Here is a 57,671-nt window from a genome sequence, read left to right as displayed (position 1 = left end):
CTCATTTAAAAATTCATTTGTCGCATCGAGTGCCAGATGGTTTTCGCGGGCATGCAGCGACAAGGACTGCAGTCTCAACCGTTTGCTTTCGAGCCGCTTCAGGGTCTTATCAGCGTCCTCGATAAAAATGAACTGGTTGTAAATATGATTACACGATAAAAGCTGGCCTAAACTGCTGGCGAAACCGGTGCTGAATTTTGTGCGGTCGCTGGAGTATTTCTCATAGTGAATACCCGGGCTGCAGCTGCCAGGTAAATCCGCAGCGTCCGCCAAGGCGTATAGCTGACAGTACTGGTCGCCGATTTTTATGCCTTTTTCAAAGTATATATCACGAAGCAGTTTAGAGGTGCTGCTATCAGATAAATACATGTACTGCTCAACAAGTCCCTGCTTGCCTGCCGTGCTTAAAAGCTCTTCATTCTTCAGCAGACGCATTTTGACAAATCCGGAATCTTCCATGATTCTTTTAAACTGGCCTGCACTACCCCGGAATTCCTGTAAAATCTGCTCACTGAGCGTTTCTTTGGGAAATAGACTGGGCCTTAAAAGATTGGAAAAAATAGAGCTTGACGGTTTTCTATCTGACGGTTTTTTGGTAATAAAAACGTAGCAGCGGTGATCCAGAAACGGCCGCTCGTTAAAAAAGCGTTCAGAACTATGGGAAAGAAAACTGGTATCTTCTTTTGAAAAGTCAGCCTTGTAAGCGCTTTTTATAAAGTAATCCTGCTTGTGAAAAACACTGCCGACCGGAAGCATTTTCAGCGCTTTGACCCAGCTTTGATGAAAGGCATCGTACTGCTGGTCGGAGAGTGTAAAAATCTCGGGCAGCTGAACTTCAAAACCCATGGTGACATCGCCTTGTTTGGAGAGCAGACACCCATCCGAAACTTCCATAATTGGTATTAACTCATCAAGTAACCTTTCCATTCGGATCTAAAATTTTAATGTTTGAAAGCTAATTTCTTTGCAGTCTCCGGCGGGCTATTTGAATATCCTTCTTGAAAATGAGCGGATGATCTTCGGTGTTTTTCTTTTGGCCATTGCCTTGATCAGCCCGTGTTCACCATACTGGGCGTTCAGATGATAAACTGCGACTGCGATGACAGCGCCCAGAGCCAGCGTAAGCAGCAGCGTGACATAGGTATTGACTTTAAGCATGTACAGGACCGCATAAAATAGCAGATCAATCAGTAATCCTAGCCCCATATAGCCGATGTACTGCGCTTTTAATCCTTTGAAAACGATACTTTTATTGATTCCCTTATTAATAGGATAATGTTTACCGGCCATGATTTCTATGTCTTCAAAGGATTGTAAAATAGCAAGAGATGGTGTACTTCCGGGTTGAGAACGAATTTCTCTGGCGGCAACTGAGTTTTCGAGCAGTTTGCTTTCGAAGTAGGTCACCGGTCTAACTGTTTTGGTTTTGACAGCGGGTGCTTGTTTGATAGCTGGCTTTGGTTTGACAGCCGGAAAGAGAACGCTGACTGTTTCGGGTTTAGTAACCAGAACAGATCCGCTACTTTTCCCAGCAGCATGTATTCTTATCGGTGGCGCTGAATTTTTCTTTTTTCTTTTCAAATAGTGCCTGATAAAATTTGACACCGTGATATAGATGCTGTGCTGTTCGGCAGTATGTGAATTGAATTTGAGTAGTCTGAAAACAGGCTCACAGGCGCTGACTACATCTAAAACCTGATCTGTAAGCTCATTGATTCTGACCCATTTCAAAAATGTTTTAGGAAATTCGCTGGCAATCATTGCACACACATAGCCAAAGCGTGATGGCCGGAGCTCTGCTGTAATCAGCTCGACGCTCTGATCGATAACATCCACTTGAGCGCCTCCCAGGGCAATCATTTCCCTGATCTTGCTGCAGGTTTTGTTTACCTTTTTTTTCAGGCTGCGCGGCTTGGAAAACACCTGGGAATCTTTGATTAGAATTTCCGGATTATCCAGGTAAAGAAAGGGGTAATGCCCTGTCATCATTAGATCTTCCATAGTTGTTAAAGTTTAGAAGGCATTTAAGAAATCTGAAGAAGGATTAAACGAGTGGTTGAATTCTGTTTTCGGTCTGCGGTCACCTGCCGCTCATTATTTCAAAACCCTTTGGCGTTTGCATGGCTGAAAACTGATTGCCAGTTTTGATTTTTTTACAACCGGCAGAGGCCTGGACCCCTTACCGGTTGTTCCATTAAAGTATTTCTCCTGTTTTCCAGAGATGCATTTTCTCGCGGCTGCGACGAAGCTGTGTATTACAAGCTCTAAATTCAGCGATCCGGACAGTAAGAATACTCTTTGGATTTTTTTAATGTGAGCAAACAACCTGCTGTCTAAACTCCGAAGAAAGACTGCAGAACCGTTGCCACCACGACCAGAAAGATGCAGCTACCAAACCATGCTGCAGCAACTTTATTGGTATCCTGATCGCCAGCATTCCATTTTTGAAATACCTTCACTGCACCTACCAGGCCTAAAACCGCCCCTATTGCATACATCAGATTGGTGCCCGGCTCGAAGTAAGATCGTACCTGTGTATCCGCTTCGGAAATCCCAGCCGCTCCGTCCTGCGCTTTTGCAATAATTGCTCCGAGCATCATGTTTGCTGTAAGAAGCCAGCTTCTACTGTTAAACATACCCCTCATTCTCATCGCCTCTATCTGTTTAAGTTGAACATGCACTGCTACTGTGGATGATCCGGTAGGAGTCTTCCCGCAAGCTGCGGGAAGCTTACCTACAGAAACTGCTCCATCAATCGACCTGATTCCACATCCTCAACCTGTCTTCACTGTTCAGGTGGATGGAGCCGTATTTTGCCAGTTCCGCTTCAATCAGATGATTGACTGAAAGCTGGAACGGTGTGCCATATATGGCAGGATATTCTTTGAATGTCATTTGGGTAAGAAGAATGACCTCTTCTTTGCTGTATTGCTTATTATGGGCTTCTTCGATGGCTTGTTTTAGGTGAAGCGATAATGCTTCAAGCTGCTGCATCATCCCTTCATTCTCCCAGGGCTCTTGTGATTCGATTCCTTCTTGCGCGTTAACCGTGGGAGTAATTGGCTCAGAATCAAATCTGACTGGATCTTCTAAATATTCGTTCTCAGCCTGTTTAGGTTTGAAAGAGAAACCGGTGGCCTGGACCGGAGGACTTTTCCAACGGGAAATCCTGGCTTTCAGATCATGCCGGTAGTAAGTAAAACCGACCAGAAGGTAATAGACTGAGAGTAGCGGGGTAACAATTGATACATAGGCCACCCATGGATTAGCTGTTAACATAGTACATTTGGTTTACTTGACAACTTGAACTTCCGAAGCCTTCCATACTTCTCTTAATGTTGAGAAAGTCTTCCGGTTCGCTTTATTGATGTCACAAAGTAAATGCACAGGTAGGGTAGCAATAAAGTCCAACTTTTTGTTGGACCTTTTTAGGACGTTTGAGGTTTATAGGGTTGAAGCGCAGGCAATATGGCGTATGACCGTACTAAACCGAAGCCAACTCTGACTTAGGAAAGCGAAAGGTTGCAAAAAGGTACAACTCTGTGGATGTTTCCTTTAAAAAAGTCCCTGATATCCATTAATTTAAAACCATTTAAAAGAAAATTCTTTGAGTAGGCATCGCAAAGTCTTCAAATTAGCTGGTGGTAATTGTTAAACCTTTTACCCTCCTCTTCCAATTCCCTTTGCCCTAGATATTGCTTAACTGGTACAACAAGTGTTACCCATGCTAGAACGATTCCGGTAAGGCTAATTGAAGAACCAATGATTCTTCTCGCCTCATTGTGTTATCTGGATTACTCATATTGATAGAAGGGCTTGGTTAGAAAATTTCTGAGGGAAAGATCTAATCAATTTACAAATTGAATTAAAAGACATTATTTAGGCTAAACCATATGGGATGGAGTCATAATCGGTCTGACATTTTATCGTTTATTTTAAATCCTGCTTTTTTTAATTCCCGGACTAGCTTTTGCTTCCAAAGCCCTGCTTTGTCAAAAGTTTGGTAAACAACACCAATAAAATCACTTGGTTGTTCTATCGATTCTTCGGGATGAAGAACAAATAAATTTTCCCTGCCATATTTCGCCAAGAAATATCCTAGTTCAAGAATAACATTTTGTCGGGCACGGGGCCGAAGTGGTGTTTCGGCTCCTTTTTTACCTTTAATTCTTAGCTTTCCTTCATCATCTGCTGAGCAAAGGACAATTGCGTATTCACAGCGATTAGCCTCTTTTATAAATTTCTCAATAATCGTTTGGCCGTGATCATCTTCATTGCTTAAAATTACATTGGGGATGCCAAGGCCTCGTAATGCACTTTGAACGCTATCTTTCATGACTGCATCACGACCGTGAACAATGAAAATTGATTTGTTTTCTTTGTCAATTTTCTTAATTAAAGTTATTAGTTGGCTTTGAATTGATTTGGCATCCTTATCAGAAAAGTATGAACTTGCAAATTGATTAGCCTTGCTTGCAGGTAAAGTGGCTTTTATTTCGGTTAATTTTTTAACATAACCAGCTCCGTTGTTCAAAGCGGTAGTTTTGGTTAACCATCCAGATAATCCTGAGACAATAGCTTCAATAGCTTTTTCTGGTTTTATTTTAGCCTTTTGATTAAAGACTATTTGATTATCAAACCTTAATTCCTCGGCTTTCTTTAATAAAGCTTTCAGTTTTTCTTTATCTAAATACATATTTCAAAGTAATTAATCTTGCATCTGTCCAACAACCCAATCCGCCGTAACCGCCGCCTGCTTTAACACCGTATCAATTGCCCGCTGCTGTTTATCCGGCGGATAGCCATATTTATTCAAAATCCTCCTCACCACTACCATTATTTTCGCCCGTGCACTTTCACGAATTGTCCAGTCTATTGTTGCATTAGCTTTAATTTTCTGGGCTACTTCTACGGCAATGCTTCTGAGCATGTCGTCGCCAAGTACGTCTTTGGCGCTACTACTTTCAGCCAGTGCATCGTAAAATGCCCATTCATCGTCCGTCAGGCCGCCACCACGATTGCTGAGTTCTCTGGTTTTCTTAGCAACTTCGTCGATCAGAAACTGGATTATTTCGGACGTTGATAACAGGTTATTTTGGTATCTTCTGATGGAGCCTTCCAACATTTCGAGTAACGCTTTTCCCTGAACCAGATTTGTTCTTGAACGGATTTTAATCTCATCCATTAGTATTTTTTTCAAAAGCTCGAGTGCCAGATTCTGGTGTTTCATGTCTTTTATTTCCATCAGAAATTCTTCTGACAGGATCGACAGATCCGGTTTATCAATACCCGCTGCTTCGAAGATATCTACTACCTGATCGGAAACCAGCGCCTGATCTACAATCTGACGGATGGTTGATTCTATTTCTTCGTTCGACTTTCCGTTCTCATTTGAATCTCCTGAAAACTTATTTAACCTGGCTTTTACCGCCTGGAAAAACGCCACTTCTTCTTTAATAGCATTTGCCGAATCGTGTGGAATGGAAAGTGCAAATGCCTGGCTTAACAAACCAACTTGTTTGATAAACCGGTTTTTCCCGTCTTTCAGACCTAGTATGTGTTCTTCGGCCTGGAGAATAATGGAGAGCTTTTCCTGATGTGATGCTTTATAAAAACGCTTTACATTAAAACCCGAACCTGCCGCATTCTGGTAATACGCCTCAGGTTCTTCCGCAATGAGTATTCCATAAGATTCGCTTTTCTCCTGAAACTGGTGTCTCACAGTTTCCAGTTTTTCAAGCATTGCCTCCACGGCCTTTTCCTGCGTATCCGCCGGATTTCCTTTTCCACCCGCATCTGAATAAAAGGAAAGCGCTTTTTTTAGATCTGTCGCAATGCCCAGATAATCAACGACTAGTCCGCCTGGTTTGTCTCCGAAAACACGGTTCACGCGTGCAATGGCCTGCATCAGGTTATGACCACGCATGAGCTTGTCTACATATAGCGTATGCAAGCTTGGCGCGTCGAAACCCGTCAGCCACATATCACGGACGATCACCAGTTTGAGCGGATCCGTTGGCTCTTTCATCCGGTCGGCCAGGTATTTTCTTTCCGTTTTGGTCGTGTGCATTTTCGCCAGAACTTCACCGTCGGAACTCGCAGCTGTCATGACAACTTTTATCGAACCTTTACTCAAATCTTCATCATGCCAATCAGGGCGAAGTTTGATGATCTCGTTATATAAATCCACCGCAATTCTCCGGCTCATGGCCACGATCATCGCCTTTCCGGTGAAAACTTCCTGCCGTTTTTCAAAATGATCTACCAAATCTCTGGCCACGTTTTTGATCCTTTTCGGATCGCCCACAATCGCTTCCAGTTGCGACCACCTTGCTTTGGCTTTCTGCGTTTCTGATATTTCTTCGTTTTCGTCGAGTTCCTTGTCAAACGCCGCGATCAGCTGTTTTCCTTCTTCGCTGATATTTATTTTTGCAAGACGACTTTCGTAATAAATTCTGACCGTTGCGCCGTCTTCAATGGCTTGTGATATATCGTAAATATCCACATACTGGCCAAAAATTGCAGGCGTATTGATGTCTGTACTTTCAACTGGTGTTCCCGTGAAACCAATGTAAGTAGCCTTCGGAAGGGCGTCACGCAGGTATTTGGCAAAACCGTACGCGATTCTGGTCCCGATCTGTTCTTTGGTTTCTTTGTCTTTTACCGCAATGGTTTTTGCTTCAAACCCATATTGTGTCCGGTGCGCTTCATCGGCAATTACGACTATATTTTTCCGGTCCGACAGTTCATCATAAATGATCTTTCCTCCGTCCGGGACAAATTTCTGGATCGTGGCAAACACAATTCCACCGCTGGCTACGCGTAAAAGTTCTTTCAGTTTTTCGCGGTTTTCTGCCTGAACCGGATCCTGGCGTAACAGCTGCTGGCAACTGGCAAAAGTATCAAAAAGCTGATCGTCCAGATCGTTACGGTCTGTGATGATCACTACCGTCGGATTGTTGAGCCTTTGTACCAGTTTTCCTGTGTAAAAGGCCATGGACAATGATTTTCCACTTCCCTGCGTATGCCATACCACGCCGCCTTTCCGGTTTCCATTTTTTCCGGCTGCAATTATCGTACTTTCTACGGCTTTGTTTACAGCATAATACTGGTGATAAGCAGCCAGTTTTTTCACTGTTTGCACCTGTATCACTCCTGTTTTCGGATCTTCTTTTTTTGATTTTTCAAATACAATGAAATTCTGCACCAGATCCAGCAGCGTCACCGGATTGAGCATTCCTTTTATCAGCGTTTCCAGTTGCGGTTTAAAACGCGATGCTTCTTTTTCGCCATCAACGGATTTCCAGGCCATGTAACGGCTTAGGCTGGCCGACAAACTTCCCGCTTTGCATTCCAGTCCGTCCGAAATCACACAAAAGGCATTGTAGGTGAACAGCGCCGGAAGGAGAGATTTATAAGTCTGGATTTGTTTGTATGCTTTTTCCACCGTGGCCTGCTCGTCCGTGGCATTTTTGAGCTCAATCACAACCAGCGGAATTCCGTTTACAAAAAGTACCACATCCGGCCGTTTTCCGTGGTACCGCGTATTGCGGTCTGTGATCGTGAACTGATTTACAGCCAGAAAATCATTTTCCAGCGGATGCTCAAAATCAATCAGCGCTACTTCATAACTGCGGTCGTAGCCGTCTTCCTGGTAGGGGACTTTTACTTTTTCCACCAGCAGCGTATGAAAAAGCTCATTGTTGGCCAACGTATCGGGCGAAGCTATACGTTGCACTTCCCGCAGCGCCTGCTCACATGCAAAAGCCGGCAAGGTAGGGTTGAGCTTTTGAATGGCAGATCGTAACCGCTCCGACAATATCACCTCACTAAAATCCGAACGCTCGGGCTGCTCACCACCAGGACTGAGTTTAGTTCCGTTGACATACTGATAACCCAGATTTTGCAATTCCTGAATGGTGAAGTCTTCGATGTTGGATTCGAGCATTTTTGAGACTCAGATTGTCGCCGCTTTGTTACAATTTTCCGGAAACGAGTATATCATTAATTTTAGCATTGGTAAATCCCGCTTCTTTCAAAACACAGCATACTAATAAGATTCTTAATTTGATTGTTAAGTGATATAAGTCAACTCCGTGTTTAGTCTTGTTGTTTTTTAATTTGAAAAAATGGGAATAATAATGCCGAGAGTCTTTTGCGCTATTTAATGTTTCTTCCAAATCATTAAATTCATTTTTTACGAGCTGAACATCAGAAAACTCGGTAACGATATCTTCAAGTCGTTCTTTCAACTCCATTTTTTTGTTTCGAAATCTAGTATGGAATCCTTCTAGGGCTTGTATGATATTTAGAAAATGGTTTGTCTTGAAAGTACCAATGGGCTGTACACTTTCAATCAGATATTGTCGTATTGGCCTGATTTCACTATCTAAGGTGTACCACTTTTTTATGATTTCTTCGAAAACGTCGGATATTGTCTCATAATTGAACAGAAAATCATGATCCTTCTTTAAACCTTTTGCAGATTTTTGCTCTGATTTATAAAACACATGCGAGGTATTTGTGTAGGCTTTTCCATCCTCGTCTATCTCCTCGTTAAAAACTGTCATGGTTTCTATCATTATTGGCGACAGAGTACCGAGAGAAAGAAAATCTAGGAATAAAAATATCTGCTCTCCTAACTTTCTATATGAAACTAAACTTCCAATTTTTATTTCTACGAAACTGGATTGTTTAATATTGAGTTCATCTCTCGACACATTATATTTTTCATAGCCAGAGTTGAAAGACAAATCGTAATCACCACTTATTGAAAAGGAGACACTTTCGGGAAGTTTGAAGCCAAAGTTGGAAGAGGAATCTTCGAAATTATAGGATTGCTGAAAGCCAATTGTACCCAGCCATTCATGCAGTTGGGTAAGCTTAACCCGAATTTTGTTGAATACTGGTTCCTGATAATCAGTTATAAGTATTCCCTGAATAGCTGCATTTACTATGTAGCTAGTTAGCGGAAACTCAGCGTTAAAGTTCAGGCTCGATTGGCCATCTATACAATTAAGTAGAGAGAATTCTTTCCCATCTGATGTATGCCCATGAATTACAGGTATAATTTCATTCTTGTCCCAGTTTTCAGCTATTAGACGAAGGTACTCCTCGGGTGACTTTTGAGATATAGCACCAAAAAGTTCTAGCCGCATGTTTTCACCCGGTTCGAAACTGAGAATACCTGCTATCTTTTGTTCTTCCTGATTTGGCAGGAACCAATAACCTTTTAATGTAAAGGGTTTATTCATAGTTTATTATTCGAAAATAACGGGCTCAAAATACTCTCTTCCAAGTGAATACGGAATTAACTTTTTGTGTTGAAGTCTTCCAATTATAATCGCCGGATGGGTTACAAATTTATCTGCAAAGTCACGGATGTCTTTTTGTCTAAGAGGAGCGGCTGCTAATATCTCTTGTTCTTGAGCTTCGGTCAACGTCCATTTTACTGCAAATTCATCTGCTTCCTTTTCCTTTTCTTTATCTTTTTCTGAATACTCAACTTTTTCAAGGAATATGTCTTTCTTTCCATGCAGTATGATGTGTCCTGCTTCATGGAAAAACGTAAACCAAAAGCTGTCATTTCTCTTATAGCGGCCTGACAATTGGATTAGTGGCGTGTCATTTATCCATCGGGTTGAACCAACAATAGGTGCTTTTGGTAAGCAGGGAGTGTGAACAACCTTTACACCCGCTCTCAGACAAATATTCTGTAAATTAGAAAAGAAGTTGTCGGGATGACTTGACATAATTTTCTTTATCTCCGGCAATGCTTCTTTGAAACTCTTATCTACATATTCTTCCGCTTGTAATTCTGACGCCTGAAGTTCTCCCTTTCTTAACCATGCAGAAATGGCGTAAGGCTCATTGGTGTTTGCGAGAGAAATCCGGAAAGCAACTTTCAGTTGTTGTTTAAAATAGTAATCCTCCCAGGCAGCGTGACTGGCAAAACCGAAAAAAGCGAGCATAGCTGAGGTTTTTTCTTCAATAGAAGCCATCTGTGGTAGCCATCTTTGCTGGCACATGGCTGCTATTGGAAATGACCTGGCCCAGTCTATCGCTTCCGCGATCACCGTTTGCTGTTTTGCCCTTGCTACGTATTCATCAAATCCTCGTTGGTGGTTTAACCAGAAATGAGCCGGTATTCGGGTAACATTTTCAAATTGAACCGCCATGTCTGGGGTTATTGAACTCTCGCCTTTAAGAACCGCTGTGATTGTTTTTTCGGGTTTGCCTGTTCGAAGGGCAAATTCTTTTGGCCCCATTTCCATCTCCTCTAATTTTTCTTTTAGGGTTTCTCCTGGATGGGGGGCCGATTGGGGGAAATATCTATTTTCCATTGTTATTTTTCTTTATGGTAGTTTATAACCTCAATTATTTCTACACCTGTTATTCTAAGCCAAATATATTGACCGTCTTCGTTGGTTGGAATGGGATTTTCTTGTGAAGTGAACACTAACCGATAAGGCTGGTCCAGGTCACATGCCCATTGTCCTTTTCTATTTGCTCTTAACTCATGATAATTTCCGGGTAGGTATCGTACGTCTTCCAGCGTGTCTGCCGAGCGAAGCTGGGCAAGCCTGGCTCTAATTTTATCAGCTCTAAGTTTCCCAAATTCTCTGTCAAGTTTTCGATCATCATTGGCTAATTTTTCAAATTTTTTGTCCTCAAAGTCAATTTTCACTGCAAAGGTAGTAACTATTTTAGTTAACAGAAGGTGTAAGGTAAATATATTTTTGGTAAAGTAACTGTCAAATGATTAACAGTTTACTTAGTTGTGTGTCACTAATGTAAAGCACATCAGCTTAACTGTATTTCTCCACTCATCAATTTAGGCAACAGAGCCTCTCGTAGAAGTTTCAATTTTTCTGTTTGGTCTGTATTCGATTTTATTTTTTGAAAAAATGGATCTGTTGTGTTATGAAACTTATCGATTTTACTTTTTGAATAAGGTATTTCAAACTCTTTGATTAGTTCTTGACTAATATTTTGTTGTGCTGACCCGCCTGCCAATGCGATGAGATTTTCCTTATTAAGCTTAATCAAAGTAAATAAAAAGGTATATGGCATGTTTTCGTTTGGAATTAAACCGCAAATTGCTTGATTACAAGTTGATGGTTCTGCCAGCAGAGCGTATTCACCAACCGTTGCACCGTACATTGCAATAAGTACTGTGTTCGAAGGGAATAGTTTTGCCGAAGAGTTTTTAACTGCCTCATCTGTAATTTTTTCTTCGGTGTCAAAAATGAAATTGCCCTTAAGTTCCTTGGATTTCACCCATTTTACAGTTCCATTTGCATAATAGTCTAAATTGGAACGAGATGGAGTTCCACCAGATGATGTCTTAACGTAATCGCCTAATTTTACTTTTTCCTCCGCCTCCTCAACAAACCACTGCCTAAAAAGCGTCTCCGCCATAGATTCCAAAGTTTTATTCTGGCGATGAAGAAGATCTATTTTGTCGTCAAGGCTGCTGAGGGTATTTGATATTTGTACTTGAACTTTTTTTTCAGGAACTCTCAAAGGAAGTTTTGTCAAGATTCCTGAATTAAGGTTCGGCATTGTGGTACCTACCGCGCTATTCAAAACCCAAGATTTAATATCAGGTGTTGATAAGTAATAAGCAACAAATTTAGGCAAGACTTCGGGTGACGAAAATCTTATTCGTAGGCAACCTGTCCCACATAACCACCCTTCTTGTTGTTCGGTAATAAAAGCGCATTTTTCGACATCACCTCGTCTGCTGTATACGATATCATTTTCAAGAACCTTATATTTTTTTAGCCTTTCAATATCTTTTGGATCAACGTAGACAATTTGATCGGTTCTGATGTCAAGTCTCTGTCCAATATTGGTAGGCATGATACTTGGAATACCAGTAACTACATAATCAGATGCATGCAGTTGACTACCAAATGGTCCTGTCTGTATTTTGGACACTTCCCCCAACTTATATTCCTTCCACTCACTCATTTTCTGCTATTTTCAATTTCTAATTTTATTTCACTCCGGTCAATCATCGCTTCCCATTCAGCTTGTTTCGGAGCATTCTGGCCATTTTCTGTTTCTCTTCGGTATGCATAAAGGCACTGACTTGAGAACCGGACGTAGTTGGAAAAAATTTTGTTGACCTTATTTTCCCACCTTAAATTGATCAATGCATCACTGACGTCTTTTTCCAGCTTCTTTGCTACAAGTTCGGTAAGTGCAAAAGCATATTGCTGATGCCGCAATGTGGAGGAGTCCTGTGAGCCTTCTTTTACCCAGGAAAAATTGCGGTATGCAAAAGCGTGTGCTTCGTATGTGCCATAACCCATCCACACGTTCACTTTTACATTCCGCATTAAGATGGTGACCGACAAGAATGCTTTCAGAGAATCATTGGCAAGATCGGGTGCAATGGCAAAGTCATCCCAGGTTAAAGGGCGCTGCTTATTGTAAGACAAAGTGTCTCTTTTCTGGGCAAGTGTTACACCAGAGAGAAATAAGAGGATAGCTAATATAAATAATCGCATAGATTGGCGCTGTTAGGATACCGGTATTTCATTCAATTCAGGAATGACAATTTTCGCCAAATTCTCTTCAATCCGCCTGTTCAGTTCCGCTTCCTCTCTCATCTGCGCTGCCAGTTCCAGTTTCAGAGCTGTGAATCTTTCTGCAAAATTAAAATCGTCTTCTTCGTCGGCCAATCCTACATAACGGCCGGGCGTAAGTACATAATTTAACGTTGCCACATCTTCAATAGACGATGATTTGCAGAAACCCTGTATGTCGTCATATTCGCCTTCGCCTGTTCGCCATGCGTGGTAAATGGTGGAAATACGGCGCACGTCCGTCTCATTGAGTTCCCGGTTTTTACGGCTAAACAAATGGCCCTCATTCCGGGCATCGATAAACAGGATCTCACCTTTGCGGTGCGTTTTATTCCGGCGCACAAACCACAAACAAGCCGGAATCTGTGTATTCAGGAAAAGTTTGGTCGGCAGGTTTACCACGCAATCAATCAGGTCTTCGTCAATAAGCCGTTTTCGGATATCACCTTCGCCGGAAGTATTGGTTGTGAGCGAGCCTTTGGAAAGCACGAAACCCGCCATGCCGGTAGGAGCCAGGTGATAAAGGAGGTGCTGTATCCAGGCATAGTTGGCATTGCCCGGAGGCGGCACCAGTTTTTGTCCCAAAATACTCCATCGCGCATCATCACGCAGCAGCTCGCCGCTCCAATCCGAATCATTAAAAGGCGGATTGGCAATGATATAATCTGCTTTCAGATCCTTGTGGGCATCGTTCAGGAAAGAACCTTCATTATTCCATTTAACATTACTGCTGTCGATTCCGCGAATGGCCAGGTTCATTTTGGCCAGTCGCCAGGTTGTCTGGTTACTTTCCTGTCCATAAATCGAAATGCGGTCCAACGGGTTAATCAGCGGCTGGCGCGAGGCATTTCCCTTACGATAATGATCCTGATGCGCGTTTATGAATTTGGTAGACTGCACAAACATCCCGCCGCTTCCGCAGCAAGGGTCAAATACACGTCCTTCATATGGTTCCAGCATTTCAACCAAAAGTTGTACAACGCTTCCAGGCGTATAAAACTGTCCGCCTTTTTTGCCTTCCGCTAATGCGAATTCACCCAGGAAATATTCAAAAACTTTACCCAGCAAATCTTTGCTTTGCGCTTCCTTGGTCCCCAAAGTAGCCGTTCCAACCAAATCAACCAGACCACCAAGACTTTGTTTGTCCAGTTTTTCCTGAGCAAACGCTTTTGGCAAAACGCCGCGTAAAGAAGCATTGTCTTTTTCAATAGCGTCCATCGCTTCGTCCAGATCTGTTCCAATTGTTGGAAGTTTGGCGCGTCCTTGCAACCAGGTCCAGCGTGCAGATGGCGGAACGTAAAACACTTTTTCGGCCAGATATTCATTCCGGTCTTCCGGATCAGCACCTTCGAATTCTCCCTCGCCTGCGCTGAGTTTGTTAAACAATTCTTCGAAGGCATCGGAAATATATTTGAGGAAGATCAATCCTAAAACAACATGCTTCTATTCCGCTGCATCCATGTTTTTACGGAGCTTGTCAGCGGCTTTCCATAATTTTTTCTCTAAAAGTTCTTCCTGCTCTTCCTTTTTGACTTTGGCCATTGTGGGTATTGTACGCGTACTGATTGGGTTGAAACTGAAAGTAACAAAAAATTTGTAATTAAATGGGCATTTTGCAATTGTCTCATAGTTTGTAAGTATCAGGTTTAGGCCCAAACTTGAATAACTCCTCTTCGATGAACCTCTTTTGTTTTTCGAGATCACTTACGTACTTAGCTTTTTCCGTTTCGGACAAAGATTCGCTATAGGACTTTTTGTAATTAAATTTCAATAGCGTTTTTAACTCGTCTTTATACGCCATAAACGGTTCAAATAGGTGATGATATGCTCTTCCGACTGCACCCACAAATAGCTGGGTTTGTGGTTGTCGTTTAGGTTCGCCTGATCTCAGAATTTGTTTATCAGAAATTCCTGGGTAGGGATCGATGAAGAAAATGCGAGAAATGCCGAGTTGATAAGCCTTTTTTGAACATAGCTCGCACGGTGAAGCAGTTGTGAAGAGGAAGCCATTTTTTAACCCCTCTCCGCCATATTTGGCAATTTGAAGCATCGCATTTTCTTCTGCATGCAGGGAGCGAGTATGAACTTGATTCTTGTTGTTATCAATACAATTCTGGCCATCCTTGAAGCAAAATGAAATATTTCGGCCTTTCAAAGCATCTTTTTCAGTATCGGTATAGGAATGTGTTTTTTGGATTAGCCGTTTGTAGTCTTCGCCTTTTTCGTATTCACTATACGCCTCTGGATCGGAATTTGACACTAAATGATCTACACTTCTTAGAAGACAAGGTGTCTGTCCTTCCGCTGTATTATTCCATCCTATTGATTTCAGCGAGAACGATGAATCTGTCACCACAGCGCCAACTTGCCTGGATATACAGCCAGAATTATATTTTGCAGTGTAAGCAATCTGCATGCACCGCTCACTTGGTGTCGGAGTAATAATACCTGGTTGAAGAATTAATGCCAAATATCTAAGAATGTCTTTTTTTATTGTTTTACGCTTATCTCCCTCCGACTTGGGCTCATCAGGGTTATGTAGATATATATCCGAAACCTGAATACATGTCTGAATATCTTGTTTGTAAAAACGTTCTTCAGTTGCAAGGTCCTTCGTATACTCCTGATCAAGAGCCTTTAATTCACTCGTATTGTAATGCTTGTTTAATCTTGCTAGTCTACATGTTTCTTCAGTGTTTACTGCAAATTGATAAAATGCTGAATAGCGTTCCTTAAAAAAACGGCTTTCCATAGAGTTTCTGATAGAATCAACCACAATCCTTGCCTCCTTGTTAGATTGATTTCGATTTATTTTAATAAGTTGGCGAATGATTTGAGCTATTATGTAACAGTTTGCCGCTTCAAAACTCTGATCTTGAAGTGGGTTACCAGTTTTGCGAAGATTATCCCCAAACCACTGATAGGGAGATGATTCGTTCGTTATTGTTAGTGTTTGAAATTCTTCTTTCAATCGTTGTGAGAATTGCTCTATTTTCCCGCTTCGGAAAAATAGCTGGTCAGCTATCTCATCGTCAAGGGTTACTAATTCACCTGCAGCAGGTATCTTTTTAAACATTGATTTTACATCCTCAGATAAGCTACAAAATTCATGCTTAATTTTTTCTATAAGATCAATAATTTGTTTGGAATTAGTTGGGTATTTGATTTCTAAGAAAGCTTGAAAGTCACGAATATCCTCTCTAAGTAGAAAAGCAGTAATTACATCCGAGGCTCGTATGAGTGTGTATGGCTTCCAATTTTGTCTTAAAAAGTCAAAGGCAATTCGATATTTACGATCTTCATTTGTTGGGCTTGTGCCAAGTACTGGCTCAGGAAAATTGCAGTCTTCAAATCTTTTCATTGTCAATAGCTTTGCCACAGTTGTGCAGCCCGAACCCAAACGGCCGGTTAATCCGATAACAATAAAGCGACTACGTAAGCTGTAGAGGGAGTCTAAACCTGTCATAAGTGAGTAGAATAGTATTGGTTTGTTTATAAATTATCGCAAAGTAATTCTAATCTAACGAAATTTATAAAGGAATAATTAACCCATCTTAATTCTGACCAATTGGACGCAGATAACTACCACCAGAGACAGACAAATTCTGAATTAATGCCGATAGACAATTTTCAACTTAACTGTTTTATAATGCAATGAGAATTTGAAGCATTTTCAAAAGGAAGACATTAATCTGCGATAATATTGAAGCTAACCAGGAGTATCAGCGTCCATGTCTGGAATATAATATGCCGAGGAATTGGAACTAGAATGGTTTTTCAGGCAAAAAATCCTTCGGTGAGCACTTAAGAACCTTACTGAGTGCGTTGATGTGATTCACGTTGTACTTGGCTCGTTTGGAGGAAGACTCCACATGCGAAACGAAACTGTCATTCATATCGAGCTTTTGCGACAAAGCCAATTGGGAGAGACCGAGTTCTATGCGCTTTTCTTTGACCTTTTCAATGATATATAGCTCAATTTGTGAAATCACAGTTAGTTTTTTCACAAAGAGCCATATAAATCAAAATTTTTACAATGGTACATGTACCATTAAATATATTGTTTTGTATATTTGTTGTGACAATATCAACTGTTTGTACAGTTTGACATTGTTACAGCGATACTTCACAAAGAAATTAGAAGCATTCGTTTAGAGTCCCAATTAGAAAACTGGTAATTTTTTGGAACGGGACCAAGTTGAATAGCTCACGACCTAGGCGTGCGCTCAGCTTGTCGTTCCAGGGTCCTACCAGTACCTCTAATTAAACAAGTTGAGTCGCGCCTTATTGGTTTCGCCGCATTTTTGACTCGACGGATATAATGCCTTTTGTTTAACGCTGTTTTCAGCACAAACCAAATTGCGCGTATGAATAACCGTCTTCTTTATAAGCTGATTATCAGAAAGCCTCAGTGAGCTAATCGTTTTAGCATGTTGGGTCAAATTTTATTACCGTTTCCTAACTCAGGAATAACAGAGTCCCTTTGTGCTATTAAGTTTCACTTTTCTTAGGGCTGATCGCCTGCGATTTTCTTTCACTCCCAAATTTTGCTGCAATGAACACTCGTTTTTGCTTCCCGGGCAGAATGCTGCCTTATCTTTTATATTTTTCACTCTTTTACTTGCTGCTCTGGTGCTGGAAACCGGTTCGGGCGCAGGCTTTGAGTTCCTTTAAGCCGCCATCAATAGGGGAGAGGGTGCCTGATGTGACCATTGAAAACTTGCTGAACTATTCGGAGCCAGGTGCTAAACTGTCTGATTTCAGGGGTAAGCTGCTGATTCTTGATTTTTGGGCAACCTGGTGTCAGCCTTGCGTTGGGATGATCCCAAGGATGGATTCGCTCGAAAAACAGTTTGCCGGCAAAGTCGTCTTGCTGCCTGTAACGTACCAGACCAAAGCAGAAGTCGTGACATTCCGTGACAAATATTTCAAACGGACCGGTCTTCGTATACAGCAACCGGAAGTTGTCCTGGATACTGAGTTGAAAAAGTTATTTCCGCATAGCGCGGTTCCTCATTATGTGTGGATCGGTGCGGATGGAACGCTAAGGGCCATAACTGGCAGAGAAGAAGTCACAAGTGAGAAAATCCGGTCATTGCTTTCCGACCAAAGCACTTTACTGGCCCTGAAAAAGGATGCGGTCAGCCTTGGTTACAAGTCGTACCGGAAGCCTCTATTTGATTTTATCGATGAAAATCAGGCCATTGATTTTAAATCAAAATACCACATGCTCTTCCGGGGGTATATACCCGGTGTTCCGGGTCAGATCTCTCTGGTTGAGCCGGGTGACACGCTCGACCACTGGCGGATCACCTTTACCAATGTGACGCCAAGAGACTTTTATATGTTTGCCTACGGGCAGGGAAGGCGCTTTCTTTCCGAGTCTACTGTGCAGATACAGACCCGCGACAGTTTGAAATTTAATCCGGGGCTGACTGGGGCCGCGGTCCGCGCGTGGGTGAAGGAAAATACTTTTTGCTACGAGCTGGTCGTGCCATCTAAGCAGGCTCAGCATGCTTTTGATTTCTTTCAGCAGGATCTGGACAGGATCTATCCGCAGTATGAAGCGGTGATTGAAAAAAGGCTGATGCCTGTTTATGCGCTGGTGAGAACATCCTCAGATGAAAAATTCAAATCCAATACTACCGGTCAGATTTTCCAATCAGCCTACGATGGTTTCAGCTTTCATCTGCGGTATAGTTCCATGGCAAGTTTCGTGCAGGGTCTCAACACCCTTCGTATGAACCATGCGAAACATCCCTTTGTGGATCAGACGGGTTATGCCGGTATGATTGACCTGGACATGGAGCTTGATTTCAGCGATGTGTCCTCTGTCAGAAAGGCGCTGGCTGGCTACGATCTGGATCTGGTGGAAGAACAATCGCCCGTGGAAGTACTCATCATCAAAGACCGTGCGCAGAAGACAGCCGCATCTATCCGCTAAATTTAGTACACTCCTTTTACTATGAAAACAATTTTAAAAACAGGATGGTTACTAATCATCCATTTGGGGCTGATATTTTCGGCCCGTGCACAGACAATACTGGCCGGCAGGGTAGTCTCGCTGCCCGATAGTGCCGCACTGGCTGGTGCAGTTATCAAAATCAAAGGATTCGACCAGGGTGTTACCACCGATGAAAACGGACGCTTCCGACTTGCTGTAAGCCAAAATCAGTTCAGCATCCAAGTCTCCTATATCGGATATAAATCCATCGAAAAACCGCTTGCGGCTCCTTTTGACCGCGAGCTGGTCCTTGCTCTGGCCGCTGATGAAAACCAGCTGGGAGAGGTGGTCGTATCGACAGGTTATCAGCAGATTCCTAAAGAAAGAGCAACAGGTTCTTTCTCAACGGTCGGTAATGGGCTTTTAAACCGGCGGGTCAGCACCGATATAATCAGCAGGCTCGATGATGTTGTGCCCGGACTGATTAATAACAGGGGCAAAGGTGGAGCGCAGGGACTGTTGATCCGGGGGCAAAGTACGATCAATTCGGCAGCCAGGCCACTGATTGTGATCGACAATTTTCCTTATGAGGGAGATCTGGCCAGTATCAATCCCAATGACATCGAAAATGTAACGGTGCTGAAAGATGCAGCAGCGGGCTCCATCTGGGGATCCAGGGCAGGCAACGGCGTCATTGTTATAACCACTAAAAAGGGAAGTGGCGACCGCGGTCCGCAGATAACGGTTAACTCCAATGTGACCATCGGACAAAGGCCCGATCTTTTTTATCAGTCAAGGATGAGCTCTGCTGATTTTATCGAAAACGAGCGGCTGCTTTTTGAAAGCGGGCGCTACAGCTCTGCTGAAAAAAATGTAAACCGCTATCCTTTCACGCCTGTAGTCGAGCTGCTGATGGCAGTACGCGACAAGGCAATTACCAAAGATCAGGCGGAATTTGAGCTCAGTGCACTTAAATCAAAGGATCTGCGACATGACTACGAAAAGTATCTGTATCAACCGAGCGTCAGCCAGCAGTATGCAATCGGCCTGCGTGGAGGCGCAGCCAGTAACCGTTATTATATTTCAGCAGGCTATGATCAGAACAGGCCATCCGAGACAGCCAACCGGTATGCACGTTTCACGGTAAATGCCAACAATACTTACCAGGTGGGCAAAAACCTTGAAATCAATGCGGGCATTAATTACTCGGAGTCAAAAATCACAACCGCCAATTTAGGCCCGGTCACCTATACGAATCCGCTGACAGGATTTACCGGCGCGGCGCTCTATCCGTATGCCAGCCTTGCTGACCCGGACGGAAACCCTTTGGCTGTGATCAACGAGTACCGCCTTTCGTTTCTGGAACAATCCGAGAAAAAAGGACTGCTGGACTGGCAGTACAGGCCCCTGCAGGAAATGAAACTGGCGCATAACATCATAAAACTGACCGATTACCGCTTCAATGTTGCGCTCGATTATAAGCTTCGGCCTGCGCTTCATCTTAAAGCACTCTATCAATACAGCCGGGGCATAAGTCAGGGTCGAAATCTGTCTTCTCAGGATAGTTACATGACAAGAAACCTGGTAAACCGCCTTACTTCGATTGACAGCACAGGCGCGCTGAAAAGAAATCTTCCGCTGGGAGCGATCCTGGATCAGACAGCCAGCGAATACAACTCGCATAACCTGCGCACGCAGCTGGACTTTGATCATTCGTTTAAAGCAGGCGGGGAGCTTACAGCGATTGCAGGTTTTGAGATCCGGGACCTTGGGACATCGACGAGCAGGAACCGTTTTTATGGTTATGATGATGAATTTGCCACCAGTAAGGCAGTGGATTATCTGACTCCTAACCGGTCCTTTGTCAATCCGGCCTCCAATATTCGTGTGCCATTTGTGGACGCCCAGACCGGCGCAACAGACCGCTATCTGTCCTACTACGCCAACGGCTCGTATATTCTCAGAAAAAAATACATTGTTTCTGCCAGCGCACGGCTCGATCAGAGCAACCTGTTTGGAGTCAGCACCAATGACAAAGGAGTTCCGCTGTATTCTGCCGGCGTTGCCTGGAATTTAAGCGAGGAAAGTTTTTACAGGGCCAGCTGGCTTCCTTACCTGAAACTGCGCAGCACGTTTGGGTATAGTGGCAACAGTAATAAAAATGTATCTGCCTTTACGACCGCGTCCTTTCAGGGAACGGATCTGTATTCAGGTGCCACCTATGCCACCATCCAGAATCCTCCCAATCCTGAGCTTCGCTGGGAGAAGGTTCAAACGGTCAATTTCGCGGTGGATTTTGAGTCAAGAAACAGGGTTTTTTCCGGGAGTCTGGAATATTACCTGAAAAAGGGAATTGATCTGATCGGAAGCATGCCATACCCGGGAAGCTCGGGAGTTAAATCCTTTACAGGAAATTATGCATCTACGGCCGGACAGGGTATGGATCTAACCTTAAATGCCAGGGTTTTGGATAAAGTATTCAAATGGCATCTGGATCTTCTTTTTAGCAGGGCCACTGACAAAGTGACCAATTATGCCCTGACTTCGCTGACCAATTCGTATCTGGGAAGCGGTGATGGTACGTCAATCTATCCGCTGGAAGGCAGACCGCTTTACGCTGTTTACAGTCTGGACTGGGCTGGACTTGATCCTGTCACAGGCGATCCGCAGGGCTATTTGAATGGCGAAATCAGCAAGGATTATGCTGCTATTTTTAGAATTGCCCCTCAGCAGATGCACTATCATGGCCCGGCAAGACCTAAAATGTTCGGCTCTGTTCGAAATAGTTTTTCGTGGAGATCACTGACTCTTTCTGTTAATGTCAATTACAGGCTGGGTCATTATTACAGGGCGAAGTCAATGTCCTACACAGAGCTTAATAATGGTCTCGTCGTGCACGGAGATTACGCGCTTCGCTGGCAGAAGCCTGGTGATGAGCTTATCACGAGCGTCCCGTCAAAACCGCAGTCAGTCAACGGAAACCGTGAAAATTTTTATGCTTTCTCTCAGGTGCTTGTAAAAAAAGCGGATAACATCCGTCTGCAGGACGTTAATCTGAGCTACAACCTGAAAAGATCTCAGCGCGGCAAATCCGGTTTTCAGTCTGCGCAGCTTTATTTATACGCCAATAATGTGGCAATCCTATGGAAGGCCTCCAAGGGGAATCTCGATCCGGATTATCCACTGGCTATGTTCACGCCGGTCAGAACACTGAGCGCAGGTATTAAACTCGATCTATAACAATATAACAATGAAAAAGACAAATTCTTTAATTTATCCTTTTTTAGTTGGATTCCTGCTGTTAACAGGCTGCAAGGGTGATTTTTTAGAAGAAAAACCGCAAAAATCATTACTGGTTCCGACCACGCTAACAGATTTTCAGGCGCTGCTCGATAACGGGCAGGCATTGATGAATACTGCACCCTACCAGAGTATTCTTTCGGATGGTGATTTTCAGATGAGTGAAAGCTTTTTTGCAGGGCAAAGCCAGCTGAATCAAAACAGCTATATCTGGGCCGATCAGCCCGAAATGACCCTGCCCGGATGGGACACGCCTTACCGGCAGGTCTTTACCTGCAACGTGGTACTGGACGGGCTGGCAAAACTGGATAAAGATCTGTGGCACACGCCTCAGTACGAAAGCGTCAAAGGAAGTGCTTTGTTTTTTCGGGCGTTTGCTTTTTATCAGCTGGCCCAGCTATTCTCGCCGGCTTACCAGCCGGGCTCTGAAGGGATCGGTCTGGGTATCCCGCTGCCGCTCCAGGCTGATGTAAACCTGAAACACCCAAGAAGCTCGGTCAGGCAAACCTACGAGAGAATTCTGGATGATTTGATGCAGGCTGAGCCACTTCTGCCGCTCAAGCCAGTCTACATTTCCAGCCCGGGCAAACCGGCGGCTCTCGCCCTTCTGGCAAGAACCACATTAAGTATGCAGGACTACCCGGGAGCGCTTTCGTACGCTGAAAAATGCCTGGCCCTTAAAAGTGAGCTTCTTGACTATGCAACGCTGGCGGCCGCATCAGCTGTGCCATTTCCGCATCCCTTTGCGCTTGGAAATCCCGAAATGCTTTTTTATAGCCGCATGGCGGTTTCCTACTTTGAAAACCCTGCCTTTACCGTAGACACCACTTTGTACGCATCATATGCGAGCGGAGACCTGAGAAAGCCGCTTTACTTTGGTACAGGTCTAAATTATAAAGGCAGCTACACTTCAAATCAGTATCCGTTTGCCGGTCTGAGCACTGATGAAACATACCTGATCAAAGCCGAATGCCTGGCAAGAACAGGACAAAGTCAGGCCGCCATGAAGACTTTAAATGCAATGCTGGAAAAAAGATGGGCAAAAAACAGTTTTAAAGAACTAACAGCCGGTTCCCCGGAGCAGGCTCTGAAACTCATTCTTGCCGAAAGAAGAAAGGAGCTGGTAGGGCGGGGGATGCGGTGGGCAGATCTTAAAAGATTAAATCAGGATCCGCAATTTGCTCAGGTACTCACCAGAACCATCCAGAAAAAAATATATACGCTTCCACCGGGTGGAGAACGGTATCAGTTTAAAATCCCTGATGATCAGACCTACGAAGGAACAGTAGTGCAAAATCCATAAAATAGGCGGTCGGGATGTTTTGGTCTGAAGAGAAAACAGCAGAGAAGCCGCTTTGCGGCGGCTACCCTACTGTGGTTACTATCGAGCTATCGTCAAACCGATACAGGACTTATGGCTTGTCAATCAGTCTTGCATCACCTCTTTCGATGTCAGTAACGCCCGTACCGGTTTGGGTTCCGGAGCACTCATGAGTGGGAGCCGCATCACATTCTACGGCTTTGTCTGATGGTACTGGTGTCCAGTCGGTACCTCCGGAGTTATCCGCGTTATAAACATTGGGGGCAACCGCAGTAAGCGAGTTGGCTACTGCAAGTCCGCCTGAGAGCATCACTGCAGCGGCAAATAAGAATTCAAACTTTAACTTTTTCATAACTTTAAACATTTAAAATGTTAAAAATGAGATTGAAATTTGTTGCTTACTCTGTTTTCAGGTTTTCAGCAGGGCCTGGCAGATTCAGGGCAGCCCTTCCGGCTGAGCCTGCTCTGTCTTATATTTTTCCATCCGTCACTTGCCGTCTGTTTTCTGATTTCAGCAAGTGGATTCCGGTTATAGAGAGCAAAAGAAAAAGCAGATTGAAAATGAAATGGACCTCGAATCCCATGGATTTCAGTACACCTCCGCAACTGCATGGCTCACGGTCAAATATATCCAGAAGCACAAGGCCCATGTATAGAGTGAACACAAGCATTAATGCTGCCGATCCGTAAAACCCGGCTAGTCGGGTGGGAGCTCTGACCAGCAGCGCTACAGCCAGTAATTCCGAAACAGGCAGCAGCCAGAGCAACATCGGGACTGACCATTTTGGAATGGTTTGATTCAGCAGCTCCGCTTCAAAGCGTTCGAGGTTTGAAAGTTTCGCCACAGCCGTATAAAAAAATAAGAAAACCAGCAGGGCAGCCAGGATACCGGGAGCATTCTTTTTCATATCAATCTGTTTTATTTCATCAAGCAATTCACTTTCCTTCCTTTGTCAGTGAATTCCTTGATGATAAAACTAGAATGAAAAATTCTTTTGTAACTTCCTGTATTGTAAGTGGATATAAGTTTGTTTTTTGTATGGGTGGCTGTCTTTTCCGTTTTTTTTTGTTTGGTTCAGTTAAAATTTCTTCGGATTGCGCTCATTCTGCCTGGTGAAATCTCCAGGTAGCTGGCAATATCTCTTAGCAGTAAGCGGCCCGATGGGAAATTCTGCTGAAACTGCATATAACCCTGCGCAGTGGGCAGCGAACACAGAAAGGATTTGAGCTCGCCGTGGTTTCGGTCATCCAGAATGATCTTGCTGGAAAGCTTGGGTGCCTCGCTGAAGCTGTGATACAGATAAAGGATGCTGCTGTCAGAAAGTGTTGTCAGATGGCTGTCTTCCAGAAGCATGATCCGGTCCGCGGCTGTTTTGTTTTTTTTGCCGCCAGTCAGAAGCATTACCTGATTTTCTTTCCAGAAACGGGTGACATGTTCTTTTCCTTCTTGATCCTGATAGTAGCCTTTGGCAAGGCCATTTTGAATGTACCAGATCATGGGCGTTTGGCCATTTTGTTTAAGAATATCACCCCTTTTTAATTGTTTATGTATCAGAGCTCCGCTGAGCGCCTTCATAAACGGCTCGCCAAGCGGATAAAGCGCCGCGAAATGATCGGTGAGTTTTAAGTTATTCATAAGGTAAATGTGCTTTTGGTGTCAGTATTCTTTGATCCAGGTGATGACTGATTCGAGCAGCTTGATCACGGTCTGTTTATCTTTCTCCTCAAAACTGTAGGATTTTGAGCGCATGCTGTCCCAGGAAATTTCCGCTTTTCTGGGTGTGGAAAGGAAAGGCACAATAGCCTCGAAAACGGCATTCATCGAGCGGGCCTTAACGATTCTGAGCGAGTCGATTGCCCTTAAAAACAGTCCGATTTGATCTACCGAAAGCAGCACCAGCACCTTAAAAGTCTCCGGCTTCGGTTTGGATTTGGTGAATGCCGGCTGTTCGGTCAGGCTGACATTGGATTGCGATTGTTCTTTGAGGAATACGATTTCCTGTGTAAACCAGTTGGAGACGAATTTTTTGATATCATAATCTGCCTGACTTAGTCTGACACCTGGTTTTCGGTGCATCTGATTAAATTGCTTGTAGTGAAGAAGCAGTTGGTGAATCTTTTCTTTTGCAGGTTCAACACGGTCAATGCGACTGGCCAGATGCTGGGTGTAATAATTCATAAAAGGCCGGCAGTTGAAATTCAGGTACACCAAAAGCTCAACCAGCGCATCGTCTATTTTGCTTTGCGGCCCGTTCCAAAGCATCTGCTCAAGGCCATAAAGTAGCTCGCGCTGGTAAAAAATCGTACGAAAACTTGGGGGCTGCAACTCACCGCTACCGGCCGCCGTACTCAACGTACCAAGCAGTATAGCTACCAGGTTGGGATCTGCACTTTTTGATGTGAGCTGTTTTTTTACCGTAGTGATCCTGTGCTGGTGATGCCGGTCAAACTCAGCAAGGTAAGCATCCGGTGCCCGCTCGTCCAGATCCAGATATTCCCCGAAACTGCTTTGGATGAAGCTGAGTAGTTCATAAACGCAGGAAAGTATCTGGTGCAGCGCATCTTCTGTCAATGTGTTCAGGGGATTAATTCTGGTGCGAGCATGCGCCGCGTGATCAAGTAGAATCAAAAGGCTGCCGTGGTGTGCTTTGACAAGGTGCCCGATCTTTCGTCTGCCTAAAAGGTTCAGCCGCTGGTGGTTTAAAAAGGAAATGTAGTTTTGTTTTCTTTCATAAATTTTTTCGGTTATGTGTTCGTACTGCGCCGCATTAAGCGTATTTACTTCTGATTCGTCAGCGTCAATGGCAATGGTTATGATAAAATCCAGCCATTCAAGGGTGTTTTGCTTTTCTATCATGAGAACGTCGAGTTTAAAAAACTGAAAATTTTCAATTCTAGAAGAGAAGGGCGCTTTCGTGGTTGTTGGGTGCGGGTGTGCCGGCAAGACACTGCCGATCTGGTCTTGAACAGCTAAAGTCCGAAGAGCCAACTATTTCAAAAGATGCTTCTTCGGACTTGAACTGGAATTGATTTTACCTGCGGTTAACCAGCGTGCAGATCATCCCGCTGGTTGTGACCGGGTCTGGCCCGGATTTTTCTGATTTTTTCTGCCAGATTCGTGTTTTAAAATAGTTCACAGGTAACTCTTTCAAAGTGAGTTTTTGGTGCTTTTTCATGATTGCTGGTTTGTTTAAGTTAGAAATTGGACAACCCGCAAAAGAAGCATCAGTCAGTTTTGTGTTAAAATTTATGTGATCAAAGGGGGCCGGATTGGTTTGTAGGGATTTGTTGCCGGGTTAAATCGCATTTTGCCAATGTAATCTGGGATCAATGGCAACAGTTGCCATTGCGGCCTATAAAGCTGTATGTAATTCCCGGGTCCGGCGGAACGTACCGCCGCCGTACTTTTACGCTCGGCGCTTGCATTGATCTGATCGGTATTGCTAAACCGCGTCCAAATGAATCAAAACGAGAAGGTACCCCAAGCTAAATCTGTCACCGTATCTCTTCCCTACTGTCACAAAAACAAAACGATCGCCAAAAAATATATAAGGATCTCATTTACATTGGATTAGAATTGTTACAGGTGGGTGGGAACTGCAGTACACAGATAGTATCGGGTGAATTTATGAAACGGATCAACCCCCGATTGCTGAATATTTTTCCTTATGGTGCAGCCCGTATTTCAGGCGCTAGTACTTTCTACCAACGGATAGAACTTCAAGATAAAGGCCTTTGCCATCGAATGTTTGTACTTTTTTTGTCTTCGCCTGTGCTGCACGAGACTGGGTGACCTTCGACACCATGGTGTGTCAGCCTTCCCTAATCAAGCATGTGAATGTTTTAGAGCCGTAAAATTATGGTATTAAATATTGGTCCCTCAAAGCGTGTTATGTCTGAGAGGTCCTGGTAGTCGTTGGGAAATCAAGGAATATGCTGAAAAGCTTGAAAAATCTGAGTTTTTCGAAGAAAATTAAGAACAAACAATGTCAGTAAAAGGGAAGGTTGGCTTCTCGAGCAGGACAAAAAATCTGTCTTTTACGTTTTTGACGACCTTAAATTTCTATTGCTTCGTTTTTTTTCTCTGGTCCCCCAACTTGTCCCCCCAGGGCCAATTAATCCCGAGTAAACATGACATCATTTTATCAAATTCATGCGAATCGATCAAGTGAAATTTAGTTTCTCTCCGTAAGGAAAACGATCAACAGTTTTTAATATCCTTTCCTTAAATTATCCGCAAAACTGTCCGGCAAAAGGCTAACTTCAACTGCCTGGGCAGCTTTCTCGACATCATATTCCACTCTGATAAATTCAACCTGAATACCATCCTTCTCCGAAATGTTTGATAGAGGGTTGATCGTTATTATCACATAACCGGCGCGCGGGTCGCCATCTTTTGGCTTACCAACCGAGCCGGTATTAATCAGATGGAGGCGTTTGTTTGCCTCCTTCCCCGAATTTAATATTCGATGATAAGATTTATGAGAATGTCCAAAACACAGCATGTTCGCGTTGAACTCCTGCAGCATGTCGATCATGTATTGCTCCGGCAAGTCTTCAAGGAGATATTCATTAATGCTTCGCGGACTGCCATGCACCAACAACATGTTTTGACTGGTATTTTCTAACTGAAATTCGATCCTCAGGTGGCGCGGTAAGGTCAACAAATAATTGCGTTCCTTATTACCAACAAGCTGATAAGCGTAATCGCTACTTTCTTTCGTGCTACAATTGTCCTGTTTTGTAAGAAGCTTCGCTAGTTTCAAATCATGATTACCTGCAATGGAAGCAATCCGATTTTTCCGGATAAGTTCAATGACCTGATTAGGCCATACGTTGTAGCCAATAAAATCTCCCAGGCAATAAATTGTGTCAGGCTTTTGTTTTTCAATGTCTGCCAGGACAGCTTCCAACGCAGGGAGATTTGCATGTATGTCAGATAAAAGGGCAATTTTCATCAGGCTAAGCGATTTCGGTGTTGTAGTACTTTCTACGGAGCCAGAATGCAACGTTTACAAGGGCGATAAGGGCTGGAACTTCAACGAGCGGCCCAATCACCCCGACAAAAGCCTGTCCTGAATTGATACCGAATACACCAATGGCGACAGCGATGGCCAGTTCAAAGTTATTTCCTGCCGCCGTGAAGGCGATAGATGCGTTCTGCGAATAATCTGCGCCCAAAGCTTTCGCCATAAAGAAGCTAATCATAAACATGATGATAAAATAAATCATGAGTGGAATAGCAATCAACAGCACGTCACCCGGAATTTGTAGTAAAAGCTTGCCTTTTAAGCTGAACATCAAAATGATGGTTGCCAGTAACGCCACCAACGTGATCGGAGAAATCATCGGTATAAATTTCTTCTCATACCACTGTTCGCCCTTCAATGCGGTCAGCGTGAAACGGCTTATCATCCCTGCTGCAAATGGGATACCTAGATAAATACCAACACTTTTTGCAATCTCACCGATTGTAATATCAACCTCAAATCCCTTTAATCCCACGAGTGGTGGCAACACAGTAATAAAGAAATACGCATAGAAGCTGTAAAGCAACACTTGAAATACGCTGTTGAGTGCTACAAGCCCGGCGGCATACTCCCGGTTGCCTTCTGCCAGCTCATTCCACACCAAAACCATTGCGATACAGCGTGCTAAGCCAATCAGGATTAAGCCAATCATATAGTCCGGATGATTGGGCAAAAACACAATGGCTAGAATAAACATTAAAATGGGGCCAATAATCCAGTTTAACACCAGTGATGCAGACATGACTTTCGTGTTCTTAAACACTTCACCCATTTTATTGTATTTCACTTTGGCAAGGGGTGGATACATCATCAGGATCAAACCGATTGCCAGAGGAATGTTTGTCGTTCCACTGGAAAAAGAATTAATATAGCCTGGTAAGGACGGGACAAAATTTCCAAGCGCAACGCCCAACGCCATTGCTAAGAAAATCCACAACGTTAGGTAGCGATCCAGGAAGCTGAGTTGCTTGCGATTGGACGCGGGTGCGCAATTGTTGGCTGCCATAATTTTTTCTTTATAGGTTGTCTTTAATGAAGTTCTCAGAGTAGGTTTTGATCATACTTCTGACTGTGCGGAATTCTTCTCTGACTTCATCATCTGAACCAACCGCTTTTGCCGGATCGGGGAAATTATGATGGAACTTTACGGCATTCGTTGGGAAGTATGGGCAACGCTCTTTTGCGTTATCACACACGGTGATGACGTAGTCAAAATCAATGTCTCTATACTCATCAATATTGTTTGATGTGTGGCTGGAGATATCAATTCCATCTTCTTTCATCGTGGCAATGGCTTTCGGGTTAACTCCATGTGTTTCCACGCCTGCACTGTAAATAACGGCCTTATCGCCTGAGAAATGCCTTAAATAACCTTCTGCAATCTGGCTGCGGCAACTGTTGCCTGTACACAGAACTAATATCTTTTTCATGTAAACCTCTAATTTATTCCAGTTACTTTACTTCGTCTTTCAAGAAGGCTGACACTCCGCCAGACACCTTTCATTTTTCCAATGTTTTCACGGTAACCAATAACGCGAAACCCGTTTTTCTGATGCAATTTGATACTTGGGATATTTTCAGGAAAAATTCCGGCTTGAAGTGTCCAATAACCGCTCTGTTCGCTCTCTTCAATCAAATATTTAAGCAACAGATCGCCAATTTTTTGACCTCTAAAATCAGATGCGATATAAACACTGACTTCGCCTACACCGGCATACACGCACCGCCCGGAGACCGGAGTTAATGCAATCCAACCGGCAATGTCCCCTTCCCCCGTTTCAGCCACATAGCGAAGGTCGGCCACATGCGCTTGATCCCAAACATCCCATTCCGGTGCGCTGGTTTCAAGGGTCGCCTCACCGGTTGCAATTCCTTGTGTATAAATTTCCCGAACCGCAGGCCAATCGGCCGGTTCCAATGGTCGAATCGAAATCATCGTTCTTTTCGGTTTGTGTTAACAACATCCGCCACCGGGTGTGCATTTAGAATCGGTTGAACCAACTACTTCAAGTTCTGTTGCGACAGGCGTCTTGGCAGCAGGTGTACAGCAGGATGCATCCGTTGACGGCCCGCAGCTTCCGTTTCTGGTCAAAGCCTTGCACTGGGTAAAATCAGGGACCAAACTGACTGTAAACGCTTCACCGTCCGTCAGAAATTCGCCTGGATACATTTGGCGTGTATCGAATTTCGAGTTGCCGAATTCTATTTTAACAATACCGAGAGGGTTAAGCGGAAGCGATTTTTCCACCAAACTAATAATAGAAAGAGCTTTGCTGACCTTCATCGACCGGTCGGTCTCTTTAACAGAGGGTTCCCAGAGTTGGACAATGATTTCAGTCCATGTGTTCATGACACCGCCACAATCGACTGACACGATGGGTGCCTGTTTGATTTCGGTGATATGGTACGACGCATCAACAAACTGACCGTCTGCATATTCGAACTGCAAGATCTTACCCGGGTTTTTAAGCAAAGTGTCTTTGAACGATTGCCAGGTCATGGGGTTTAAAGTGTCCACAGCATATTCCTCTTCGGTGGTTTGCAAGTTGTTCATTGCTATATTACGATTAATTGAAACAAAAAAAGACTAGTTACAGCAGTTCCCTGAAATGTCGTTTTGAAAGATCGCTCCGAAAGCGGATTTGGCTTCTTCCCAAACCGGTTCGTTGATGCAATAGCACACGCGCGGTGGATTGATTTCGCCTTTAATCAAGCCGATTTGTTTCAGTTCTTTGAGATGTTGCGATACGGTTGCTTGCGCCAATGGCAGAACTTCAACCAGATCTCCACAAACACAGGACTTTTCTTTTAACAGATGCTGGATAATGGCAATACGCGCAGGATGTGCTAACGCCTTTGCCAGTTCAGCAATGCGATATTGTTCTTCGGTAAAAACCAGTGCTTTAGTGACTCCCATGTGCCAAAGGTATTATAAATAATTATTCATTGCAATAATACGATGAATAATTATTTGTGACATAATCTTGATATTGATCAATGCCTCTTTGGCTATTCAAGCTACATAGAACCTTATTACTGATGGGCATTTATCGAAGCAGAACCGAAAGTCAAAGATAGATTACTCACGACTTACAAGTCTTTTACCTATCAAATCGATAGTGGCCTGACTAATGTTGTATTCTGTTGCCAATGACTTCCACTTCCCTAAGGCTAATCTGGTTTGCGCTATACTTTCTTCGATAAGTCCTTTCGACAGACCTGCTTCAAGACCCAATTTTCTAAGCTGTCTGTCGCCCGGGCTTTTTCCCTCACCCATGACCATGTGCTTTGTTCTACTGTCGGCCCGTTGGAAAAAGTCAGATCATAAGCTGGTGATAATTTCCATCCCCCTTCTCATCCATCAGAAAACTGAAGTTTTTGGCATGGTCATCCCGGTTGTGGGCCAAGACATTAAAAACAGCTGGTCGGAACATTTTCTCAACTTCGCGGATGTTTTTTGTAAGCTCCCCAGTCAAAATCAGTAAATCTTCGTAAGCCAATGCGGGTGTGCGAAAATAGCTATTCAACAATTTTCCAGCTGTATAGTGATTAAAAAAAGGACTGACAGCCCAGTGTGATAAGGCTGTGATTCTGTCATGTAGCATATTGATGCATGCCAACGAAATGTTGTTTATAGTCTTTTTCAGCCACCGGTGGTCATGATGTCGGGGGATTTGTAAGCTCATCAGGTTACCAGCACAGTGTGTCGGACCCGTTTTATATTCTTTTATATCGGTTGCTTTTTGACAATCGGCGGTAATGGTGGTGCCGACATTAAGGGCAGCTCAAGTTCAATGCTGTAATGCGTCTGGCTTTCGTTTACGGTTAGCGAAAAGTCGTCTTTGACACTTAATTCGAGGCGTTTTTTAATGTTGTCCAGCCCGATACCAAAAGCATTTTGGCTGCCTGGTTTGGTGAAAAGAACGGGTTTGCTGTTTGAAATTTTAAACCGAAGGCGGTCTGTATCCACACTTAACTCCATATCTACCCAGCAGTCTTCGATCGAAGGGTAGACGCCATGTTTGAATGCGTTTTCTGCCAGTGTGAACAGTACAAGTGTCGGAATCAGTTGATCCGGGCGAATTTGACCCGTTTGCTTCACGGTCACTTTCAGCCGGTCATTAAAACGCTTTGCTTCCAGATCAGTGAAATGTAGCAGCGCCTGCCATTCTCTTTCCAGGGAAATCAGCTCGTCCGTCGTCTCATAAAGCGTAAAACGCAGCACATCTGTAAGGCTGACCAGATACAAAGCCGCCTTTTCGCTTACCGGTAAAAGCTCAGCTAAAACAGAATTGAGCGTATTTAAAATAAAGTGAGGAGCAGGCTGTGCACGTAGGGTAGCCAGATCGTTTTTTAATTTTTCCGCCAGAAGATCTCTCTTTTCTATTTGCTGCCGAAAACCATACTGAATCATTTTCAGGCCCAGCGGAAGAAAAAGAAGCTGCGTCTCTGTCACATCGTAAATCAAAAGCATCAGCCAGTCACCGGTCTGGTTTTGACCAGCCGGTTTTAGATACATAGCTCCAAAATGCTGAAAGGCATCCGATAGTGTGCTCAGACCGTAATACCAATCCAGAAAAGAAAAGACGGCCACGTTCGCCGCGTGCATAGCGAGCACCATAAAAAAGCCTGTCAGAATCATCAGACTCGTCCCGTAATACTTTTCTTTAAGGCGGTTAAAAATACCTGCCGACAGGTAATAGACCGGAATAAAGCGCAGATAATACAGCCCGTAAGAAATCACCCAGCTGGCCTCATATTGGATCTTTTCTTTTGATCCGGCAAAGTACAGAAGATGAAACAGGATGAATATAAGCCAGAAGACGCAGTGATACTTAATGCGCTGTCTGATCGTCTGTGGCTGCAGCATATAGCGCAGCGGGAAATACTTTGCATGTCTATCCATAGAGCGGCCCGAGTTTTTTTAACACCTCACTTCTCAGATACCTTGAAATTTTAGCCTTGTGCTTGCCTCCGTTCATCACGATTTCATTACCATTAAGTTTTTCCACTAGATAACGGTTTATTATATACGATTTATGCGTCTGAATAAAAATTTCGGGTAAGCTCGCCAGCAGTAGTGCCAGAGAGGTGCGCACCAGATGCTTTTTTCCCTTGATATACATATAAACATAGTTGCCGCAGCCTGTGATCATATACAGATGCTGGTATTCAACCGGAAGTATAATTTTATCCACCCGGATCCACATCATCTTTTCTTCGAAGACAGGGGCCTGCCTGGGGTGGGGAAGGATCTGATCAGGACCGCCATTTTTTAAAAGTATCTGAAAGGGATGTAGCGGATCACAGGAAAGAACCTGATCAGGACCGGCTGATTCCGTGCGAGTTGTTTTGCTTGAGCGTAGCATACGTACTTTGTGAACCGCTTTCAAAAACCTTTCCGGCGAGATGGGCTTTAAAAGAAAGTCAGTTACATTGTGATCAAAACCATCGACGGCAAACCGCGCGTGGGCCGTTGTCATAATCACCGATGCGCTCATTTTTCCCGCGATGCTTAGAAACTCCAGACCGGAAATATAAGGCATATCCACGTCGAGAAAAATGATGTCAAAATCGCGCGCCGAGATCGCTTCCAAAGCCCTGACCGCGTTCATGCAGCCTTCGGAAAATTCGAGCCCGGGAATTTTGCTGATGTAAAATTTAATGGTTTTGTGTGCCGCGCTTTCATCATCTACGATCAGGCATCGAAGCGGCTGCAAAGTTTGTTGTTTCATCCGTGTCAGAATTAGAATATGGAAATATTTTTCCTGCTGGGGTCAGCTTCTGAAATACGTTTTATGAAGAGGAGTTAGATAAATTTAAATAGTGTTGTGGTTACATCCTACAACTTACAGGAATATTTTTTATATTTTATTGGTTTTCAAAACAGAGGTATAATACTTCTTAAGATAATGATATACAGCAAATTCCTGCTGCCGCTGCCGGCTGGCAAACCATCGGTTTAAAAACAGGTGAATTAGATCACAGCCCAGCCGTGTTTGTAAAGCACTGTCAGTGAGGTCAGAGTGAAGTATCAAGGCTTGGATTCGTTTTGTTCGCCTGCAAAAGAGAGTGCTCATGCTTTTATGAAGGGGTGTTGTTTGTTTATCCAGGATTTGACTGATCGTTTTCTTTTCAGCCCGGTAGTTTTGATCCATTTGCCTGCGTACGGATCCATCAACGTCAAGCTCGGCCGAAAACTGCCGGTGCATGGCTTCGATCAGATCGCTTTTCCCTGTTAAATCCAGGCCCAGACTGTCCAGCATCAAATCTGTACCAACAAGCGCCGCCTGCCAGCGCAGGCCGGCATCCTGTGAAAAATGCATCAAACAATTGACAACAGCCCGGCTGTCGCTGTGAAAGATGGATTCGAGCCTGGTGTAGACCTTCTGTGGGTAACGCTCGAGTTCTCTTTGGTAAGTATCTGTATGAACGCTTCGAACCATGCCGTTTTGCAGCAGCGGGCTGAGCAGTTCGTGCAGCTCTTTGAATACAATCATCCAGAAATCTTTTTTTTCGCTATAAAAGCGTAGCCGGATATGCGGCTCAGGATCTCGGTAGCGGATAAAAAACCATTTTTCTATAACTTTTTGTTTTTGCAGTGTTTGCAGAAAAGGATTAAGTACCGTGGTAAGCAGGCTATCCGAAAGCCTTTCACCACAGTAGATTTTAAAATACAGCCACTGGGAGCCTGCTGTGAAACTGCGCGTTATTTTTTCTTCACTGTGTTTTTGCTTCTGGTTTACTCGGAAGGGAGTGGTCCGGTTCGCGCTATGAAAGGGAATTACAAACTCGTTTGAAAGATACTTCTCGTTATGGGTTAGCAAACCCTCTCCGGGTGTGTCCAGAGACTCTGTGATGCGCAGGCTGCCCGCGTTTTTTAGCATTTGAGCCAGAAGCGACAGCGAGTGCTCATTTTTACTGTCAAAAAGCAGCGTCTGATCACCATCTCCCGTGGTGAAATACTGTGGGGTACTTAGTTTTCTTTCAATTTCTTTCCACCATGCTGTTTTGCTTTGGGTTGTCGGGGCCGCGGGTGCATGGGAAAGAAGCCAGCTGGCTTTGCTCAGTACGAGCTGCTGATGCTGAACGCGCGGTAGAAAGGGCGCATTCTGATAGCTTCCCCAGTCCCAGACAAGTGAGATGCTTTTTTGATTTGCCAGATCACAAAGAAAACGGTAGACCGGCAGGCCCGCGCTGTAATGATGCGCGCTTGTAATCACCGGGATGATCTGTTTGCTTAGCTTTGGAGCGCTCAGAATCAGGTTTTCTCCGTCCGGGCAGCTAAGCCAAAGATCATCTGGGCTGATGCTGTTCCCGTTTTCTTTTAAGCTTTTTGCCAGATAGGCAATCTCATAGGCTCTGTGAGCAGGCCTTGCAGCAACATTGGAGCCTTTGCCGCCCGGATGATGCACAATCTCAGCGTAAATCACATTGTCATCCCGGGATTCCTCGGTATTAATCAGGGTTTGTACCTGCGTGCTCAGCTCAGGGTCACCTTCGCAGAAACGGGTTAAAAGATTGCAGGCTAACGGACCGGCAAGTCCTTTGAGCTCGAAAAGAAATTCACCATCATCGAGCGCCTGAACAGAGCGGCTATGAAAGCTTCCCAGCACATAAAAACTTGGTGGCAGCTGCTGTATATTTGTGTTTTCTCTCTGTTTTAAAAGCGTATCCGTCAGCATAACCTGCCGGTCTGCCTTTGAGAATGCCTGCTGATAGAGTGTATCTGCGAGTTCATTTGTTTGGGTGTCTTCAGCTTTCAGCGGCAACTTGTCTGGGTCAATAGCTTGCAGAAGCGGCAGCTCAGGCTGCGTTTCGCTGCTAAGCTCCCCGTAGCCTGCTCCATAATCGTAATCCAGTGCAAGAAGCAGCGGAATTCTCTGCTGACCGTAACGGGCGACGAAACGGCGGGTAAAGTCTTCCAGCACCTCACTTTTTGTTTGCCTTGCCAGCGGGCTGATCCTGCTCAGTAGCGATCCGAGTCTTGAAAGCACCTTCCGGCTGATATGGGCCGTATCAGTCTGAAATTTAAGCGTTGTCTGAAGGGTGCTTTCCAAAGGGTGATCCGCTTTTAAGAAGCTTTTCAAAGAAGCGTTGATCTCACTTGCCGAAGCGTTCTGATCCAGCTGATTTTGTATGTTTTTGATTTGGCGCGTCAGGGTTTTGGTTCCCTTCAATGCGCTTAATGTTGTGCTTAGATAGCTCAGATAATCCTGGCCTGTAACGTTTAGCTCGATGCTGCTGACCAGAATCTGCGCTGCGGTCAGCGCTTTCACATATGCCTGAGCGTTAGCGACGCTTTGGCTTTGCTGGCAAAGAAATTTACTGATCTGCTCAGCCAGCAGCCCGTTTTTCGACTCGCTCAAAAGCTTTTCAAGTGCCTTGTGAAAATTCGCCTCGGTTAAAATGAATGTGGTATGGCCGTTTTGCTGCTGCCTTTTTATGTACCGGTAGTTTTCTCCGGCCCTGTAAAGTGAGCTATTGGGATAATACAGCAACTGGCAGCTTAGGGCAGACTTTTCAAGGATGTGTGCTTTGATTGCTTCGAGCGCGGTTGCATCCAGGCGGTTATTTCTTCTTATTGTGTTTAGTTTTTCGAAGCTGATCTGTGTGTCTGGTCCGGTCTCTACGGTAAAGTAGCCGGCAAAAAGCCCGAACGGCGTACAGCGGCTGCACGCCCGAACAAGGAATTTGTACAGCGAGGTAAGCAGCTTTTCTTTTCCGCTTACAGGCGCATTGTCCAGCAAAGCTTTCGTCAGCTCATAAAGCGGGCCCGAGGCCAGCGCGAGTCCTTCCAACAGCATCGGGTCAGAAAAGACTCTTCGCAGTTCAGATTCAAATCTGAGTGGATCATTGGCCGTTTTGGCATGGAAATCCTCCAGAATGTCTCTGGAAAGCAGGGGTCTGCGAACCATGCAGAAGCCGTAAGATTCAAGTTTCATAGGAACGCTTTTAAAGGTACAGCACTGGCTGTAAAGTTTTAAAGGCGCCTGCCTAAGCAGAAATTTTTGTTGCAGTCGGTGGCAGAACAGATTTGAAAAAGCTTTGCTCAGATTCAAAGCGCTTTCCGATGGGTTTGAAAGGTTTTTGTGCCTGCTTTGGTGTGACCCCGAAACAAGCGCAAAAGTGCAGCTAAGGTAGTGTCCCCCATTGTTTTTGCCTGCATGAGAGCAAAGCCAAAACGGTTCGGCATAATGCCGGCAGAAGATGGCCTTCCTTTCATTTTATTTTTTTTCTGCCTGCCCCCTTCGGGACTTATTCCGCTTTCCCTTTTGGCCCGGGGTGGGGGACACTGATCCTTGGCTTTCTTTTTTTTCTTGTTTTTTCTTTGGGGTCAAACCATATGTTTTTTCTCTAAGAGCGGGCTGGAAAGAAAGAAAGTTAAAAATCATTTTTTCACTTTAATCTTTCAGTATCATGGAAATTGTAGCACGTATCACATCCGATGCACGCATTTCAAAAACCAAATCCGGTAAAGAGCTTGTCAGCTTCACGGTTGCCATCAACGATTATTACAAACCCAAAGACGGTGAGGGCGTCCAGCTGACCACCTTTTTACGCTGCGCCTACTGGGTAAGTACTGCCATCGCGGGGCGTTTGTTAAAAGGGGTGCTTGTGTAGCTCAGCGGCCGGCTTGGTGTAGAGGCCTTTATCAGCAAATCCGGTGTGCCTGTCGGGGTGATCACCTGCCGGGTTGACAGTATCAAACTGCACTCCAAACCAGGTGCTGGGATCGCTCAGGCCGCAGCAGTCGCCGCCGCTGATAACGACGATGATCTTCCTTTCTAATCAAACTTTCTTTCACATTTAAATTCTCAGAAATCATGAGCCACAACATTCATTTCAATCAAAGCACAGCCAAACACAGTTTTTTCTCAGTACAGCAAAAAGCCTGGCACGGGCTGGGGCAGATCTTAGAAGATCATCCCACCAGCAGCGAGGCCATCGTGCATGCCGGCCTTGATTACAAGGTTGAAAAAATGCCGCTTTATACCGGTGCTGACGCGCTGCGTATAGATATGGCCGGTAACGCCGCTGACAACGGGCTGATTAAAGTGCCGCATTATTTTGCAAGCGTGCGCACTGATAACGGAGCGCCGCTGGGTGTGGTAGGAAAAGACTACCAGATCGTGCAGAACAAGGATGCTTTCACCTTCTTCGATTCGATCGCCCAGTCCGAAGGCATACGCTATGAAACCGCCGGAGCGCTCGGCGCAGGAGAACGCATTTTTATCACTGCCAAAATGCCGGGAGAGATTCGCGTCGGAAAAGACGATCTGATCGAGCGCTACATTTTTCTGACCAATTCACATGACGGATCAGGTAGCATTACAGCCGCCTTTACCCCGGTTAGAATCTTTTGCCAGAATACGCTCAACGCTGCCATGAACAGTAAAACCTCCGTAGTCAGAATACGCCATACCTCCGGAGCTCAGCAGCGGCTTGCACAGGCGCATAGCATCATGGGCCTTGCCTCCCGAAGCAGTGAGCAATCAGAGGTCATCTTTAACCGCTGGGCAAAAGTGCGTATCTCAGATCCTGAGCTTAAAAAGCTGATCGCAATGGCGATGGCGCCCAATCAGGAGGTGCTCGGAAACCTTAAAGACGGAAGCGTTGAGCTTTTATCTTCTCAGTTTTTAAACACGGTCGAAGACGTCTACGAGTACGCGCTCTCAAGCCCCAGTCAGAACCTTGAAACCACAGCCGGCACCGTCTTCGGAGCCTACAATGCGGTGACAGGCTACTACCAGAATGTGCGAAGCTTTAAGACGGCAGAAGACAAGGTTAAATCTTTGTATCTGGGCGGAACTGCCCAGATACGCGGCCAGAGTGCTTTTAATCTCTGTGAGCACTTTGCCACCGGCGCCTTGTCGCTTAACTAAGTTTTCCGGGGGAAAGCCTGAGCACTTTTCCCCGGATTTCTTCACCGTTATTTTTCTTCATGATCATTTATGGTTCAAAATAGCCCCTGTGCGCTTTTTCGTGATCTGTCGGGCAGGTTTGTATTTTTTTTTCGGCTGGAAGCGCCATTTCAACATATCAGCTTAAAAAAATCGGCCACCGAAATGGGGGCATGATCGGTACCGCCGAAAGGGTGCAAAAACAGTAAACCCTTTTTTGCTCCCCTTTCGGCGGGAAGCATTTTTGACCGGGGTTTTCCTGCTGGAAATTCCCCGGGTTTAAATGACACTGACAAGGACTTCTGATTTTTCTGCCTGATATTTTTAACGTTTTGTCAGACGATTTCGAGTCCGAATGCTGTCAGCCGTTTTGCAGTGTTTTGAGTTTGCTGTGAAGCCCGGACAGCTCTGATTTTAAAAGCATGTCACTGATCATTTTTTCAAGCTCTTCCACGGTTTCAACTCCAAAATAATCGGTCACAGCAGCCGGACTGCCAGCCGGACCCTTCAGCTGACTTTCAACTGAGGCCGCCAGCAGCAGCAGCGCCTTGCGCGAGACGCGCATATCCAGCTTGACACTTTCTGCCATGCCCGGCGAGCATAGCAGCGTCTCATAGACCATCGCCATTTGCATTGTCTTTTCCATCTTAGCTTTCTGTTTTGAAATGGTTTTTATTGATCCAAAACTAGTCTGAGAAAATGTTTTTCACCCATTTAGAATCTGAAAGGGTAAAATAGTGCTGTCTGTAATTTATTACGTTGCTATGAAAAGCAATGCAGGATAGTAAGTTTTAGAGCCTGTCAGTTACCTCTTTTCTGTAAGAAGAAGTTTTATAGGCATTTGCGTACCACCTGATCTGGTCATTTTTATCAGACGTTCTTTTTCTTGCAGTTAGCAATGAAATCATACATGCAAGCTGTTGAGCCTGTTTAATAAGCACATCAAGCTCGTTTATAATCTGTTGGTTGGCATTCGTAGAACTAGGTCTTTTCGGCCTTTCAAAACGAAAATATCAAGGCGACCCAGCTGGATCTTCCAAACCTTTCAAGCGCTTTCACGGGCACTGTAAATCTTTTACCGAAGAATCCCGATGGTGCGCCAGCCAATGAGCTGGATGCAGGTGTTTACATGCTGATTATAGCAATTAGAAATTTTAACCTTCTCATGGGTAGTCGGTTGCAATATTTTTTGTATTTTGTGACCACATGTTTACTATCAGATCATTTAACGAAAACGTGATGATTCCACATGACGAGAAAAATAGCACCGGCTACGGATTTTTGTTCTCAAATCAAAAGTTTTACAGGCTGGCAAGACACCTGATTTTCTGGCTTATGTTTCTGGCTTTGAATGTGAGCGTTCAGTCTCCGTTTGACTATCAGTTCAAGGGCTCACCACTTCTTTTTTACTCAATGTGCATACCTGCCTATTACCTGGGCTGCTACCTGATAAAAATACTGGGTGAAAACTATTTTATGGGTCTTGTTCATTTGATTGTAGCCGCCTTGATTCTTCTTATTACATCCCATTTTTTTCTGCTGCTGATTTTTAAGCTGCAAAATCACTTCGCGTTTTTCTCTCAGTACGCTTCTGCAAATCCTGTTATGAAGGAGCTGTACCAGGGTGCTCCGCTGATGGGCCCCACAACGGTGTTATCCTACCTGATATATGATCTTTATTTTTTGAAAGCTCAGCTGCCCGCATTTGCTGTAAAGCTTGCCAAGTGGGTTTACAAAACTACTCAGGGCAAGGGTCCAAATAACTGAGCCCAGGCGGCTCTTTCAGAAAGATTCCACAGGCCGCCAAATGCTGGCCTTTTTCGTTTTGCCTGCTATGAAGACATCAGATTTTAGCAAGCCAGTAAGACCTGAATCTGAAAGCCATTTACAATGCTGGGGCAGTATTTAGACTATAGCCGGAAAATTCAGGAATGTGCATTTTTTTAAGCGGTCTTTTTAATCTGTAAAACACGTGGAAGAGAAGCGCTTTTAACAAGGTATGGCAAAGGTTATTCCTGTTTGATGTAATGCATGGGCCTGCCATCAGTAAGCCTGCGAAACGGCTTTAAATTTTACTGAATGGCGCCTTCATTTTATCTGCTTTTTAGAATGAGCTATACCGTCAGAGTTTCTAAGATGTACCTTTTGTGTCCTGGCCATTATTAAATGCGGGGAGCTATTTTTTTGGACAGGACCTATGGCTTTCACCCATTTAGAATCTGAAAGGGTCAAGGTTCTCAGCAGCCCTTCGCTTACATTTGTATGACTTCAAAGACGGGTTTCAGACTTCTGCAAATCACATTGGTTTTTCAGGGATACTACAACAGTTTGCTTTGAGGAGGGCTGAAACCACCTGCTTTGCCGTGGCTGGCCAGATGTACCAAAGTATCACATTTCTATTTTATCCGCTGCCGCGGTCAAACAGAAATCTGCCACTTCGGGATCTGGCCGCGCCGCGCAGGCCCCGCCGGGTAGGCCGCGCTGCGCAGGCCTCTCCGGCGGGGCCACCCTGGCCCTGGTCGGGAGGGCCTTGCCCGCCAAATCACTCGGAACTCGTGGGCGGAAGACTGATGAAATGAGAAATTGCTTTAAACGTGAAAAAGAAAGAGGAGATGAAACAGAAAAGCAAAAGAGAGAAATGGCTGCACGTGCGGCTAAACCAAAGCGAGTATGAAAAAATCCAGACGCAGTTTAAAGCAACAACGTGCCGGAAACTCAGCGATTTTACCAGAAGAAAATTACTTGGGCAGCTGCTCGTAGGGACTTTCAGAAACGCATCAATTGACAGTCTGACAGAGGAGCTTGCCCAGCTAAAAACAGAGCTTTCAGCAGCTGGAAATAACTTTAACCAGGCGGTTAAAAAGCTTCACACGCTCAGTAAGATTAAAGAGTTTGAACACTGGCTGATCAGCTATGAACTTGACCGCAGAGCACTTCTCAGACAGGTTGAAAAAGTTAGTGAACACATCAGTAAAGCCGCCGAAAAATGGTAGCGGTCATCCATGCATCCGGCTCGCTGCGCTCAGCGCTAAACTACAATGAGCGCAAGGTTAGGGAAGGTGCAGCCGACTTTCTTGATGCAGGTTATTACCTTCAAAACCCGCAGAAGCTCAACTTTCAAAACAAGCTTTCAAGGCTTGCTTCACGCAATGCTTTAAACCCGCGCGTAAAGGTTAACACACTGCACATTTCGCTTAATTTTGCACCCGATGAAAAGCTTTCCAGCCAGCAGCTCAAAGCCATTGCAGGCAGTTACCTGGCCAAAATCGGATTTGAAAAGCAGCCTTACCTGCTTTATGAGCACCGAGATAGTGGCCACCCCCATGTGCATCTGATCACGAGCAGTATCAGGGCTGATGGCAGTGCGATCCGGCTGCATAACCTGGGTAAAAACCAGTCGGAAAAGGCAAGAAAAGAACTCGAATCAGAGTTTGGACTCGTGCGTGCGCAGGATCAAAATCAGGGGGCCTACCAGCTTAAACCAGCCAATCTGACCGTAGCTGAATACGGTAAAAGCCAGACAAAAAAAGCAATCCGTGATGTGCTTCAGGGCGTGCTGCATCAGTATAAATTCTGCTCGCTTCCTGAGCTGAACGCGGTGCTCAGCCAGTACAATGTGACCGCCGAAAGAGGAACTGAGGGCTCGCGGATTTATAAAAAACAGGGTCTTGTCTACCGCCTGCTGGATCGAGACGGGCAGAAGATCGGAGTGCCTGTAAAAGCCAGTGATTTTCATTTTAAGCCGACGCTCAAGTCGCTCAACGGCCGGTTTGCAGCCAATGAACCCGAGCGGTTGAAGTACCGGCCGCGGCTAAAAAACCTGATCGATCTGACGCTTTTAAACCGTCGGCATTCATTGGAAAGTCTTTCGGAATCACTTAAAAAGCAGGGTGTACAAATGCTCGTTCGCAGAAGCGAGCAGGGCCTGGTGTATGGTCTGACCTATGTAGATCTTCGCACACAGTGCGTATTTAACGGCAGCGCGTTAGGCAAGGCATACAGCGCAAAAGCGATACTTGAACGGTGTACGGATTCGCCTTCCAAAACAAGAAATACAAAGGTTTTCGATCCGGATTTGCAGCAATCCTCTCACCCGAAAGCTGCTGGTCAGCGAAATTTTACGACCGGCAGTAAAGACCTTGAGCGGGTTCTTTCTCAGTCGCACCAGGGACAGGACAAATTGCTTTACGATTTGTTTTCTCCGGAATTCGGCAGTGAAAACGTGCCCTGGCAGCTTGCAAAGACCCGCAGGAAAAAGCGTAAAAAAGTAAATAGATAACATTTTAAAATAGACTTGCCATGCAAACTTCGGAAAACCAGCAGGCTCTGGGAAAAATCCTGGACATGAGCCGTATGATCGCGATAGCGATTCTGCTGCTTCATTTTTATTACCAGTGTTACACCGCCTTTGCCGGCTGGAAGCTGATGAGCGCTTTCAGCGACAGACTTTTGGACAATATCATAAGGACCGGGCTTTTCTCGAATTTTAATAAGCCCAAACTAATCTCGCTATGCTTTCTGACGATCTCGCTGATGGGTGTCAAAGGTAAAAAGAAAGAAGATCTTTCCCTGAAAACCGGCCTGATTTACATCGGTCTGGGACTGGCGATTTACTTTTTGAGCTACTTTATTTTGAAGACGAATCTTGATGTTAGCACGCTGGCTGCACTATATATTACGGCCGCCTCCCTGGGGTTTATTCTGATCATTTCAGGCGGCACATCGCTTTCACGGGTGATCGCTTTGAAGATCAACAGCCAGGATATTTTCAATCAGGAAAATGAAACGTTTCCGCAAGAGCAGCGGCTGTTGCAGAATGAATACTCGGTCAATCTGCCAGCCCGCTACCGGCTCAAAGACAAATACCACAGCAGCTGGATTAACATCATCAACCCTTTCCGGGCTACGCTTGTGGCTGGCTCGCCGGGCTCTGGTAAATCCTATTTTGTGATCCGACATTTTATTGACCAGCATATCGCCAAGGGTTTTTCGGCTTTTATTTATGATTTTAAATTCGATGATCTGTCCGTGATTGCCTATAACGCATGGTTAAAATGTAAATGTAGTTATAGGGTCGAGCCCCGGTTCTACGCCATCAACTTCGATGATCTCAGCCGCTCTCACCGCTGTAATCCTTTGGATGCTGCCAGTATGCTCGACATTACCGATGCGGCTGAATCGGCCCGCACGATCCTTTTGGGTTTGAACCGCGAATGGATAAAAAAACAGGGCGATTTTTTTGTGGAATCGCCCATAAACTTTTTGACAGCCGTGATCTGGTTTTTAAGAAAATACCAGGGTGGTTCTTTCTGCACACTGCCGCATGTCATTGAGCTCATGCAGCTGGATTATGACAGACTTTTTACGCTTCTCAGGTCTGAGAAAGAGATCGAGGTCTTAATTAATCCATTCATAACAGCTTATTTGAATGATGCCATGGAGCAGCTGGAGGGACAGATCGCATCTGCGAAAATAGCTTTGGCAAGACTGTCTTCCCCACAACTGTATTATGTTTTATCGGGCAGTGATTTTACCCTGGATATCAATAATCCTGATGCGCCCAAGATCGTATGCATGGGCAATAACCCGCAGAAAATTCAAGTATATGGCGCGGTGCTTTCTTTGTATGTGAACCGGCTTGTCAAGATTGTCAATAAAAAAGGAAAGCTTAAAAGCACGCTGATCTTTGATGAGTTCCCGACGATCTATCTTAGCGGTATTGATTCTCTGATCGCCACTGCACGGTCTAACAAGGTGGCCACCACGCTGGGTATTCAGGATTTTTCACAGCTTCGAAAAGATTACGGCAAGGAGCAGGCCGATGTGATTGCGAGCATTACCGGAAATATTATTTCGGGTCAGGTCACAGGAGACACGGCCAAGCAATTATCAGAGCGTTTTGGAAAGATTATGCAGGACCGTACCAGCTACTCGATCAACCGCACGGACACTTCCATCAGCCGCTCCAAACAGCTGGATATGGCAGTTCCTGCTTCGAAAATTGCAGGGCTCAGCTCAGGTGAATTCGTAGGTATGGTGGCGGATAATCCCGATGAGAAAATTGAGCTGAAAACCTTTCATGCTCAGATTATCAATGATCATAAGGCCATCGCAAGCCAGCAGGATGCATATTTGCCCCTCGCTGTCGTGCGAAAGCTGGATGAAGGCATGGTGGCTCGAAATTACCTGCAGATCCGGCAGGAAGCTGCCGATATTGCAGAAAGCGAAATCGAACGGATCTTTCACGATCCGTCGCTACGATATTTGATCATCCAAAAAAGCAATTAATAGCAAGGCTCTCAGTAGAATGACCAGACATACTATATTTCCCTCAGAATAGAAGCCGCGGCCTTCAGAAGCTCAGGACTAATCCTTTCAGTGATATTGGGGTTAATGTATTCGAATAATATTTTGCCTTTTTTATCTAGAATAAAAACAGAAGGCACAGGCAAGAGTTTATCCATATTTTTAAAGTCAGATGCTTCCGGAAGTATCTTGTCATAATTGGCAGGTGCTTTGAATGCTAGGCCAAACTGTTTGGATACACTCAAATCTGCATCGGATAATAGGTTGTAAGAAAGTTTTTGTTTATCCATCGTAGCAGCCAAATTTTTGGGACTATCTGTGCTTACGGCAATGACCTGATAACCCATTTGATGAAGGTCCTTTTCGATGAGCTGTATTCCGGATAACTGTTTAGAGCAGTAAGGGCACCACCCACCCCGGTAAAAGATGAGAATTGTCAGGCTTTTCGAAACCGCTTCATTCAGGCTAACGCTCTTCCCAGCCAAATTCAGTAGCTCAACAGCTGGAATCGTCTCGCCTGTAAGCAATGGGCTAATGTCCTGAGGGTTTTGCGGAATGCTGCCCACTTTTAAGTTCTTCGTACTGTCTTTGGTGCTGGCCTGGTCTATTTTTAGATTTGGAAAAACTACTACCGGCTTAGATGCCAGTGACTGCGCGGTTAGGAAAACGATAACGATAACAGATGCGCATGTAAGTGCGGTCTTGAAAATTGGGGATACTTTGAAGCAGTTCATAATTTTTGGATAAAACGATGGAAAAGTAACAGGTCAAAGGTAGGGCTAATTCGGCGGTCAGGAAATGACCAGAATTCCCGAATAATTGATGTTTTTGCCCAAACCGAAATTTTCAGCGAGGCTATTGTTGATCATGGACCGATAGAAAATGGTGTATCTGGTTTTGTCTCAACCTGGAAAAATAAACATAAATCACAGAGCCGGGCAGTATAGGCAAGTAATCGGGAAATACAGGCATTTATCCATATTTCCCGGCAGCATACATTTGTTTCATAAAATTTTACTAGGAAACAGGGTTGTTTCCTGCAAACGATGAGACAATTATGAAAAATCACGCACAGTTTCTTTACCGCACAGTTTTGGCTTTATCACCCTTTCTTTTTGGCGCATGTACCGACCACGAGCCAGATCCAATGGACCAGAAAACGACTATTACTATCGAAAATGTTTTGGATTCAAGGCCACTGGTTGAATCTGGCACATTTCAGGGAACAGGCACGCCACCGGTGATACTTCCAGGTCAATCAGCAACCATCAAATTTTCAGCTGCGAAGGGAGAGGCATTATCCTTTGTCACCATGTATGGCTGGTCTAACGATTTGTTTTTCGCGCCCGCCAATCCGGGGATCCTGGTGTATGATGGTGCAGGGATGCCTATAGAGGGAGATGTATCTTCGCAGATCAAGCTTTGGGACAACGGTACCCGGATCAACCAGATGCCCGGTTCATCTGTAAATCATCCGGGAACAGCTGATTCTAAAAATATCACGGAGGTTAAGGGTACTGATGCCCACGGAAATTCGTATCTGGCAGCTTCTGCACTAATGCAGGCAACTTTAAAGTACGATGGTAATTCTTACTTTACGCTGACTCTGAAAAACACGTCCGGCGGAACGGCCAATGAAACGCCTTTCAGCCCGGGTGTATGGTCGGTTTCCTACATCGTTGGAGGTAATTTGTTAAGCCCGTCACCATTATACTCAGAAGGGATGCCGACAGCCAACGGATTGACTTCCATTGCCGAAATGGGCGACAATGTCCCGTTGAGTACTTACATCAAAACAAAGACCGGTATTTTTACACCGCTTTCACCGATTCTGGTTGTGGTTTACAATGGGATTGACAACCCTATTTTCAAGGTTGGCGAAAGCGACAGGGGAGAAGGCCTGAAAAGACTGGCCCAGCAGGGGAATGCGACAGATCTGGCAGCCTTCCTGAAAACCAAACCAGGCGTTAAAGATGTGTATGTGCTGGCAGCGCCGTCAACCACGGTGCTTCTTCCGATAATCAACGGCGCACCCGGCAGCAGCGTTTCACAGGAACTTTCGATTGGTAGTGGGGACCGCCTGGCGATTGCAACCATGTACGGATTTTCAAATGACTGGTTTTTTACCAGTATGGACAATGGTGTGGATCCGTCCCAAAAGGGAGATATCTCATCGAGCATCAGGCTATATGATAATGGAACCGCCCTTGACCAGTTCCCGGGAGCCGGCATTACCCAGTTTAACTTAGCAGGGACTCCGTTAGCAGAAAGTAAACCGATCGCAGCAGTGCCGAACCCGAACCCATATACGACGCTTCCCGCTATCACTGACTTTATCAAGGTCACAATCAAGTAAATGATGTAAAACGATGGCCATGCATTTATCTTTGATATGGTAAATGCATGGTTTATGTTTTTTAACCGACAAAATTATGAAGTGGCAATTTGAAGACAAGATGACATATGGTCAGTTTCGGGTGAGCGCTGGTGAATGCTCGCTGAAAGGAGAGGGTCTTCTTAATGGAAGTAAGGAAATGCTATCTACTATTGTCTTAAATCCGGGGCCCGAGCAGCAGGTGGTGATTGATAAAATCACCCATACTTTTCCCTCGGGCTCGATACTTCCGCTGGTTTCAAACCAGCACTTCTTTTTCGATAATCCACAGCCCTTGATCGCCTGGCAATTTAACAGGAGTTTTTATTGTATCGCAGACCACGATGCCGAAGTGGGATGCGTCGGTTTCTTGTTCTACGGTATACAAAACCCTCTTTTTATTCCCTTGTCAGAACAGGAAATGGAAGGGATTGCCATTATCCAAACCATGTGTGTAGAAGATATGTCAATCAAAGACAAAATGCAGGGAGAGATGCTTCGCACACTTTTGAAGCGGCTGATCATCAAAATCACGCGGATCGCCAAAAGGCAAACAGAAAACTACGATTGTTTCACAGAAGAAAAAATGGATGTGATCCGAAAGTTTAATCTGCTCTTGGAAGCCAATTACCGCTCACAGCACGAGGTGCAGTTTTATGCCCAGGCCATGAACAAATCTCCCAAAACACTTACCAACATTTTCGGGTTGTGCAATTATCCTTCTCCTTCCAAGCTCATCCAGAGACGCATTATCACTGAGGCCAAGCGCTATCTATACTTTACCAATAAATCAGCAAAGGAGATTGCCTGTGATCTGGGGTTTACCAGTATGGCCCATTTCAGCCGGTTCTTTAAGCTCAATGCAGGAATTAATTTTTCTGAATTCCGCGTAAAGCAGTCGACTACAACTGTGGAATTAGGCATGTAGTTTTCCATCTTAATGAGATAGTAGTTCTGGGAGGTGAAAATATGTAAACGGTTGTTAAACGACAGAATGTGTCAGCAGCCATTTTGTAATACTTCAATTTAATTGCAGTTCTGGTTCCAGAAGCCTTGTCACCTTTGTAAAGCCGATCACTTCATCTCCTTGGTTATGGATGGCGGTGATCAGAATGCTTCCCCAAAACCTGGAGCCATCTTTCCTTATCCGCCAGCCTTGACTTTTGGCAGCGCCGTTTGCTGTCGCCTGCTGAATCAGCCGCGCAGGGAGATCGTGTGCCAGGTCTTCCGGCGTATAAAATACACTGAAATTCTTGCCGATAATTTCGCTAGCCTGATAACCTTTTAAGGTTTGGGCCCCTTTGTTCCAATTTTCTATATTGCCTTCTCTATCTAAAAGCAAAATGGCATAATCCTCTATTTCATTGACCATTTTATTGAAACGGATAACTTTGATATCCTTTTCTGCCAGTGTCTCTATAACTATCTCATGAATGCGTTTATCCAACAAGTCAGTTGCCTGCCCAAGCATTTGGATCCACTCATCGTCCACCTGTTGGTAGCCCTGACGTACAAGGTTTACAAGTCCCATAATCGATGTCAAGGGCTGGCGAATCAAATGAGACTGGATAAATGCAATTTTTACCAATGAGTCATTTTTGACCTGTATCTCCTCCATCTTCTTCACAAGTAGTTTTTGGTTAAGTTCAAGTTCCATTAGATAAACAACTTGTCTGGCCAAAACCGTCAAGGCATTTTTTTGAGTTTCATCCAACTCATTGGGTTTTATATCAAATAAACACAGTGTACCCACGTTTTGACCACTGCTAAGGGTCAAAGGTGCACCTGCATAAAAGCGAACCTTTGGGTCTTTACTTACCAGTTCATTGCTGTTGAACTTGCGTCCTGACTTGCATCGCAGACGATCATTAGACTATCTTGCTGTACGGCATGCTGACAAAACGATGTCTTGCTAGGCATGGCCTCAATATTTATTCCTGACCTTACTTTCATCCAATTTTTGGTTTTATCCAACAACGTAATCAGCGCAACTGGTTTATCACAAAGTTTAGATGCCAAATCCACAATATCCTGAAACTCCCCTTTTTTGTCAAAATCCAACGCTAAAAGCGAGCGTACTGCTTTCAATCTCTTAATTATTCCGCACTGCCAACAACAAGTTAGTAAACTATCGTAAAACTATTTTTACTAAGATAGGAAATTCATGTAGCATAAAACGAATTTTCTTTCAAGACCAGCCACAGTCCAATTTGAAGTGCTAGTCATGGCGAATAAAGGGATATGTAAATTTAAATGATAGGTTGTGCTCTGCGGTAAACGAAGGATTGGATAAACCGAAAGAAGTGTTGGCGATGATAAACGGCAGTATAGTTTGCATTGCCAAAGTTTGAGTCCATATCCGGAAGGTCGACAGCCTCTATCCGGCAAACTATCCAAAAAAACCAGTACATACATTTCAGTAATGGTTTTTGCCATACCCGGTTCCAATCTTGCTGAACCTTGAAATCAGCGAATAACCAGGATACATTCGAGTGCAGCAAATCATTGAGACGTCTGAAAATTAACTCACACTTAAATTCAGAGAAATTGTCAAAAACAAACGCAGTAATGATGAAGTCATATTTTTGATTGGAAATATAATTTTCCACCGCCATGTGTAGAAACTCAACCTGATTTTGTTTGAAATCTCTTTTTTTTGCCAAACCAATCATTTTAGACGAGATGTCCACGTAAATAATATTGAGACCGGTCGGGTGAATTTTGGTAATTTCTTCCAGTATTGCACCGGTTCCACCACCAACTATGAGTATTTCCGCGGGAGAGGTCACAAAAGTTGCGAGTGTTTTTTGAGAATTTATTATAGATTTTTGAAAAATCAAACGGCTGATCAAATCGTAACTCCCAGCAATGTAGTCATAATTGTTAATCGCCATTTTGCCCTGGTTAGATTAAAAAAATTAATTTTCGAAAGGTATTTAACCCAAATTGGCTGTAATAAAAATTTTAATGAACATTCAAATTTTTGCATGGCAGGTATCTTATTTAGGAGCCAGAAAACTAATAATTACGCACTAAATAATAAGCCGGACCCCTCCAAGATCTGAAACCCGGTGTGCGAATCGGTCGCTTGGCGAGCTGATAAACATAAAATTGATTGGTATGTTCCATTCCTTACTTAAATTTTCGATAAGCTTTGGCCCGAATGTTCCATGAATTTTAATGTACTCTATTTTAATTTCAGGATAAGCTCTGTCCAGGACGTCCAAATCCCTCAGGAACTCTTCCGGTACGACTCCTCCTTCTTTTAAAACAGTGACAATTTTGAGTTTTTTAGTGATCTCATTTTCCTGTACGTAAATCATAACCTTGTTTAGGATCGAAATGTCATCTCCTTTGGTAAAATAAACGAATTCCTGTTCGGTCAGTCTTTTTAACGCTCGGGTAAGGTGCAGTTTACTCAATGCTGCTACGCGTTTGACGGAAGTGAAAAAACTGTCAACGACAATGAGCATATACTGTAAAAGTTCATTTCTGTTGAGAAGAAGTGAAATGACAAGAATAGAAGGTAAAAAATACTGGAGAAATACGATCAGATACTCTGCATGCATTTTTATGTTACCATAAAGTGCTACCATAACCGCAGCGACAGCCAAAACAACCGTAAGAATCGATGCGCGCTCCGGTCGCGGCAGTCTGCTTCTTTTTATTTTCAACAGGAAGTTTCCGAAACCGAAATAAATCATGACGAGCAGAAACGATATGGTATAAACACCAGCTAACGGACCGAGCTGCCCGTTCGTGATAAAAAGGACGGAAAGACAAAGCAGGTAAAAGAGAATCAATATCCTGGGCGAGCTGCCCTTAGAGTTTTCCTTTAAAAGAAACTGAGGCAGAATCCTGTCAAGAGTCATACGTTTGATCAATCCATTTACGCCGACATAGGAGGTTAGTAGTGCCCCGCTCAGAACAAGAACAGCGTCGACCGAAATGAATGTTCTTAGCCATGGTCCGGCAGTAATGTTGCCAAGGTGTGATAGCAAGGCCTCTTGATTTACAGCAACTTCTGGCAGAGGGAGTACAGACACAGCCGCCAGGGCCATCAAAGGATTGATAATGGAAACGGCAACCCACATATTCCGAAGCGTTTTTCTGAAAACACCATGGTGCTGTTCTTCGACGAAATTGGCCGAACTTTCAAAGCCTGATATGCCCAGCATCGCCGTGCTGAAACCTAAAAATAGGGCGGTCCCGAAACTTCCATGAGCAGGCATTTCAAAATTCATTTTAGCAACATCCAGGCCATTAACATTTACGTACCAGATTGCACTGATGATAAGTGTGAACATGGCAACAATATGCAGTATGAAAATAACAATTGCTACAATGGAAGACTCACTGATACCCGACATGACCAGAAAAAGAAAGGCGGTTATAAGCGCTCCCGTTGCCAGCATTACCGGCAGGGAAGGTAGTATGCCATGCAGATAGTGCATCGCCTCGCTGGCAGAAATGACGGCAGTCGCCATGTAAGATAGGATGGTCAGACAGGCAGCGATGGACGCGTTACTTTTGCTGGTGGTATTTAAAAGCACGTTATAAGCTCCGCCATTTAAGGGCAATGCACCAACGACTTCTCCATAAATTTTCCTGAATAAAAAAAGGACAATTGCAACGATCAGTAATGCCAGCCATGCGTGTTGCCCCGCATAGATGATGGTGAGTGAGGAAACGTACAAGCAAGAGGAAGTGATGTCGTTTCCACAAATCGCCGTTGCTGCCAGTTCATTTAGTTTTTTGTGATGATTCATAAAATTTGCTCTTGCTTTAACTTAATGTCAAAGCTATGCCAAAAGTATCTCGCACACTAACTATTATTGAAATCAACATATACAATTTTCAAAGATTATTCTATAAAGGAAGATTTAATGAAATTAAGGAAATGAAAAACCTCGCTCTGGTTTTTGATATGATTTCGTGCAGCAGAAAGATCTTCCCCGATCTTGATGGTAAAAGAAGTGTCAGGAAGAGCCTCGAACATATCTTCATCCGTGGTGTCGTCTCCCATGGCCAGTATAAAATCATAATCACCGCTATCAACGAAGCTCTTTGCTGCCGTTCCTTTATTAAAGGCTGTTTTCTTTACTTCTACAACTTTGTTTCCGTCAATTACCTGTAGATTAAGTTCTGGTTGAATATAGTTCTTAAGTTGCCACAGTAATTCTCGAGCCCTGCGATCTGCATAATCTGCGTCATCAGCAACACGGTAGTGCCAGGCAAGAGAGGTTTCCTTCTCTTCCACAAAAGCGCCCGGACAGCGTTTGGCATAAAGTTCAAGAATAGGTTTGATCGTTTCCTTCCAGTTTTCTTCATAATTTTCATTGAGCGTCCAGTTTTCTTCTCCCTTTGTTTTAATCAAAGCGCCGTGTTCGGCAATGATGTGAACGGGAAGGTCCCCGAAATTTTTTTCGAGAAATTGGCGGTCCCGTCCACTTATGATGACAACAGTGTTATGCTTGGCTATATCAAGGACAAGGTTTTTAACCTCATGTGAAAGTATAGCTTTGGCCGGATCCGGAACAATGGGTGCCAGCGTTCCGTCATAGTCGAAAAACAAGATCCTCTTGTTGCTTTTTTCATAAGCGACTCTTACCGCATCTATGCCCTTGGTTGTTAAAAAAACCTGTTTTAATCTTTCGTGTTCTAATTCTAGCATATTCATTTGTGTAAAAAAGTCGTTTGTCCATGCAAAAACGTCGTACGCTTTAATACGCTCACGCATGGCTTTCATTCTCTTTATTTGTTCTTCTTGTGGCATTTGAAAAGCGGTCAGGATTGCGTCTGAAATGTCCTGAACATCCAATGGGTTAATGATCAGAGCCTCGCCAAGCTCAGCTGCCGCCCCCGCCATTTCACTTAATATCAACACGCCATTCGAGTCCTTCCGGCTTGCTACATATTCTTTCGCTACCAGATTCATGCCATCTCGGATAGGGGTGATCAGGGCAACATCACTCGTGGTATACATACCGACCAGTTCGGTATAAGACATGGACCTGTACTGATATATAACAGGTTGCCAGCTGATGTTGCCGTAGTAAGAATTGATCCAGCCGACGGTTTGATCGATTTCCATTTTCATGTTTTGGTATTGTTCAATCATGTCGCGGGAAGGAACTACAACCATCACCAGAGACACCCTGCCATGCCACTCCTGATGCTGATCAAGGAAGCGCGTGAACCCGGATAACCTGTGTCGTATGCCTTTGGAATAATCAAGCCGGTCTACGGAAAATATAATTTTCTCAGCAAGGGAATTTCGGGCATTAATACGGGCCTGAGCAACGCCAGGATGATCAAAAGCAGAATTAAACTTTTCAAAGTCGATACTTATTGGGAAGGAATCTACTTTAATAATTCTGCTGCCCATATTAATATAATGGAGTCTGTTTCCAAAGCCGGACACCAGTTTGGCTGCTTTAAGGAAGTACTCGACATAATCGTTGGTATGGAATCCGACCACATCGGCGCCCAAAATTCCATCTATTAGTGCTTTGCGCCATTTTACGGGCAAAAGCCTAAACAGCTCATAAGAAGGAAATGGTATATGAAAAAAGAATCCGATCTGATTATCCGGATATTTGGCCCTGATCATTTCAGGCAATAGCATAAGTTGATAATCCTGTACCCAAACCACGTCTCCCGGACGGATTACCTGAGCGAGTTTGTCAAAGAAAATCCTGTTTGCCGTTTCGTATGCATAATAGTAGGCGTCGTCAAACCGGGCAAGGGACGGGAAATAATGACAGAGTGGCCAAATCAGGTTATTGCAAAAGCCTTCATAATAGTTCTCATTAATTTCATCAGGTATAAAGACGGGGTGAGCCTGGAAAGACTCATTTGCCAGGCTTTGTCCTTCCAGTTCTTCCCTTGAATTATCAGAAAATCCGATCCACTGGATTTTTTCATCTTCGTCAAAGAATGATTCTTTTTGCTTGCCGACCAGTGAAAGTACTGCTGACACCAAACCTCCGGAATTTTGCCTTAATTCAGATTGTCCATTTTCATTGACAATCTTAAATGGTAATCGATAGGCGACGATGATTAATCTTCTTTTACTATTCTTTGTATGTTCTTCAATCATGATTTTTTGTGTTTTAAGGATAATTACTGCAATCAAACAGCCTATTTATCCTGTTCCCAGCCACCTCCCAATGCCCTGTATAGGTCCGTCAAAGCTATAAACTGTGTCCTTTTTATATCGGTTAATGTCAATTCCGCATCCAGAACATTTCGTTGCGCTATAATTACTTCCAGGTAGGAGGCGTAACCGGACAGGAACAAATCCTTGGAAATGGCAACGCCTTCTTGCAGCACTTCAACTTCCTGGGTTTTCAGACTCAGTATTTTCTTAGTGTTTTCCAGTCTTTTAAGGCCGGTACTTACTTCCTGAAAACCAGTAAAAATTGCTTTGTCGTATTTGTAAAGTGCTGCTTTACTTTCAGCTTCACTTCTTTTTTGGTTTGCCTTCAATCCCTTTCTGTTGATGATTGGAGCAGCAAGTCCGGCGGCAGCGCCATAAGCAATGGACGCTGGAGAAAATAACAGACTACTTTTAAAAGAATTAAATCCGAGCAAAGCTGTGATATTTAGTGAGGGCAAAAAGGCCAGTTGTGCAGCTTGCTGATCTGAGTAGTAGGCTTGCATTTCAAGTTGTGCCTGTTGGATATCAGGTCTTCTCCTAAGCATGTTGGCTGGAATGCCACTCTTAATCTGTTCTGGAAAAGTTTGTTCACTCAGGTTGGTCCTGAGTATAGGAGCAGGAAAACGACCGAGCAGAAGATTCAATTCGTTTTCAGTGGCCACGATTTTTTGCTGCGTTTCAACCTCCAGACTTTTGGTGTTGATCATCTGAGCAGTAAATTGCTTAACTGCAAGTTCAGTTGCCCTGCCACCTTCCTTTTGAATCTTAACTGTTTCCACCGCACTTTCCTGCAATAAAATATTTTTTCGGATGATATCAAGTTCATTATCAAGTGCGACCAGCGTGAAGTATTTGCTTGCAACCTGGGCAATGAGTCCTGTAATAATGACGTGCCTTGCCTTTTCGGTTGCCAATAAACGGTTGTAAGCAGCTTTTCTGCGCGTTTTTAATTTTCCCCAAATGTCAAGCTCCCATGCGCTTCTTACACCTACAAAATAATCAGGAAGAAACGGGCCGGGGATTCTGCGGTCGTTGTTGATGTTTTCCGAGAAATTGGTATCATAGTTTCCCACACCATCCATGGTATAATTGCCAAATTTTCGTCCACCACCAGAAACCTCCCCCGTAACACTTGGCAATAATGCTCCCTGCGCCTGCATAATGCCTGACCTGGCCATTTCAATTCGCTGGACAGCTATTTTCAAATCAGGGTTGTTTAGCAAAGCAGTATCAATTAACGCACTTAGTCTGTTATCCGGGAATACAGTCTTCCAGTTCAAGCTTCCGATCCCGGTTGAATCAATCTGCCCCGAAAAGGATTGCGGAGTACTGATTCCTGAATTATGTTCGATGGGCTGGGTAAGCTTACAACCCCAGGTAAGTGTAAGCAGCGCTATTATCGCCAGATTCTTATATGTATGCAAAGCTGTCATTCATTGAGATTTTAAATAAAGCAGCCGTTGCACAATGCTCCGGCTGCTTCCAGAAATGAGTCGATTAGTTTAGAATTACTTCTTCCTCTTCCGTTAAAGGTTCGGAGATTGGTCTTTTGGTTTGTATGCTAGCAAACAGTACATATAATCCCGGAATAATGATGACCCCGAATACTGTACCAATTAACATCCCACCCGCAGCTGCAGTCCCGATGGACCGGTTACCAATTGCCCCGGCACCTGATGCAGTCACAAGTGGGATGAGCCCAGCAATAAATGCAAGTGAGGTCATCAGGATTGGGCGAAGTCTTTCGGTTGCACCTTCCAATGCGGCTTCAATAACGGAGCGTCCTTCTTTTTGTCTGATGATTGCGTATTCGACAATCAGGATTGCATTTTTACCTAATAATCCGATCAGCATAACCAGTGATACCTGTGCATAAATATTGTTTTCCAGGCCCAGAAGTTTCAAAGCTAGGAAGGAACCGAAAATCCCGGTTGGCAGTGAAAGTAATACCGGAAGAGGCAGCAGAAAGCTTTCATACTGCGCTGCCAGAAGCAGGTATACAAAAAGCAAGCAAAGGGCAAATATGTATATCGCCTGGTTGCCGGATAATATCTCCTCACGGGTCATGCCTGACCAGTCGTATGTAAAGCCTTTTGGCAGACTTGTCGTTGCAACACGCTCCACTGCTTTGATTGCATCACCGCTGCTGTATCCGGGAGCGGCATCGCCATTGATCATCGCTGAGGTGAACATATTGTAACGTGTCAGAAGCTCTGGCCCGTAAACTCTTTCCAATCTGATAAAAGTTGAGAACGGAACCATTTCCCCTCGATTGTTTTTTGCATAAAGTTTAAGGACATCTTCGGGATTCTGGCGAAAGCTCGGACCAGCCTGTACCATCACTTTATACATTTGTCCAAACCTTATGAAATTAGATGCATAAAAACTACCTATCATGGTTTGAAGGGTGCTCATGGCCATATCCACAGATACGCCTTTTTTTGCTGCAATATCTGCATCCACATGGATCATGTATTGCGGGTAGCTTGCATCAAAACTACTGAAGGCACCGGAAATTTCAGGCGCAGCTGTGAGATCTTTAACGAATTGATCGGTAATCTTCGCCGTTTTTTGCAGGTCGTCGCTTCCTGTCTTATCCTGCACCCTTAATTCAAAACCGCTGGAATTACCAAAGCCAGGCACGGTCGGAGGAGGAAAAAACTGAATGGTGGCATCGGTAATATACCTGGTTTTTTGCTCCATTTCTGCAATAACTTCCTGAACAGAAGCCTTC

The 57,671-nt window shown here is 44.3% G+C and carries 51 protein-coding genes and 1 pseudogene (2 of these 52 cut by a window edge); 12 read left to right on the top strand and 40 right to left on the bottom strand.

The window, feature by feature from the left end:
* From E0F88_RS00515 to E0F88_RS34700, 15 genes and pseudogenes are all read right to left on the bottom strand, one after another.
* Positions 1–927, bottom strand: the beginning of a protein-coding gene (locus tag E0F88_RS00515; RefSeq protein WP_131955622.1) for a TraG family conjugative transposon ATPase. 1,545 nt of this gene lie to the left of the window's left edge; only the first 927 of its 2,472 coding nucleotides appear in the window; the start codon lies at positions 925–927; its stop codon lies off the left edge, out of view.
* Positions 928–981: 54 nt separating this feature from the next.
* Positions 982–2,001 (bottom strand): DUF4133 domain-containing protein, encoded by a 1,020-nt coding sequence (locus tag E0F88_RS34175; protein ID WP_229213632.1) that lies wholly within the window; start codon positions 1,999–2,001, stop codon positions 982–984.
* Positions 2,002–2,333: 332 nt separating this feature from the next.
* Entirely contained in the window at positions 2,334–2,636 is a 303-nt protein-coding gene (locus tag E0F88_RS00505) for a DUF4134 domain-containing protein (RefSeq protein WP_220466216.1), read from the bottom strand.
* 115 nt (positions 2,637–2,751) lie between these two features.
* Positions 2,752–3,279 carry a hypothetical protein gene (locus E0F88_RS00500; protein WP_131955618.1) on the bottom strand — a complete coding sequence of 176 codons (528 nt, stop codon included), beginning with the start codon at positions 3,277–3,279 and terminating at the stop codon, positions 2,752–2,754.
* Positions 3,280–3,904: 625 nt separating this feature from the next.
* Entirely contained in the window at positions 3,905–4,696 is a 792-nt protein-coding gene (locus E0F88_RS00495) for a TIR domain-containing protein (protein ID WP_131955616.1), read from the bottom strand.
* Between the two features lie 12 nt (positions 4,697–4,708).
* The gene (locus E0F88_RS00490) at positions 4,709–7,948 is read right to left on the bottom strand and encodes a type I restriction endonuclease subunit R (protein ID WP_131955614.1); all 3,240 of its coding nucleotides are present in this window, start codon (positions 7,946–7,948) and stop codon (positions 4,709–4,711) included.
* Between the two features lie 28 nt (positions 7,949–7,976).
* Positions 7,977–9,254 carry an ApeA N-terminal domain 1-containing protein gene (locus E0F88_RS00485; protein ID WP_131955612.1) on the bottom strand — a complete coding sequence of 426 codons (1,278 nt, stop codon included), beginning with the start codon at positions 9,252–9,254 and terminating at the stop codon, positions 7,977–7,979.
* A 6-nt stretch (positions 9,255–9,260) separates the two neighbouring features.
* Positions 9,261–10,343 carry a HigA family addiction module antitoxin gene (locus E0F88_RS00480; protein WP_131955610.1) on the bottom strand — a complete coding sequence of 361 codons (1,083 nt, stop codon included), beginning with the start codon at positions 10,341–10,343 and terminating at the stop codon, positions 9,261–9,263.
* Positions 10,344–10,345: 2 nt separating this feature from the next.
* Positions 10,346–10,687: a type II toxin-antitoxin system RelE/ParE family toxin gene (locus tag E0F88_RS00475; protein WP_131955608.1), complete on the bottom strand. Its 342-nt coding sequence runs from the start codon at positions 10,685–10,687 to the stop codon at positions 10,346–10,348.
* Positions 10,688–10,803: 116 nt separating this feature from the next.
* A complete protein-coding gene (locus E0F88_RS00470; protein ID WP_131955606.1) occupies positions 10,804–11,976 on the bottom strand; it encodes a restriction endonuclease subunit S in 1,173 nt (390 codons plus the stop codon).
* Positions 11,973–12,518: a hypothetical protein gene (locus tag E0F88_RS00465; RefSeq protein WP_131955604.1), complete on the bottom strand. Its 546-nt coding sequence runs from the start codon at positions 12,516–12,518 to the stop codon at positions 11,973–11,975. The genes E0F88_RS00470 and E0F88_RS00465 overlap by 4 nt, the downstream gene beginning before the upstream one ends.
* 12 nt (positions 12,519–12,530) lie before the next feature.
* Positions 12,531–13,664 carry an N-6 DNA methylase gene (locus E0F88_RS00460; protein ID WP_310589678.1) on the bottom strand — a complete coding sequence of 378 codons (1,134 nt, stop codon included), beginning with the start codon at positions 13,662–13,664 and terminating at the stop codon, positions 12,531–12,533.
* Positions 13,665–13,721: 57 nt separating this feature from the next.
* Positions 13,722–14,027, bottom strand: a pseudogene (locus E0F88_RS34640) (type I restriction-modification system subunit M N-terminal domain-containing protein); the annotation flags it as partial.
* A 193-nt stretch (positions 14,028–14,220) separates the two neighbouring features.
* Positions 14,221–16,062 (bottom strand): cytidine/deoxycytidylate deaminase family protein, encoded by a 1,842-nt coding sequence (locus tag E0F88_RS00455; protein WP_131955602.1) that lies wholly within the window; start codon positions 16,060–16,062, stop codon positions 14,221–14,223.
* A 298-nt stretch (positions 16,063–16,360) separates the two neighbouring features.
* The gene (locus tag E0F88_RS34700) at positions 16,361–16,588 is read right to left on the bottom strand and encodes a helix-turn-helix domain-containing protein (RefSeq protein ID WP_131956775.1); all 228 of its coding nucleotides are present in this window, start codon (positions 16,586–16,588) and stop codon (positions 16,361–16,363) included.
* A gap of 563 nt (positions 16,589–17,151) precedes the next feature.
* Here E0F88_RS34700 and E0F88_RS00445 point away from each other — a divergent pair.
* From E0F88_RS00445 to E0F88_RS00435, 3 genes are read left to right on the top strand one after another with little or no spacing between them, the layout of a single operon-like run.
* Complete coding sequence (locus E0F88_RS00445; protein WP_131955600.1) at positions 17,152–18,540, top strand: redoxin domain-containing protein; 1,389 nt, start codon at positions 17,152–17,154, stop codon at positions 18,538–18,540.
* A gap of 21 nt (positions 18,541–18,561) precedes the next feature.
* Entirely contained in the window at positions 18,562–21,780 is a 3,219-nt protein-coding gene (locus tag E0F88_RS00440; RefSeq protein ID WP_131955598.1) for a SusC/RagA family TonB-linked outer membrane protein, read from the top strand.
* 10 nt (positions 21,781–21,790) lie between these two features.
* Positions 21,791–23,143: a RagB/SusD family nutrient uptake outer membrane protein gene (locus E0F88_RS00435; protein ID WP_131955596.1), complete on the top strand. Its 1,353-nt coding sequence runs from the start codon at positions 21,791–21,793 to the stop codon at positions 23,141–23,143.
* A gap of 109 nt (positions 23,144–23,252) precedes the next feature.
* Here the strand turns inward: E0F88_RS00435 and E0F88_RS00430 are convergent, their stop codons facing one another.
* The 16 genes from E0F88_RS00430 to E0F88_RS00365 form a co-directional block, all read right to left on the bottom strand.
* Positions 23,253–23,513, bottom strand: coding sequence for a hypothetical protein (locus tag E0F88_RS00430; protein WP_131955594.1), 261 nt, complete (start codon positions 23,511–23,513; stop codon positions 23,253–23,255).
* Between the two features lie 118 nt (positions 23,514–23,631).
* On the bottom strand, positions 23,632–24,069 hold the full coding sequence (locus tag E0F88_RS00425) for a MauE/DoxX family redox-associated membrane protein (protein WP_131955592.1): 438 nt from the start codon (positions 24,067–24,069) through the stop codon (positions 23,632–23,634).
* 167 nt (positions 24,070–24,236) lie between these two features.
* The gene (locus E0F88_RS00420) at positions 24,237–24,797 is read right to left on the bottom strand and encodes a cyclic nucleotide-binding domain-containing protein (protein WP_131955590.1); all 561 of its coding nucleotides are present in this window, start codon (positions 24,795–24,797) and stop codon (positions 24,237–24,239) included.
* 21 nt (positions 24,798–24,818) lie between these two features.
* A complete protein-coding gene (locus E0F88_RS00415) occupies positions 24,819–26,018 on the bottom strand; it encodes a hypothetical protein (RefSeq protein ID WP_131955589.1) in 1,200 nt (399 codons plus the stop codon).
* 175 nt (positions 26,019–26,193) lie between these two features.
* Positions 26,194–26,337 carry a hypothetical protein gene (locus E0F88_RS33540; RefSeq protein ID WP_165939966.1) on the bottom strand — a complete coding sequence of 48 codons (144 nt, stop codon included), beginning with the start codon at positions 26,335–26,337 and terminating at the stop codon, positions 26,194–26,196.
* Positions 26,338–27,372: 1,035 nt separating this feature from the next.
* Positions 27,373–28,119, bottom strand: coding sequence for a metallophosphoesterase family protein (locus tag E0F88_RS00410; protein WP_131955587.1), 747 nt, complete (start codon positions 28,117–28,119; stop codon positions 27,373–27,375).
* Between the two features lie 4 nt (positions 28,120–28,123).
* On the bottom strand, positions 28,124–29,197 hold the full coding sequence (gene arsB, locus E0F88_RS00405; protein WP_131955585.1) for an ACR3 family arsenite efflux transporter: 1,074 nt from the start codon (positions 29,195–29,197) through the stop codon (positions 28,124–28,126).
* 10 nt (positions 29,198–29,207) lie between these two features.
* Positions 29,208–29,621: an arsenate reductase ArsC gene (locus tag E0F88_RS00400; RefSeq protein WP_131955584.1), complete on the bottom strand. Its 414-nt coding sequence runs from the start codon at positions 29,619–29,621 to the stop codon at positions 29,208–29,210.
* An 8-nt stretch (positions 29,622–29,629) separates the two neighbouring features.
* The gene (locus E0F88_RS00395) at positions 29,630–30,127 is read right to left on the bottom strand and encodes a GNAT family N-acetyltransferase (protein WP_131955582.1); all 498 of its coding nucleotides are present in this window, start codon (positions 30,125–30,127) and stop codon (positions 29,630–29,632) included.
* A gap of 18 nt (positions 30,128–30,145) precedes the next feature.
* A complete protein-coding gene (locus tag E0F88_RS00390) occupies positions 30,146–30,745 on the bottom strand; it encodes a DUF6428 family protein (protein ID WP_229213630.1) in 600 nt (199 codons plus the stop codon).
* Between the two features lie 33 nt (positions 30,746–30,778).
* Positions 30,779–31,108: an ArsR/SmtB family transcription factor gene (locus E0F88_RS00385; protein WP_131955580.1), complete on the bottom strand. Its 330-nt coding sequence runs from the start codon at positions 31,106–31,108 to the stop codon at positions 30,779–30,781.
* Positions 31,109–31,270: 162 nt separating this feature from the next.
* Positions 31,271–31,468, bottom strand: a complete 198-nt coding sequence (locus E0F88_RS33985) for a hypothetical protein (RefSeq protein WP_220466224.1) — start codon at positions 31,466–31,468, stop codon at positions 31,271–31,273.
* A gap of 40 nt (positions 31,469–31,508) precedes the next feature.
* Positions 31,509–31,877 (bottom strand): HipA domain-containing protein, encoded by a 369-nt coding sequence (locus E0F88_RS00380; RefSeq protein WP_229213629.1) that lies wholly within the window; start codon positions 31,875–31,877, stop codon positions 31,509–31,511.
* A 41-nt stretch (positions 31,878–31,918) separates the two neighbouring features.
* Entirely contained in the window at positions 31,919–33,097 is a 1,179-nt protein-coding gene (locus tag E0F88_RS00375; RefSeq protein ID WP_131955578.1) for a sensor histidine kinase, read from the bottom strand.
* On the bottom strand, positions 33,090–33,926 hold the full coding sequence (locus E0F88_RS00370; protein WP_131955576.1) for a LytR/AlgR family response regulator transcription factor: 837 nt from the start codon (positions 33,924–33,926) through the stop codon (positions 33,090–33,092). Before E0F88_RS00370 ends, E0F88_RS00375 begins: the two co-directional genes overlap by 8 nt.
* A 129-nt stretch (positions 33,927–34,055) precedes the next feature.
* Complete coding sequence (locus E0F88_RS00365) at positions 34,056–37,136, bottom strand: lantibiotic dehydratase (protein ID WP_131955574.1); 3,081 nt, start codon at positions 37,134–37,136, stop codon at positions 34,056–34,058.
* Positions 37,137–37,611: 475 nt separating this feature from the next.
* Here E0F88_RS00365 and E0F88_RS00360 point away from each other — a divergent pair, with 475 nt between their 5' ends.
* Positions 37,612–37,815 (top strand): single-stranded DNA-binding protein, encoded by a 204-nt coding sequence (locus E0F88_RS00360; protein ID WP_131955572.1) that lies wholly within the window; start codon positions 37,612–37,614, stop codon positions 37,813–37,815.
* A gap of 203 nt (positions 37,816–38,018) precedes the next feature.
* Positions 38,019–39,077, top strand: coding sequence for a DUF932 domain-containing protein (locus tag E0F88_RS00355; protein WP_131955570.1), 1,059 nt, complete (start codon positions 38,019–38,021; stop codon positions 39,075–39,077).
* A 379-nt stretch (positions 39,078–39,456) separates the two neighbouring features.
* Here E0F88_RS00355 and E0F88_RS00350 read toward each other — a convergent pair whose 3' ends face one another.
* Entirely contained in the window at positions 39,457–39,741 is a 285-nt protein-coding gene (locus E0F88_RS00350) for a hypothetical protein (protein ID WP_131955568.1), read from the bottom strand.
* Between the two features lie 560 nt (positions 39,742–40,301).
* Between E0F88_RS00350 and E0F88_RS00345 the strand changes: the two genes are divergently transcribed.
* The 5 genes from E0F88_RS00345 to mobC all read left to right on the top strand — a co-directional run bounded on the left by E0F88_RS00345 (position 40,302) and on the right by mobC (position 45,383).
* The gene (locus E0F88_RS00345; protein WP_131955566.1) at positions 40,302–40,862 is read left to right on the top strand and encodes a hypothetical protein; all 561 of its coding nucleotides are present in this window, start codon (positions 40,302–40,304) and stop codon (positions 40,860–40,862) included.
* Positions 40,863–41,353: 491 nt separating this feature from the next.
* Positions 41,354–41,674, top strand: coding sequence for a hypothetical protein (locus E0F88_RS00340; protein ID WP_131955564.1), 321 nt, complete (start codon positions 41,354–41,356; stop codon positions 41,672–41,674).
* Between the two features lie 15 nt (positions 41,675–41,689).
* A complete protein-coding gene (locus E0F88_RS00335) occupies positions 41,690–42,088 on the top strand; it encodes a plasmid mobilization protein (RefSeq protein ID WP_220466190.1) in 399 nt (132 codons plus the stop codon).
* The gene (locus E0F88_RS00330; RefSeq protein WP_131955562.1) at positions 42,082–43,374 is read left to right on the top strand and encodes a relaxase/mobilization nuclease domain-containing protein; all 1,293 of its coding nucleotides are present in this window, start codon (positions 42,082–42,084) and stop codon (positions 43,372–43,374) included. Before E0F88_RS00335 ends, E0F88_RS00330 begins: the two co-directional genes overlap by 7 nt.
* Before the next feature lie 20 nt (positions 43,375–43,394).
* Positions 43,395–45,383 (top strand): conjugal transfer protein MobC, encoded by a 1,989-nt coding sequence (gene mobC, locus E0F88_RS00325; protein WP_131955560.1) that lies wholly within the window; start codon positions 43,395–43,397, stop codon positions 45,381–45,383.
* Positions 45,384–45,415: 32 nt separating this feature from the next.
* Here mobC and E0F88_RS00320 read toward each other — a convergent pair whose 3' ends face one another.
* Positions 45,416–46,135, bottom strand: coding sequence for a peroxiredoxin family protein (locus E0F88_RS00320; RefSeq protein WP_131955558.1), 720 nt, complete (start codon positions 46,133–46,135; stop codon positions 45,416–45,418).
* Between the two features lie 323 nt (positions 46,136–46,458).
* On the opposite strand from E0F88_RS00320, the gene E0F88_RS00315 reads away from it, so the two are divergent.
* The gene (locus E0F88_RS00315) at positions 46,459–47,757 is read left to right on the top strand and encodes a spondin domain-containing protein (RefSeq protein WP_131955556.1); all 1,299 of its coding nucleotides are present in this window, start codon (positions 46,459–46,461) and stop codon (positions 47,755–47,757) included.
* Positions 47,758–47,833: 76 nt separating this feature from the next.
* Complete coding sequence (locus E0F88_RS00310) at positions 47,834–48,703, top strand: helix-turn-helix domain-containing protein (RefSeq protein WP_131955554.1); 870 nt, start codon at positions 47,834–47,836, stop codon at positions 48,701–48,703.
* Between the two features lie 93 nt (positions 48,704–48,796).
* On the opposite strand, the gene E0F88_RS33980 is transcribed toward E0F88_RS00310, so the two are convergent.
* From E0F88_RS33980 to E0F88_RS00275, 7 genes are all read right to left on the bottom strand, one after another.
* Positions 48,797–49,489: a PAS domain-containing protein gene (locus E0F88_RS33980; protein ID WP_220466188.1), complete on the bottom strand. Its 693-nt coding sequence runs from the start codon at positions 49,487–49,489 to the stop codon at positions 48,797–48,799.
* A 101-nt stretch (positions 49,490–49,590) separates the two neighbouring features.
* Complete coding sequence (locus E0F88_RS00300; RefSeq protein ID WP_131955552.1) at positions 49,591–49,863, bottom strand: hypothetical protein; 273 nt, start codon at positions 49,861–49,863, stop codon at positions 49,591–49,593.
* 161 nt (positions 49,864–50,024) lie between these two features.
* Positions 50,025–50,669: a class I SAM-dependent methyltransferase gene (locus E0F88_RS00295; protein WP_131955550.1), complete on the bottom strand. Its 645-nt coding sequence runs from the start codon at positions 50,667–50,669 to the stop codon at positions 50,025–50,027.
* A 138-nt stretch (positions 50,670–50,807) separates the two neighbouring features.
* Complete coding sequence (locus E0F88_RS00290) at positions 50,808–52,544, bottom strand: APC family permease (RefSeq protein WP_131955548.1); 1,737 nt, start codon at positions 52,542–52,544, stop codon at positions 50,808–50,810.
* Positions 52,545–52,639: 95 nt separating this feature from the next.
* Positions 52,640–54,877 (bottom strand): bifunctional alpha,alpha-trehalose-phosphate synthase (UDP-forming)/trehalose-phosphatase, encoded by a 2,238-nt coding sequence (locus tag E0F88_RS00285; RefSeq protein ID WP_131955546.1) that lies wholly within the window; start codon positions 54,875–54,877, stop codon positions 52,640–52,642.
* A 41-nt stretch (positions 54,878–54,918) separates the two neighbouring features.
* Positions 54,919–56,370 (bottom strand): TolC family protein, encoded by a 1,452-nt coding sequence (locus tag E0F88_RS00280; RefSeq protein WP_131955544.1) that lies wholly within the window; start codon positions 56,368–56,370, stop codon positions 54,919–54,921.
* A gap of 64 nt (positions 56,371–56,434) precedes the next feature.
* On the bottom strand, positions 56,435–57,671 hold the end of the coding sequence (locus E0F88_RS00275; protein ID WP_131955542.1) for an efflux RND transporter permease subunit. The gene runs 1,919 nt beyond the window's last position; only the last 1,237 of its 3,156 coding nucleotides appear in the window; its start codon lies off the right edge, out of view; it ends in the stop codon at positions 56,435–56,437.

The sequence above is a fragment of the Dyadobacter psychrotolerans genome, from assembly GCF_004349265.1.
Lineage (GTDB): Bacteria > Bacteroidota > Bacteroidia > Cytophagales > Spirosomataceae > Dyadobacter > Dyadobacter psychrotolerans.
This window is presented reverse-complemented; position numbering and strand designations above follow the sequence as displayed.

Excerpts from the sequence above, each read along its gene's own strand:
- E0F88_RS00295 (WP_131955550.1), bottom strand. The coding sequence starts at position 50,669 with ATGGCGATTAACAATTATGACTACATTGCTGGGAGTTACGATTTGATC.
- E0F88_RS00330 (WP_131955562.1), top strand. The coding sequence starts at position 42,082 with ATGGTAGCGGTCATCCATGCATCCGGCTCGCTGCGCTCAGCGCTAAAC.
- E0F88_RS00485 (WP_131955612.1), bottom strand. The coding sequence starts at position 9,254 with ATGAATAAACCCTTTACATTAAAAGGTTATTGGTTCCTGCCAAATCAG.
- E0F88_RS00315 (WP_131955556.1), top strand. The coding sequence starts at position 46,459 with ATGAAAAATCACGCACAGTTTCTTTACCGCACAGTTTTGGCTTTATCA.
- E0F88_RS00285 (WP_131955546.1), bottom strand. The coding sequence starts at position 54,877 with ATGATTGAAGAACATACAAAGAATAGTAAAAGAAGATTAATCATCGTC.
- E0F88_RS00395 (WP_131955582.1), bottom strand. The coding sequence starts at position 30,127 with ATGATTTCGATTCGACCATTGGAACCGGCCGATTGGCCTGCGGTTCGG.
- E0F88_RS33540 (WP_165939966.1), bottom strand. The coding sequence starts at position 26,337 with ATGAAAAAGCACCAAAAACTCACTTTGAAAGAGTTACCTGTGAACTAT.
- E0F88_RS00350 (WP_131955568.1), bottom strand. The coding sequence starts at position 39,741 with ATGGAAAAGACAATGCAAATGGCGATGGTCTATGAGACGCTGCTATGC.
- E0F88_RS00495 (WP_131955616.1), bottom strand. The coding sequence starts at position 4,696 with ATGTATTTAGATAAAGAAAAACTGAAAGCTTTATTAAAGAAAGCCGAG.
- E0F88_RS00385 (WP_131955580.1), bottom strand. The coding sequence starts at position 31,108 with ATGGGAGTCACTAAAGCACTGGTTTTTACCGAAGAACAATATCGCATT.
- E0F88_RS00455 (WP_131955602.1), bottom strand. The coding sequence starts at position 16,062 with ATGACAGGTTTAGACTCCCTCTACAGCTTACGTAGTCGCTTTATTGTT.
- E0F88_RS00280 (WP_131955544.1), bottom strand. The coding sequence starts at position 56,370 with ATGACAGCTTTGCATACATATAAGAATCTGGCGATAATAGCGCTGCTT.
- E0F88_RS00365 (WP_131955574.1), bottom strand. The coding sequence starts at position 37,136 with ATGAAACTTGAATCTTACGGCTTCTGCATGGTTCGCAGACCCCTGCTT.
- E0F88_RS00345 (WP_131955566.1), top strand. The coding sequence starts at position 40,302 with ATGTTTACTATCAGATCATTTAACGAAAACGTGATGATTCCACATGAC.
- E0F88_RS00355 (WP_131955570.1), top strand. The coding sequence starts at position 38,019 with ATGAGCCACAACATTCATTTCAATCAAAGCACAGCCAAACACAGTTTT.
- E0F88_RS00320 (WP_131955558.1), bottom strand. The coding sequence starts at position 46,135 with ATGAACTGCTTCAAAGTATCCCCAATTTTCAAGACCGCACTTACATGC.
- E0F88_RS00445 (WP_131955600.1), top strand. The coding sequence starts at position 17,152 with ATGAACACTCGTTTTTGCTTCCCGGGCAGAATGCTGCCTTATCTTTTA.
- E0F88_RS00375 (WP_131955578.1), bottom strand. The coding sequence starts at position 33,097 with ATGGATAGACATGCAAAGTATTTCCCGCTGCGCTATATGCTGCAGCCA.
- E0F88_RS00505 (WP_220466216.1), bottom strand. The coding sequence starts at position 2,636 with ATGTTTAACAGTAGAAGCTGGCTTCTTACAGCAAACATGATGCTCGGA.
- E0F88_RS00290 (WP_131955548.1), bottom strand. The coding sequence starts at position 52,544 with ATGAATCATCACAAAAAACTAAATGAACTGGCAGCAACGGCGATTTGT.
- E0F88_RS00370 (WP_131955576.1), bottom strand. The coding sequence starts at position 33,926 with ATGAAACAACAAACTTTGCAGCCGCTTCGATGCCTGATCGTAGATGAT.
- E0F88_RS00425 (WP_131955592.1), bottom strand. The coding sequence starts at position 24,069 with ATGAAAAAGAATGCTCCCGGTATCCTGGCTGCCCTGCTGGTTTTCTTA.
- E0F88_RS00480 (WP_131955610.1), bottom strand. The coding sequence starts at position 10,343 with ATGGAAAATAGATATTTCCCCCAATCGGCCCCCCATCCAGGAGAAACC.
- E0F88_RS00440 (WP_131955598.1), top strand. The coding sequence starts at position 18,562 with ATGAAAACAATTTTAAAAACAGGATGGTTACTAATCATCCATTTGGGG.
- E0F88_RS00470 (WP_131955606.1), bottom strand. The coding sequence starts at position 11,976 with ATGAGTGAGTGGAAGGAATATAAGTTGGGGGAAGTGTCCAAAATACAG.
- E0F88_RS00430 (WP_131955594.1), bottom strand. The coding sequence starts at position 23,513 with ATGAAAAAGTTAAAGTTTGAATTCTTATTTGCCGCTGCAGTGATGCTC.
- E0F88_RS00410 (WP_131955587.1), bottom strand. The coding sequence starts at position 28,119 with ATGAAAATTGCCCTTTTATCTGACATACATGCAAATCTCCCTGCGTTG.
- E0F88_RS00490 (WP_131955614.1), bottom strand. The coding sequence starts at position 7,948 with ATGCTCGAATCCAACATCGAAGACTTCACCATTCAGGAATTGCAAAAT.
- E0F88_RS00380 (WP_229213629.1), bottom strand. The coding sequence starts at position 31,877 with ATGAGCTTACAAATCCCCCGACATCATGACCACCGGTGGCTGAAAAAG.
- E0F88_RS00390 (WP_229213630.1), bottom strand. The coding sequence starts at position 30,745 with ATGAACAACTTGCAAACCACCGAAGAGGAATATGCTGTGGACACTTTA.
- mobC (WP_131955560.1), top strand. The coding sequence starts at position 43,395 with ATGCAAACTTCGGAAAACCAGCAGGCTCTGGGAAAAATCCTGGACATG.
- E0F88_RS00465 (WP_131955604.1), bottom strand. The coding sequence starts at position 12,518 with ATGCGATTATTTATATTAGCTATCCTCTTATTTCTCTCTGGTGTAACA.
- E0F88_RS00415 (WP_131955589.1), bottom strand. The coding sequence starts at position 26,018 with ATGATAGAAAAGCAAAACACCCTTGAATGGCTGGATTTTATCATAACC.
- E0F88_RS00435 (WP_131955596.1), top strand. The coding sequence starts at position 21,791 with ATGAAAAAGACAAATTCTTTAATTTATCCTTTTTTAGTTGGATTCCTG.
- E0F88_RS00420 (WP_131955590.1), bottom strand. The coding sequence starts at position 24,797 with ATGAATAACTTAAAACTCACCGATCATTTCGCGGCGCTTTATCCGCTT.
- E0F88_RS34175 (WP_229213632.1), bottom strand. The coding sequence starts at position 2,001 with ATGGAAGATCTAATGATGACAGGGCATTACCCCTTTCTTTACCTGGAT.
- E0F88_RS33985 (WP_220466224.1), bottom strand. The coding sequence starts at position 31,468 with ATGGGTGAGGGAAAAAGCCCGGGCGACAGACAGCTTAGAAAATTGGGT.
- E0F88_RS00360 (WP_131955572.1), top strand. The coding sequence starts at position 37,612 with ATGGAAATTGTAGCACGTATCACATCCGATGCACGCATTTCAAAAACC.
- arsB (WP_131955585.1), bottom strand. The coding sequence starts at position 29,197 with ATGGCAGCCAACAATTGCGCACCCGCGTCCAATCGCAAGCAACTCAGC.
- E0F88_RS00400 (WP_131955584.1), bottom strand. The coding sequence starts at position 29,621 with ATGAAAAAGATATTAGTTCTGTGTACAGGCAACAGTTGCCGCAGCCAG.
- E0F88_RS00310 (WP_131955554.1), top strand. The coding sequence starts at position 47,834 with ATGAAGTGGCAATTTGAAGACAAGATGACATATGGTCAGTTTCGGGTG.
- E0F88_RS00500 (WP_131955618.1), bottom strand. The coding sequence starts at position 3,279 with ATGTTAACAGCTAATCCATGGGTGGCCTATGTATCAATTGTTACCCCG.